This window comes from Pseudomonas sp. EA_65y_Pfl2_P74, from assembly GCF_963970575.1.
Lineage (GTDB): Bacteria > Pseudomonadota > Gammaproteobacteria > Pseudomonadales > Pseudomonadaceae > Aquipseudomonas > Aquipseudomonas baetica_A.
On sequence record NZ_CAXAOQ010000035.1, the window covers coordinates 1 to 57,378 of the forward strand.

At 59.4% G+C, this 57,378-nt stretch carries 49 protein-coding genes and 1 pseudogene (1 of these 50 only partly in view); 24 read left to right on the top strand and 26 right to left on the bottom strand.

The window, feature by feature from the left end:
- Positions 1–218, top strand: a 218-nt coding sequence (locus AACY18_RS23890) for a hypothetical protein (protein WP_339466293.1), incomplete at its 5' end; no start/stop codon positions are given.
- Here the strand turns inward: AACY18_RS23890 and AACY18_RS23895 are convergent.
- Positions 205–669, bottom strand: coding sequence for a GNAT family N-acetyltransferase (locus tag AACY18_RS23895; protein ID WP_339466295.1), 465 nt, complete (start codon positions 667–669; stop codon positions 205–207). The two genes, AACY18_RS23890 and AACY18_RS23895, sit on opposite strands and share 14 nt — an antisense overlap.
- A gap of 369 nt (positions 670–1,038) precedes the next feature.
- Here AACY18_RS23895 and AACY18_RS23900 point away from each other — a divergent pair, with 369 nt between their 5' ends.
- The 4 genes from AACY18_RS23900 (at position 1,039) to AACY18_RS23915 (ending at position 4,179) form a co-directional block, all read left to right on the top strand.
- Positions 1,039–1,389 carry a toxin gene (locus AACY18_RS23900; RefSeq protein WP_339432014.1) on the top strand — a complete coding sequence of 117 codons (351 nt, stop codon included), beginning with the start codon at positions 1,039–1,041 and terminating at the stop codon, positions 1,387–1,389.
- Entirely contained in the window at positions 1,379–1,693 is a 315-nt protein-coding gene (locus AACY18_RS23905) for a helix-turn-helix domain-containing protein (RefSeq protein WP_339432013.1), read from the top strand. Before AACY18_RS23900 ends, AACY18_RS23905 begins: the two co-directional genes overlap by 11 nt.
- Positions 1,694–1,868: 175 nt before the next feature.
- Positions 1,869–3,194, top strand: coding sequence for an OprD family porin (locus tag AACY18_RS23910; protein ID WP_339432012.1), 1,326 nt, complete (start codon positions 1,869–1,871; stop codon positions 3,192–3,194).
- 202 nt (positions 3,195–3,396) lie between these two features.
- Positions 3,397–4,179: a hypothetical protein gene (locus tag AACY18_RS23915; RefSeq protein WP_339432011.1), complete on the top strand. Its 783-nt coding sequence runs from the start codon at positions 3,397–3,399 to the stop codon at positions 4,177–4,179.
- 70 nt (positions 4,180–4,249) lie between these two features.
- On the opposite strand, the gene AACY18_RS23920 is transcribed toward AACY18_RS23915, so the two are convergent.
- From AACY18_RS23920 to AACY18_RS23950, 7 genes are all read right to left on the bottom strand, one after another.
- Complete coding sequence (locus AACY18_RS23920) at positions 4,250–4,630, bottom strand: DUF6124 family protein (RefSeq protein WP_339432010.1); 381 nt, start codon at positions 4,628–4,630, stop codon at positions 4,250–4,252.
- A gap of 511 nt (positions 4,631–5,141) precedes the next feature.
- A complete protein-coding gene (locus AACY18_RS23925; RefSeq protein ID WP_339432009.1) occupies positions 5,142–6,884 on the bottom strand; it encodes an ABC transporter substrate-binding protein in 1,743 nt (580 codons plus the stop codon).
- Positions 6,885–6,932: 48 nt separating this feature from the next.
- A complete protein-coding gene (locus tag AACY18_RS23930; protein WP_221730403.1) occupies positions 6,933–7,205 on the bottom strand; it encodes a DUF2160 domain-containing protein in 273 nt (90 codons plus the stop codon).
- Between the two features lie 10 nt (positions 7,206–7,215).
- Complete coding sequence (locus tag AACY18_RS23935) at positions 7,216–8,016, bottom strand: carbohydrate ABC transporter permease (protein WP_123450806.1); 801 nt, start codon at positions 8,014–8,016, stop codon at positions 7,216–7,218.
- Positions 8,017–8,025: 9 nt separating this feature from the next.
- Positions 8,026–8,892: a carbohydrate ABC transporter permease gene (locus AACY18_RS23940; protein ID WP_339432007.1), complete on the bottom strand. Its 867-nt coding sequence runs from the start codon at positions 8,890–8,892 to the stop codon at positions 8,026–8,028.
- Positions 8,889–10,004 carry an ABC transporter ATP-binding protein gene (locus AACY18_RS23945; RefSeq protein WP_339432006.1) on the bottom strand — a complete coding sequence of 372 codons (1,116 nt, stop codon included), beginning with the start codon at positions 10,002–10,004 and terminating at the stop codon, positions 8,889–8,891. Before AACY18_RS23945 ends, AACY18_RS23940 begins: the two co-directional genes overlap by 4 nt.
- Positions 10,004–11,098 (bottom strand): ABC transporter ATP-binding protein, encoded by a 1,095-nt coding sequence (locus AACY18_RS23950; RefSeq protein WP_339432005.1) that lies wholly within the window; start codon positions 11,096–11,098, stop codon positions 10,004–10,006. The genes AACY18_RS23945 and AACY18_RS23950 overlap by 1 nt, the downstream gene beginning before the upstream one ends.
- A gap of 374 nt (positions 11,099–11,472) precedes the next feature.
- On the opposite strand from AACY18_RS23950, the gene AACY18_RS23955 reads away from it, so the two are divergent.
- Positions 11,473–13,308, top strand: coding sequence for a sigma-54-dependent Fis family transcriptional regulator (locus tag AACY18_RS23955; RefSeq protein WP_339466297.1), 1,836 nt, complete (start codon positions 11,473–11,475; stop codon positions 13,306–13,308).
- A 129-nt stretch (positions 13,309–13,437) separates the two neighbouring features.
- On the opposite strand, the gene cysS is transcribed toward AACY18_RS23955, so the two are convergent.
- Together cysS and AACY18_RS23965 are read right to left on the bottom strand one after the other, a co-directional pair.
- The gene (gene cysS / locus AACY18_RS23960) at positions 13,438–14,820 is read right to left on the bottom strand and encodes a cysteine--tRNA ligase (RefSeq protein WP_339466299.1); all 1,383 of its coding nucleotides are present in this window, start codon (positions 14,818–14,820) and stop codon (positions 13,438–13,440) included.
- A gap of 15 nt (positions 14,821–14,835) precedes the next feature.
- The gene (locus AACY18_RS23965; protein ID WP_339432002.1) at positions 14,836–16,533 is read right to left on the bottom strand and encodes a glutamine--tRNA ligase/YqeY domain fusion protein; all 1,698 of its coding nucleotides are present in this window, start codon (positions 16,531–16,533) and stop codon (positions 14,836–14,838) included.
- 250 nt (positions 16,534–16,783) lie between these two features.
- On the opposite strand from AACY18_RS23965, the gene AACY18_RS23970 reads away from it, so the two are divergent.
- Positions 16,784–17,290, top strand: a complete 507-nt coding sequence (locus AACY18_RS23970) for a peptidylprolyl isomerase (protein WP_042559899.1) — start codon at positions 16,784–16,786, stop codon at positions 17,288–17,290.
- A pseudogene (lpxH, locus tag AACY18_RS23975) lies at positions 17,287–17,997 on the top strand (UDP-2,3-diacylglucosamine diphosphatase); the annotation flags it as partial. The gene AACY18_RS23970 and the pseudogene lpxH, both read left to right, overlap by 4 nt.
- Positions 17,998–18,051: 54 nt before the next feature.
- Here the strand turns inward: lpxH and AACY18_RS23980 are convergent.
- The 8 genes from AACY18_RS23980 to AACY18_RS24015 all read right to left on the bottom strand — a co-directional run bounded on the left by AACY18_RS23980 (position 18,052) and on the right by AACY18_RS24015 (position 30,704).
- The gene (locus AACY18_RS23980) at positions 18,052–19,581 is read right to left on the bottom strand and encodes a DHA2 family efflux MFS transporter permease subunit (protein WP_339432001.1); all 1,530 of its coding nucleotides are present in this window, start codon (positions 19,579–19,581) and stop codon (positions 18,052–18,054) included.
- A gap of 143 nt (positions 19,582–19,724) precedes the next feature.
- Positions 19,725–20,927, bottom strand: a complete 1,203-nt coding sequence (locus tag AACY18_RS23985; protein ID WP_339466300.1) for an HlyD family secretion protein — start codon at positions 20,925–20,927, stop codon at positions 19,725–19,727.
- Between the two features lie 15 nt (positions 20,928–20,942).
- Positions 20,943–22,412: an efflux transporter outer membrane subunit gene (locus AACY18_RS23990; RefSeq protein WP_339466301.1), complete on the bottom strand. Its 1,470-nt coding sequence runs from the start codon at positions 22,410–22,412 to the stop codon at positions 20,943–20,945.
- A complete protein-coding gene (locus AACY18_RS23995; RefSeq protein WP_339431998.1) occupies positions 22,402–22,884 on the bottom strand; it encodes a MarR family winged helix-turn-helix transcriptional regulator in 483 nt (160 codons plus the stop codon). The genes AACY18_RS23990 and AACY18_RS23995 overlap by 11 nt, the downstream gene beginning before the upstream one ends.
- Positions 22,885–23,147: 263 nt before the next feature.
- On the bottom strand, positions 23,148–24,470 hold the full coding sequence (locus AACY18_RS24000) for an HdeD family acid-resistance protein (protein ID WP_339431997.1): 1,323 nt from the start codon (positions 24,468–24,470) through the stop codon (positions 23,148–23,150).
- 118 nt (positions 24,471–24,588) lie between these two features.
- Positions 24,589–28,263, bottom strand: a complete 3,675-nt coding sequence (locus tag AACY18_RS24005) for a translocation/assembly module TamB domain-containing protein (protein ID WP_339466302.1) — start codon at positions 28,261–28,263, stop codon at positions 24,589–24,591.
- Positions 28,260–29,987: an autotransporter assembly complex protein TamA gene (locus AACY18_RS24010; RefSeq protein WP_339466304.1), complete on the bottom strand. Its 1,728-nt coding sequence runs from the start codon at positions 29,985–29,987 to the stop codon at positions 28,260–28,262. Before AACY18_RS24010 ends, AACY18_RS24005 begins: the two co-directional genes overlap by 4 nt.
- 66 nt (positions 29,988–30,053) lie before the next feature.
- The gene (locus AACY18_RS24015) at positions 30,054–30,704 is read right to left on the bottom strand and encodes a GNAT family N-acetyltransferase (RefSeq protein WP_221730419.1); all 651 of its coding nucleotides are present in this window, start codon (positions 30,702–30,704) and stop codon (positions 30,054–30,056) included.
- 241 nt (positions 30,705–30,945) lie between these two features.
- On the opposite strand from AACY18_RS24015, the gene xthA reads away from it, so the two are divergent.
- Entirely contained in the window at positions 30,946–31,758 is an 813-nt protein-coding gene (gene xthA / locus AACY18_RS24020; RefSeq protein ID WP_339431994.1) for an exodeoxyribonuclease III, read from the top strand.
- A gap of 187 nt (positions 31,759–31,945) precedes the next feature.
- Complete coding sequence (locus AACY18_RS24025) at positions 31,946–33,280, top strand: phosphate ABC transporter substrate-binding/OmpA family protein (protein WP_339431993.1); 1,335 nt, start codon at positions 31,946–31,948, stop codon at positions 33,278–33,280.
- Positions 33,281–33,348: 68 nt separating this feature from the next.
- Here the strand turns inward: AACY18_RS24025 and AACY18_RS24030 are convergent, their stop codons facing one another.
- The gene (locus tag AACY18_RS24030) at positions 33,349–34,578 is read right to left on the bottom strand and encodes an acyl-CoA dehydrogenase (protein WP_221730422.1); all 1,230 of its coding nucleotides are present in this window, start codon (positions 34,576–34,578) and stop codon (positions 33,349–33,351) included.
- Positions 34,579–34,750: 172 nt separating this feature from the next.
- Between AACY18_RS24030 and AACY18_RS24035 the strand changes: the two genes are divergently transcribed.
- The 3 genes from AACY18_RS24035 to AACY18_RS24045 all read left to right on the top strand — a co-directional run bounded on the left by AACY18_RS24035 (position 34,751) and on the right by AACY18_RS24045 (position 37,121).
- Complete coding sequence (locus AACY18_RS24035; protein ID WP_339431992.1) at positions 34,751–35,680, top strand: LysR family transcriptional regulator; 930 nt, start codon at positions 34,751–34,753, stop codon at positions 35,678–35,680.
- 73 nt (positions 35,681–35,753) lie between these two features.
- A complete protein-coding gene (locus AACY18_RS24040) occupies positions 35,754–36,155 on the top strand; it encodes a MerR family transcriptional regulator (protein WP_339431991.1) in 402 nt (133 codons plus the stop codon).
- Positions 36,156–36,221: 66 nt separating this feature from the next.
- A complete protein-coding gene (locus AACY18_RS24045) occupies positions 36,222–37,121 on the top strand; it encodes a hydroxymethylglutaryl-CoA lyase (RefSeq protein ID WP_339466306.1) in 900 nt (299 codons plus the stop codon).
- 665 nt (positions 37,122–37,786) lie between these two features.
- Here AACY18_RS24045 and AACY18_RS24050 read toward each other — a convergent pair.
- Positions 37,787–39,484: an AMP-binding protein gene (locus AACY18_RS24050; RefSeq protein WP_339466307.1), complete on the bottom strand. Its 1,698-nt coding sequence runs from the start codon at positions 39,482–39,484 to the stop codon at positions 37,787–37,789.
- A 294-nt stretch (positions 39,485–39,778) separates the two neighbouring features.
- On the opposite strand from AACY18_RS24050, the gene AACY18_RS24055 reads away from it, so the two are divergent.
- The 4 genes from AACY18_RS24055 (at position 39,779) to AACY18_RS24070 (ending at position 45,443) form a co-directional block, all read left to right on the top strand.
- Entirely contained in the window at positions 39,779–40,942 is a 1,164-nt protein-coding gene (locus AACY18_RS24055) for an isovaleryl-CoA dehydrogenase (RefSeq protein ID WP_339431988.1), read from the top strand.
- Positions 40,943–40,954: 12 nt separating this feature from the next.
- Complete coding sequence (locus AACY18_RS24060) at positions 40,955–42,562, top strand: carboxyl transferase domain-containing protein (protein WP_221730427.1); 1,608 nt, start codon at positions 40,955–40,957, stop codon at positions 42,560–42,562.
- Between the two features lie 116 nt (positions 42,563–42,678).
- Positions 42,679–43,494 (top strand): gamma-carboxygeranoyl-CoA hydratase, encoded by an 816-nt coding sequence (locus AACY18_RS24065; RefSeq protein WP_339466308.1) that lies wholly within the window; start codon positions 42,679–42,681, stop codon positions 43,492–43,494.
- A complete protein-coding gene (locus AACY18_RS24070; protein ID WP_339466309.1) occupies positions 43,494–45,443 on the top strand; it encodes an acetyl/propionyl/methylcrotonyl-CoA carboxylase subunit alpha in 1,950 nt (649 codons plus the stop codon). The genes AACY18_RS24065 and AACY18_RS24070 overlap by 1 nt, the downstream gene beginning before the upstream one ends.
- 39 nt (positions 45,444–45,482) lie before the next feature.
- Here the strand turns inward: AACY18_RS24070 and AACY18_RS24075 are convergent, their stop codons facing one another.
- Entirely contained in the window at positions 45,483–46,139 is a 657-nt protein-coding gene (locus AACY18_RS24075) for a LexA family protein (protein ID WP_339466311.1), read from the bottom strand.
- A 130-nt stretch (positions 46,140–46,269) separates the two neighbouring features.
- Here AACY18_RS24075 and AACY18_RS24080 point away from each other — a divergent pair, with 130 nt between their 5' ends.
- A complete protein-coding gene (locus AACY18_RS24080; protein WP_339431984.1) occupies positions 46,270–46,608 on the top strand; it encodes a DUF6124 family protein in 339 nt (112 codons plus the stop codon).
- Positions 46,609–46,825: 217 nt separating this feature from the next.
- Here AACY18_RS24080 and AACY18_RS24085 read toward each other — a convergent pair whose 3' ends face one another.
- Entirely contained in the window at positions 46,826–46,990 is a 165-nt protein-coding gene (locus tag AACY18_RS24085) for a hypothetical protein (protein ID WP_339466314.1), read from the bottom strand.
- 97 nt (positions 46,991–47,087) lie between these two features.
- Here AACY18_RS24085 and AACY18_RS24090 point away from each other — a divergent pair, with 97 nt between their 5' ends.
- Positions 47,088–48,239 (top strand): M14 family metallopeptidase, encoded by a 1,152-nt coding sequence (locus AACY18_RS24090; protein WP_339466315.1) that lies wholly within the window; start codon positions 47,088–47,090, stop codon positions 48,237–48,239.
- 78 nt (positions 48,240–48,317) lie between these two features.
- Here the strand turns inward: AACY18_RS24090 and AACY18_RS24095 are convergent, their stop codons facing one another.
- Both AACY18_RS24095 and AACY18_RS24100 read right to left on the bottom strand, forming a co-directional pair.
- Positions 48,318–48,863 (bottom strand): cytochrome b, encoded by a 546-nt coding sequence (locus AACY18_RS24095; protein WP_339466316.1) that lies wholly within the window; start codon positions 48,861–48,863, stop codon positions 48,318–48,320.
- The gene (locus tag AACY18_RS24100; protein ID WP_339431980.1) at positions 48,860–49,954 is read right to left on the bottom strand and encodes a catalase family peroxidase; all 1,095 of its coding nucleotides are present in this window, start codon (positions 49,952–49,954) and stop codon (positions 48,860–48,862) included. The genes AACY18_RS24095 and AACY18_RS24100 overlap by 4 nt, the downstream gene beginning before the upstream one ends.
- Before the next feature lie 157 nt (positions 49,955–50,111).
- Here AACY18_RS24100 and AACY18_RS24105 point away from each other — a divergent pair, with 157 nt between their 5' ends.
- The 4 genes from AACY18_RS24105 (at position 50,112) to AACY18_RS24120 (ending at position 54,106) form a co-directional block, all read left to right on the top strand.
- On the top strand, positions 50,112–50,618 hold the full coding sequence (locus AACY18_RS24105) for a sigma-70 family RNA polymerase sigma factor (protein WP_339431979.1): 507 nt from the start codon (positions 50,112–50,114) through the stop codon (positions 50,616–50,618).
- Positions 50,615–51,370, top strand: coding sequence for an anti-sigma factor family protein (locus AACY18_RS24110; RefSeq protein WP_339431978.1), 756 nt, complete (start codon positions 50,615–50,617; stop codon positions 51,368–51,370). Before AACY18_RS24105 ends, AACY18_RS24110 begins: the two co-directional genes overlap by 4 nt.
- 176 nt (positions 51,371–51,546) lie before the next feature.
- Positions 51,547–52,677: a cell division protein ZapE gene (zapE, locus tag AACY18_RS24115; protein WP_339431977.1), complete on the top strand. Its 1,131-nt coding sequence runs from the start codon at positions 51,547–51,549 to the stop codon at positions 52,675–52,677.
- A 115-nt stretch (positions 52,678–52,792) separates the two neighbouring features.
- Positions 52,793–54,106: a protein kinase gene (locus AACY18_RS24120; protein WP_339466317.1), complete on the top strand. Its 1,314-nt coding sequence runs from the start codon at positions 52,793–52,795 to the stop codon at positions 54,104–54,106.
- 58 nt (positions 54,107–54,164) lie between these two features.
- Here AACY18_RS24120 and AACY18_RS24125 read toward each other — a convergent pair whose 3' ends face one another.
- Positions 54,165–54,869 (bottom strand): YebC/PmpR family DNA-binding transcriptional regulator, encoded by a 705-nt coding sequence (locus AACY18_RS24125; protein WP_123529345.1) that lies wholly within the window; start codon positions 54,867–54,869, stop codon positions 54,165–54,167.
- Between the two features lie 221 nt (positions 54,870–55,090).
- On the opposite strand from AACY18_RS24125, the gene AACY18_RS24130 reads away from it, so the two are divergent.
- Complete coding sequence (locus AACY18_RS24130) at positions 55,091–56,488, top strand: type VI secretion system Vgr family protein (RefSeq protein WP_339466318.1); 1,398 nt, start codon at positions 55,091–55,093, stop codon at positions 56,486–56,488.
- Between the two features lie 65 nt (positions 56,489–56,553).
- On the opposite strand, the gene AACY18_RS24135 is transcribed toward AACY18_RS24130, so the two are convergent.
- A protein-coding gene (locus tag AACY18_RS24135) for a LysR substrate-binding domain-containing protein (RefSeq protein WP_339466319.1) crosses the window boundary here: on the bottom strand, positions 56,554–57,378 show its 3' portion. Its footprint extends 36 nt past the window's final position; 825 of the gene's 861 nt are visible here — the last part of the coding sequence; its start codon lies off the right edge, out of view — the gene reads right to left on this strand; its stop codon occupies positions 56,554–56,556.

The window sequence follows — 57,378 nt, forward strand, 5'->3', positions numbered from 1 at the left end:
CAGTTGATGGCGCTAATGGGCTGAAAGGCCTTTTTTCGTCTGTTGCCCGCACAAAAACAAACGCCCCGAACAAGTCGGGGCGTTTTGTTGGGCCTTCATCAGTGTGTTTTCACACAGTCTGTTCGGGTGCCGTTTTTGTTTACAGCATTCATGTAGCAAAAAATAACCTGTGGCGAGGGAGCAAGCTCCCTCGCCACAATCACATTACAGTTTCTTAACCATCGGCACGCACGCCAGTTGCAGGCCCGAAGGCGATTGATAAATCGCACTCCCCTCCCCCATGTAACCGCAGCGCCGGTAAAAATCGGCAGCGTTCAATGTCGCGTCCAGGCAGACCTCTGTCAGCCCCAGCGCCCTCGCCAGATCTTCGAGAAAGTGCAGAACCTGTTTGCCCAGTCCGCGCTGCATGAAATCCGGATGAATGAAGATTGCACCGATTTCACGGTGCTCCAAATCAAGCATTCCGGTGGCCACGGGCTTGCCCTCAACCCAGCCCAGATAGAAGTACTTTTCCATGAGCGTGTCGTAACCGACCTCAGCCGAGCCCCTGGTCCAGTCGTGCATTTGCTGCTCGGTGTAGGCACCGACGCATTGATGCCTGATCGCCAAGCGTCGTATGTCGAATGCAGTTTGGGCGTCATTCGCGGTGGCTCTTCTGATCTCAAACATCTCTCTCTCCATGAGCCATGTGCAGGCAGGAAATGAAAAAGCCCCGTCCATTTCTGGCGGGGCTTCGGGTACACGTCAAATGACAAAAACGTATGACCTTATGGCCCGCCGGAAGCGGTCATGGAGGCGCACATCATGGTCATTCGATTTTGGGTATTCATGGGGCGATAGTGCTGTGGATTGTTCCGACACGTCAATTGCGAAGTCTCTTCGCTACTCAATTGAACGTTCTTACCACGCTGGTCGATTCGTCCTACAGGTGTTTTTACGACCGGCGTCTACCGTTGAAAAAGGGACGAAAAGCAAGGCTAGGAAGCCTTGACCGATTCGATTTTCGAGACAACACTATACGTAGGTAACGTACAGAACATGGATGCTCTATTTATCGAATTACCTGTGTTTCAGAAGCACCGAGACGACTATCTGGATGACGATCTGTTTCGCAGCTTTCAACTGGAGTTGCTGAAAAATCCGGAAGTGGGCGATCTTATCGAGGACACAGGCGGGCTTCGTAAAATTCGCTTTGGCGACCAACGAAGAGGGAAAGGAAAACGCAGCGGATTACGAGTGATTTACTACTGGTGGTCAGGCTTCGATCAGTTCTGGCTCTTTACCGTCTATAACAAAAACGAGCAGGACGATCTGACGCCTGCCCATAAAAAACTTTTCAGAAAAACACTGGATAGAGAACTCAACGCGAGAAGCCACTATGAAACGTGACATTTTTTCCGAACTGATGGATGGACTCGAAGCACTGGCCGATGAACGCCAAGGCAAAATCACCTTGCGTACCCACAAGGTTCAGTTGCCAAAACTGATGCCAATCACTGCGGAGGAAGTGGTAGCCATCCGTCAGCAACTTAATCTTTCTCGGTCAGTATTCGCGATGTATCTACGCACCAACACGCGAACGCTCGAAAACTGGGAGCAAGGACGAGCAACGCCTAATGCTCAGGCCACGACCCTGATCCGTCTGGTCCAGCGTTTTCCGCAGACAATCGAACAACTCGCAGCCCTGACCTGATATCCAAGGCCTTCGCCCCATCCACATGACGAAATTGTAATTCCCCCATCACCTTGGCGTTATCCGCAGCTTGCAACGATGTCACCCCGCGACCATGCCGGCGGGCGCTTGCCCGTCGAACAATAAAACCCACTCCGAAGCACGTTCCCGTTCTGCCGAACCCAAGGAGTGTTTGATGGTTAACAATACAAAAATGTCGATGGCCGCTTTAGCGGTGGTGGTTGGCTCCGGGCCGTCCATGGTGTTTGCAGAAGAAAAAGCCGAAGGCTTTATCGAAGGCAGCAGCCTGACGGTGCTCAACCGTAATTTCTATTTCAATCGTGAGCACCGCAACGGCCAGTCCAGCCCGACCGGCAACGGTTATTCCGAAGCCTGGTCGCATGTGGTGATCAGCAAGTTCGAATCCGGCTTCACACAAGGCACCGTCGGGGTCGGTGTTGATGCGTTTGCCATGATCGGTTTGAAACTCGACACCGGTGACGGCCACAACGGTGGGCGCAGTTCGTTTGATGTGTTGCCGGTCAACAGTGAAGGCGAGGCCCGGGACGAATACACCAAGGTCGGTGGCGCGGCGAAAGTGCGGGCATTTGATACGGTGGTCAGGGTCGGTGATGTATTCCTGGCCAACCCGGTAGTGGCGGCCGGTGACTCGCGTCTGCTGCCAGAAAGCTTTCGCGGCGTGACGGCGACCAACACCAGTATTGAAGGTCTGTCGGTTCAGGGTGGTCGACTGCACGCGATGAGCCAACCGGTGTCCAGCGACATGCGCGAGAACTTCGCAACCTTCTATGCCGGCCCGGTCAATTCGCCGTGGATTGCTTATGGCGGCGGCGATTACGTGCTGAACAAAAATCTCAGTTTCAGTCTGTACTCCAGTCGTCTCAAGGATGCCTGGAATCAGTACTACGCTGGCACTGCGTGGACGTATCCGCTGTCGGATGACTTGTCGCTGTTTGGTGGTTTGAATTACTACAAGGCTGTCGACGAAGGCAAACAACTGCTCGGCGAGTTCGACAACAACATCTGGAGCGGCCGTGTCGGTGTGAAACTCGGCGCGCACTCCGTCGCCCTCTCCCACCAGCGCAACAACGGCAACGACGATTTCGATTACCTGCGCCAGTCCGACTCGATCTTCCTCGACAACTCCATCCAGTACAGCGACTTCAACTCGCCGAAGGAACGTTCGTGGATGGTGCGTTATGACCTCGACATGACCACCTATGGCGTGCCCGGTTTGTCATTCATGACCCGTTATGCGCGCGACACTGACGCCGATTATTCCAATGCCAACGCCGCGTACATGCGCCGCGATGCCGAGGGCAATCCGCTGACGGATCAGAAGCGTTGGGAGCGCGATATAGAAGTCAAATACGTGGTGCAGAGTGGTTCATTGAAGGACATGTCACTGCGCTTGCGCCAGGCCACCACCCGCGCCACGGCGTTCGAGTCGGATCTGGATGAAGTGCGGGTGATTGTCGAGTATCCGTTGGCGATTCTCTGAGTTCACGAGCAATGCGCATTCACCTTTAGAAGCTCCTTGCTCCTTTAGAAAGAGGTGAATTTTTTGGCGTCCTTTGGGGCGCCTTTTTTATATCTGGTGTGTACCTGAGGTTGTAGCCCTGAAAACTATCAGGTAAAGAGTGGCGTACCGACGCGCCCTGCACCTGAATCGGAGTCAGGTGGATCAACAGCAAGGATTAATTGTGACTGACCTCATTTACCTCTCTGCATGGGGAACTGTCCTGCTGCTGGTTTTTCTCGGCGAGGCAATAACGCTGTTTGCCGCCTACTGGCGGCTCGATCAGATGGAACACCACTTCATCGCCTCTCAATTTGTAGCCACTGATCGCAAGCGTTTGGGCAATGGCCCATTGGGGCGAATGAAGAGAGTAAGGCAGATCGGCGCACTCACCGGCCTTGTCACCTACCCACTGATGCTGGAACGCCCGACGGTCATGGAGGCCGAACGCTTTCCAGTACATCTGAAAAAATGGGGGGCGGTGCCGCGAAGCATCCGGCGAATCGCTTTCATGGGCGCCTGCCTACTTTTACTCTGGCTGGGTTTCGAGCGGTTATGCATGATGCTCTCCACACCGACGAGCGATTTGAAGCGGCTGTACGTGGCCGCATTGATCGCCTGTGTTGTTGTGGCAGTGTTGGCACTGCTCGTGCGGACATACGTCAGTTTTTTCAAACTGGCAGCCATCGAGTCTTTTCTGAAAGAGTCCTACTTCGTCGCTCGCAATCAGCGGGTATTGGGAGACAGCGTTTATGGTCGCTCCTGCCGCCTGTACCACATTTCGAACATTCTCTGTCTGGACTACGGCTATCTGCAGGCAAGTGATCCCGAGGTCATACCCGAGATTGACCGCTTTCCGCTGCCTCTGCGGCGTTGGGTCATTATTCCCGCCCGGATGTTTGGCTACTCTGTTCCGGGTTTTGTCGCGGTTTACTGTGCCGCGATGATCTTTGGCGTCTTTGCCTGAGCGTCAACCTTTGAATAAAACGCGGCCCTGACTAGCGCCGCGTTTTTTCTGCCTGCCTGGACAGATCGGATCAGCCAGCAGGGTCGACGTTATCCAATGCTCTGTTCACCGCCAGTTCACCAAGCATGACGACTTGGGCGATACCGAGCAACGTCTTGCGGTGCGTGCCTTCGAGCAGCGCGGCGAAGTCACCGAGCATGACGCTGGCCGAGGACAGGGACTCGCTGGCGTTGGCCAGCAGGGATTCGGTGTCGGCGGTGGGGTTGACCAGGAACATCTGGTTCTGGACATAGGGCGTGGCCATGATGGCGGCCGTGGGTTTGAGGTAGAAGTCGAGGGCGCGGTCGGCGGCTTCGTGGAGTTTGCGGGTGTCTTCGCCCGCGTAGGGGGACGTTGTATGGGCGTGCGCTGGAACGGTTGTTTCCGGGGGATTGGGTGTTGGCTTTTTCATGTTGTTTCTCCTTCTGAACGTTGAAGCTGATCCATTCGGTTCCACGCGAAGGGGTGGCAGCTGTACGCAGGTTGGAACCCGGGGAACGGAGAAACCCGGCAGACTCGAAAGTCTCCCGCGTACAGCCGCCATAACAGACTGCACACCATGAAGGTGGGCAAGCATACGTCATGAAAGACGCTTTGGCGTTGATACGTTCTCCGGGGTTCCAATCCCGATCGCTGATTTGGCAGCGACGCTCACAGCCTAGAGAGCCGACGTCCGACGGACAACCTGAAAACATTGTGGGAAGGTTCTGTATTTTCGGAAAACCTTTAAACATCCCGAATCGAAATACTCAGCCGCGCCAGGACTGTTGTGAAGGCAATGACTTGGGCGAGGACATTACCTATTCGTAATGCGTCGCCGCTCTATTGGATCAACGCGAAACCTGTGGGCGCTCGATGGCGGTGGTTCTGGCACAACTGAAAACGGCACCTTGCGGTGCCGTTTGCCCTTCACACATCAGCTTTTATTTACGCGCATCTGCCCAGGATTTCAGCAGTTCGTTGTAGCTCACGGTCTCGCCCTTCGGCTTCTCGTTCGCCAGTTTCGGTTTCGGCGCGCCCGGTTGATCGAACCAGTATTGCGCGTCGCGTTCCGGGTTCATTTTCGGTGCGCACGTGGCTTGGGCCTTGGAGCGTTCCAGACGCGACATGATCGCGTCCTGATCCTTGGCCAAACCATCCAGCGCTTGCTGCGGGGTCTTCTCGCCGCTGGCCGCTTCGGCGATGTGGCTCCACCACAATTGCGCCAGACGCGGATAGTCCGGCACGTTGGTCCCGGTCGGGGTCCATTGCACGCGGGCCGGGCTGCGGTAGAACTCGACCAGACCACCGAGTTTCGGCGCCAGATCGGTCATGGCCTGCGAGTTGATGTCCGACTCGCGAATCGGCGTCAAACCGACGATGGTTTTCTTCAGCGATACGGTTTTCGAAGTCACGAACTGCGCGTACAACCACGCCGCGAGTTTCTGTTTCTCCGGCGTGGATTTCATGAACGTCCACGAACCCACGTCCTGATAACCAAGCTTCATGCCCTCCTCCCAATACGGCCCGCGCGGCGATGGCGCCATCCGCCATTTCGGCGTGCCGTCGTCATTGACCACCGGCAGGCCCGGTTTGGTCATGTCGGCGGTGAAGGCGGTGTACCAGAAAATCTGCTGAGCGATGTTGCCTTGCGACGGCACCGGGCCGGACTCGGAGAACGTCATGCCCGCTGCTTCCGGTGGCGCGTACGCCTTGAGCCAATCGACGTATTTGGTCGTGGCAAACACTGCCGCCGGGCCGTTGGTGTCGCCGCCTCGGGTCACGCTGGAACCGACCGGGTGGCAATCCTCGACACGAATGCCCCACTCGTCCACCGGCAAACCGTTAGGCAAGCCCTTGTCGCCGCCGCCCGCCATGGAGAACCAGGCATCGGTGAAGCGCCAGCCCAGCGACGGGTCTTTCTTGCCGTAGTCCATGTGCCCGTAAACACGTTTGCCGTCGATTTCCTTGACGTCTTCGCTGAAGAATTTGGCGATGTCTTCATAGGCTGACCAGTTCACCGGTACGCCCAATTCGTAGCCGTACTTTTCCTTGAACCTGGCTTTCAGGTCCGCGCGTTCAAACCAGTCAGCGCGGAACCAGTACAGGTTGGCGAACTGCTGGTCGGGCAGTTGATAAATCTTGCCGTCCGGCGCGGTGGTGAACGAAATGCCGATGAAGTCCTTGATGTCGAGGGTCGGCGAGGTGAAGTTCTTGCCTTCGTTGGCCATCAGGTCGGTGATCGATTCGGTCTTGCCGTAACGAAAGTGCGTGCCGATCAGGTCCGAGTCGTTGACCCAGCCGTCGTAGATATTCTTGTCGGACTGCATCACCGTCTGCATTTTTTCCACCACGTCGCCTTCTTGCAGCAAGTCGTGGGTGAGCTTGATCCCGGTGATTTCGCTGAAGGCCTTGGCCAGCACCTTGGACTCGTATTCATGGGTGGTCAGGGTTTCCGAAACCACCTTGATTTCCATCCCGCGAAACGGCTCGGCAGCCTTGATGAACCACTTCAGTTCTTCGAGTTGCTGATCGGCCGTCAGGGTCGACGGTTTGAATTCGTTGCCGATCCACTTTTTCGCAGCGTCCTCGTAGGCATCGGCCCAGGCCGACGCGCTCAAACCGCTGAGTGCCAGCAAGGCTGCCAATGAAATGCTATGTCGCAGCTTATTGTTTTTGTCGAACATAGAGACCTCCTGTTTAGGATTTCGGAGCACGGTTGTCGAGCGACTCGACTAGCCCCAACGCATCACAGCCAACAGCCACACCAGGGACAACGCGGACGCCACCCAGATGCTCCAGTCGGTGGCGCCGATGACCAGCAAATGCAGGTAGGCGCTGCCGAGAAGACCGATAAACAAGCGATCGCCACGGGTGGTGGCAATCGGCAGAAAACCTCGCCGCAGGACGCTCGGCGAACGCAGCTCCCACGTCGTCATGCCCACCAGGAGCAAGCCTATGACGATAAAGAATGCCGCGGTGGGGGTGGTCCAACTCATCCATTCCATCATCAGTTCCTCAGACCCGGCCGAGGGCAAAGCCCTTGGCCACATGGTTGCGAACAAACCAGATCACCAGCATGCCCGGCAAAATGGTCAACACCCCCGCCGCCGCCAGCACGCCCCAATCGATCCCCGAGGCCGATACCGTGCGGGTCATCACCGCCGCAATCGGCTTGGCGTTGACCGAGGTCAACGTGCGCGCCAGCAACAGCTCGACCCAGGAAAACATGAAGCAGAAAAACGCCGTGACGCCGATGCCGGAACCGATCAACGGGATGAAAATCTTCACGAAGAACTTGGGGAAACTGTAGCCATCAATGTAGGCGGTTTCGTCGATTTCCTTCGGCACGCCGGACATGAAGCCTTCGAGAATCCACACCGCCAGTGGCACGTTAAACAGGCAGTGCGCCAAGGCCACGGCAATGTGCGTGTCGAACAGGCCAATCGACGAATACAACTGAAAGAACGGCAGCAGGAACACGGCCGGTGGGGCCATGCGGTTGGTCAGCAGCCAGAAGAACAGGTGCTTGTCGCCCAGGAAGCGGTAGCGTGAAAACGCATACGCCGCCGGCAGTGCCACGCTCAGGGAAATCACCGTGTTCAGGCTCACGTAGTACAGCGAGTTGATGTACCCGCTGTACCAGCTCGGATCGGTGAAGATCACCTTGTAGTTCGCCAGCGTGAAGTCCTGTGGGAAAAGTGTCAGACCGCCGAGGATTTCGGTGTTGCTCTTGAACGACATGTTCAGCAGCCAGTAGATCGGCACCAGCAGGAACAGGATGTAGACCAGCAACGGGATCAGCTTTCTTTTGCTCATGGCCGGGCCTCAGCGGTTGGCGTCGGAGTGCGTCATGGCGGTGTAGAACAGCCAGGACACCAACAGGATGATCAGGAAGTACACCAGCGAGAAAGCCGCTGCCGGCCCCAGGTCGAATTGGCCTACGGCCATTTGCGTCAGCGTCTGACTCAAGAAGGTCGTGGCGTTACCCGGCCCGCCCCCGGTGAGCACAAACGGCTCGGTGTAGATCATGAAACTGTCCATGAAACGCAACATCACCGCGATCAACAGCACGCTCTTTAGCTTGGGCAACTGAATGTGACGGAACACTGCCCAGGCGGACGCCCGATCGATGCGCGCCGCCTGGTAATACACATCGGGAATGGCGCGCAATCCGGAGAAACACAGCAGCGCCACCAGCGAAGTCCAGTGCCAGACGTCCATCACCAGCACCGTCACCCAGGCGTCCATGGTGTTGGCCGCATAGTTGTAGCTGATGCCCATCGCGTTGAGACTCGACCCGAGCAAGCCGATGTCGGCGCGGCCAAAAATCTGCCAGATCGTGCCCACCACGTTCCACGGGATCAGCAGCGGAATCGCCAGAATAATCAGCACCAGCGACGACCAGCGGCCCTTGGTCGGCATGGTCAGGGCAATCGCAATGCCCAGCGGGATTTCAATCAGCAACACGCACGCCGAATAGATGAACTGGCGCAGCAGCGAATCATGCAGACGCGGATCCAGCAGCACCTGCCGATACCACTCAGTGCCGACGAAGTAGCGGCTGGATTGGTCGAAGATGTCCTGCACCGAGTAGTTGACCACGGTCATCATCGGGACGACCGCACTGAACGCCACCAGCAAAAACACCGGCAACACCAGCCACCAGGCCTTGTTGTTCTGCACCTTGTTCATGGCTGCACCTCATTGTCTTCAGTGGCTGGCAGCAGGAATTCATCGGCATAGACCATCAGCCACTGCGCCGGAAAACTGATGTACGCCTTGCCCTGCGGCACCGGTTTGTCTTCCGCCAGGCGCACTTTCAACGCCACGCCGTCGAGATCGAGGGTCATGATCTTGTAGGTGCCGAGGTCTTCGACGTGTACGACGTGTGCCTGCATCGCGTCGTCAAACGGCTCATCCCAGACATGAATGAACTCGGGACGGATACCGACCTTCAGATTTTTCCACTGACCGTGTTCGATATGACGCTGCAAGGCGTCAGACAGCGGCAGGTGCGTCGAGCCGAAACCGACCCCGCCCGGTTGCGGCTGCACGTCGATCAGATTCATGCCGGGGCTGCCGATGAAGTAGCCGACAAAGGTGTGGCTCGGCCGCTCGAACAACTCCCGTGGCGTGCCGAACTGGACGATCTGGCCGCCGTACATCACCGCGATTTTGTCGGCGAAGGTCGAGGCTTCGAGTTGATCGTGGGTCACGTAGACCATGGTGATGTTGAACTGCTCGTGGATCTGCTTGAGCTTGCGTCGCAGTTTCCACTTCAGGTGCGGATCGATCACTGTCAGCGGTTCATCAAAGAGAATCGCCGACACGTCGTCACGCACCAGGCCCCGCCCCATCGAGACTTTCTGTTTTTCGTCGGCGGTGAGGTTGCGCGCCTTTTTGCTCAGCAGCTCTTGCAGGTCGAGGACTTCGGCAATTTCCTGCACCTTGCTGTGCACTTTCGCCTCGGCCATGCCCTGATTGCGCAGGGGAAACGCCAGGTTGTCGAACACGGTCATGGTGTCGTAGACCACCGGAAACTGGAAAACCTGAGCGATGTTGCGCTTCTCCGGGGTCAGGTCGTTGACCGCTTTGCCGTCGAATAACACATGCCCTTGCGAGGGGCTGAGCAGGCCGGAAATGATGTTGAGCAACGTCGATTTGCCGCAACCGGACGGGCCAAGCAGCGCATAGGCGCCACCCTGCTCCCAAACGTGATCCATCTCGCGGATCGCATAATCCTCTGCACCGCCGGGGGTTTTACTGTAGCTGTGGGCGAGGTGTTGCAAACGGATTTCGGCCATCAGGCAACCCTCGCGACACGCCGCCCCGGTGCTTGCACCAGGCGGCCCTGCGCATCGAAAACAAACAGTTTGTGGGTCGGGATATAAATGCGGATCGGCTCGTCGACGTCGTATTCGTGAACGCCGGACAGGTGCAGCACCAGCAGGAAATGCTCGTTGCGCACATGCAGGAAGGTTTCCGAACCGCTGATCTCGGCGACTTCCACCGTGACGGCCAATTCCAGATCGTCATCGTTGCTCGGCACCAGCGAGATGTGGCTGGGGCGCACGCCGAAGCGGAACTCACCTTCGCCCACCGAACGCAGATCAACGTTTAACGGGAAGTGTACGAAGTTGGCAAAACTCACTTCGTTACCGGCGATGCGCCCCGGCATCAGGTTGATCGGCGGCTCGGAGAACAACTCGGCGGCCAGCACGGTTTGCGGCTGGTGATACACCGAGGTCGACGGGCCGCTCTGGATCACCCGCCCCTCGTGAAGAATCGTCGTGGTGCCGCCCAGCGCCAGCGCTTCGTTAGGCTCGGTGGTGGCGTAAATGGCGATGGTATGGCGCTGCTTGAACAACTCGCGCATTTCCTGACGCAGTTCTTCGCGCAGTTTGTAGTCGAGATTGACCAGCGGCTCGTCGAACAGGATCAGTTCGGCATCCTTGACCAGCGCCCGGGCCATGGCGGTGCGTTGCTGCTGCCCGCCGGAGAGTTCCAGCGGATAGCGCTGCAGAAACTTCTCGATGCGCAGCATCTTTGCGGTTTCCTGCACCTTGCTGTGGATGATCTCTTTCGAGACGCCAGCCTGACGCAGCGGCGAGGCGATGTTCTCGAACACGGTCATGGTCGGGTAGTTGATGAATTGCTGATAAACCATCGACACATTGCGCAGACGCACCGGGCGATGGGTGACATCGACGCCGTTCATCAGGATGCGGCCGCTGTCGGGCTTGTCCAGACCGGCCATCAGACGCATGAGACTGGTTTTGCCAGACAGCGTGCGGCCGAGCAAAACGTTGAAGGATCCGGGTTCGAATTTCAGGCACGCATCGTCGATCCAGTTCTGGCCCTCGACGGTGCGGCAGACGTGCTCCAGGGTGAGTGACATGGCTCGGCCTTTTTATTATTGGAGTCAAGCGACCTGTGCAGTAGAGCGACATTCGTGCCAGAAATGGCAAGTTGTTGATTTGTCGTGAAAATCCTTGAAAACGCCGGGAAACGGCGTTCATTGCTGAACACATTTGAACAGTTTGGCGATTGACAATGAACAATAGTGAACAACACTCTATGGATGCTTTTGCCCAATCTCATGACCGCTGAAGATCCCAATGTGGGAGCGCGAATGCGGTGTGTCATTCAACTGATTCATTGACTGATCCACCGCATTCGCGAGCAAGCCCGCTCCCACCGTTTTGAGCTGTGCTGTTTCAGGATTTGGGTTCATAACAACAATAAAAATCGCTGCATCTGAGGCTGACTGCCATGGTCGCACCTGCCCCGCCGCTGTCCCACGACGCGCTCGTCCAGAGCTCCTGGCAACGTTGTCGGGCGTTTGGTCTGGATCATCAAAGCGCTCCGGCGTTCGATCAATTACCCGCCTCGGGTATTGCGCACCTGCTCGACCGCCATCATTCGCTGGTGCAAACCACCCATCAGGAAGTGTTGCCCTACTACGAGAACATCCTGAGCAATTCCAATTGCCTGATCATGCTCGCCGACAACCAGGGCCAGGTGCTGACCTCGTGGGGTACGCAACGGTTTATCGCCCCGAATCTGGCCCGAGGCTTTCAGGCCGGGGCGAGCTGGATGGAGCGCTGCAGCGGCACCAACGCCATCGGCACTGCGCTGGCCTGCGAGCAAGCGGTACACATCGAACACGATGAACATTTTCTGAAAGCCAACCGCTTCATGACCGGTTCCGCCGCGCCGATTTTCGACGCCGAGCGCAAGGTCATCGCGGTGCTTGACGTGTCCAGCGACAGCTATCTGCCACCCTCACACACCTTGGGCATGGTCAAGATGATGAGCCAGACCGTGGAAAACCGGCTGATCCTCAACCTGTTCCATGGCCAGCACTTTCAACTGACCTTCAACACCGGGTTGAACAACCTCGACAGTCAGTGGGCCGGCTTGTTGATTTTCGATGAGAGCGGTCAGGTGCTGTCGGCCAATCGCCGGGCCGACAATCTCTTGGGTGTGCGCTTGTCGCGGGTCAGTGTTGAGAGCCTGTTCAAGGTGTCGTTACTCGAGTTGATCAACCAGCCGGACGGTTTGCCGTTTGCCTTGCAGACCTGCGGGAGTAACCGTTTCCAGTGTTTGTTGAAGCGGCCACAACAGGCGCCCATCGAGGCGCGAGTGTTTACGTCTGAACCCAAAGCCGCCGCGCCAACCGCGATCAGCCTCAACACACTGCACCTGGGCGACAGTCGCGTGGAAAAAGCCGTGCGCCAGGCCGAGCGTTTGCTGGAAAAAGACATTCCGCTGCTGATCCACGGCGAAACCGGGGTTGGCAAAGAGGTGTTCGTCAAAGCCCTGCACCAAGCCAGCTCGCGCAGCAAACAGGCTTTCATCGCCGTCAACTGCGCGGCGATCCCCGCCGAATTGGTGGAGTCCGAGTTGTTCGGCTACGAGAAAGGCGCGTTCACCGGCGCCAACCAGAAAGGCAGCATCGGCCTGATCCGCAAGGCTGACAAAGGCACGCTGTTCCTTGATGAAATCGGCGACATGCCGCTGCCGACCCAGGCGCGGTTGCTGCGGGTGTTGCAGGAGCGCTGTGTGCAACCGGTGGGTAGCAGCGAGTTGTTTCCGGTGGATCTGCGGATCATCTCGGCGACCAACCGCTCGCTACGGGAGCAGGTGCAACTGGGGCGGTTTCGCGAGGATTTGTATTACCGCATCGGCGGGCTGACCCTGGAGTTGCCGCCATTGAGAGAGCGCAGTGACAAAGAGGCGTTATTCAAACGACTGTGGGAACAGCATCGTGAACCGACGCAATGGGCGGGGCTGAGCCGCGAAGTGCTGGAACTGTTCGATAAGCATCCGTGGCCAGGCAATCTGCGTCAGGTCAGCAGCGTGATGCAGGTGGCGCTGGCCATGGCTGAAGAGCAACCCGTGCGGCCGGAGCATTTGCCGGATGATTTTTTTGTCGATCTGGACATGGAGCCGGTTGAGCGCGTGCAGCCATTGGGGCTGGATTTGAATGATGTTGAAGCGTTAAACCGGGAGCTGCAGGCGGCGGGGGGAAATATTTCGCACTTGGCGCGACGACTGGGTGTGAGCCGCAATACCCTTTACAAACGGTTGCGTCAGGCTGAATGACAAGATGTCTGGGCGGGTCTCATCGCTGGCGAGCCTGCAATGACTTCAGCCCTGTCCCTGTAGATTCCTGAGATAACCCAAAAACAAAAACCCGCACAAGGCGGGTTTTGTTTTTAGCGGATCAGCCAATCAGTCAGCCAAACGCCAGGTCGTGCCACCCTTGCCGTCTTCCAGCACCACGCCCATGGCGGTGAGCTGGTCGCGGATGCGGTCGGATTCGGCCCAGTCCTTACCCGCCCGCGCCGCCAGACGTGCAGCAATCAGCGCGTCGACTTCAGCCGCATCGACACGCCCTTCGGCGCCAGCCTGCAGGAAGTCGTCGGCCTCGAGTTGCAACACACCCAGCACGCTGGCCAGTTCTTTCAGACGGGCCGCTAAACCGGCCGCGGCATCGAGATCGCTCTCGCGCAGTCGGTTGATCTCACGCACCATCTCGAACAGCACGGCGCAGGCTTCCGGCGTGCCGAAGTCGTCGTTCATCACCGCGGTGAAACGTTCAACGAACGCTTCGCCGCCGGCCGGCGCCACGTTCGGCAGGCCTTTCAACGCGTGGTAGAAACGCTCGAGTGCGCCTTTGGCGTCCTTGAGGTTGTCTTCCGAGTAGTTGATCGCGCTGCGGTAGTGGCTCGACACCAGCAGGTAACGCACGACTTCCGGGTGGTACTTGTCGAGCACGTCGCGAATGGTGAAGAAGTTGTTCAAGGACTTGGACATCTTCTCGCCATTGATGCGAATCATGCCGCAATGCATCCACGCGTTGGCGTAGGTCTTGCCAGTGGCCGCTTCGCTCTGGGCGATTTCGTTTTCGTGGTGCGGGAACTCAAGATCGCTGCCGCCGCCATGAATATCGAACGTCTCACCGAGGCAGCAGGTGGACATCACCGAGCACTCGATGTGCCAGCCCGGACGCCCGGCGCCCCACGGCGATTCCCAGCTTGGCTCGCCCGGTTTGACGCCTTTCCACAGCACGAAGTCCAGCGGATCTTCCTTCGCTTCGTCGACCTCGATCCGCGCACCGATGCGCAGGTCTTCGATCTTCTTGCGCGACAGCTTGCCGTAGCCCATGAACTTGCCGACGCGGTAGTACACGTCGCCATTGCCCGGGGCGTAGGCGTAGCCCTTGTCGATCAGGGTCTGGATCATCGCGTGCATGCCCGGAATGTGATCCGTGGCACGCGGCTCCATGTCAGGCTTCTTGATGTTCAGGCGCGCTTCGTCTTCGTGCATCGCGGCAATCATGCGCTCGGTCAACGCTTCGAACGATTCACCGTTCTCGTTGGCGCGGTTGATGATCTTGTCGTCGATGTCGGTGATGTTGCGCACGTAAGTCAGGTTGTAACCGCTGAACCGCAACCAGCGGGTCACCAGGTCGAACGCGACCATGCTGCGGCCATGGCCCAGGTGGCAGTAGTCGTACACGGTCATCCCGCAGACGTACATGCGCACATTGTTGCCATCGAGCGGCTTGAAGACTTCTTTGCTCTTGGTGAGCGTGTTGTAGATCGTTAGCACGTTAAATCCCTTGAATCACTGGCCCCACGAATCACGCAGGGTCACGGTACGGTTGAATACCGGCTGACCTGGTTTCGAGTCCTTGATGTCCGCGACGAAGTAGCCTTCGCGCTCGAACTGGAAACGGTCTTCCGGCTGTGCATTGCCAAGCGATGGCTCAGCACGACAACCGGTCAGCACTTGCAGTGAGTCAGGGTTGATGTTGTCGAGGAAACTGGCGCTGTCTTCGGCCTTCTCAGGGTTGGCCGAACGGAACAGGCGATCGTACAGACGCACTTCGCACTCGACGCTGGCAGCGGCCGGCACCCAGTGAACCACGCCTTTGACCTTGCGGCCTTCAGGGTTCTTGCCCAGAGTTTCGGGGTCGTAGGAGCAACGCAGTTCGACGATGTTGCCATCGGCGTCCTTGATCGCTTCGTCGGCACGGATCACGTAGCTGCCGCGCAGACGCACTTCGCCGCCCGATTCCAGACGTTTGTAGCCTTTCGGCGGCTCTTCCATGAAGTCTTCACGGTCGATGTAGATTTCCCGGGCAAACGGCAGCGCGCGCACGCCCATGTCTTCTTTCGGGTGGCGCGGCAGTTCGAGGTTCTCGACCTGGCCTTCCGGGTAGTTGGTGATCACGACTTTCAGCGGACGCAGCACGCACATGGCGCGCGGGGCGCTGTGGTCGAGGTCGTCACGGATGCTGAATTCGAGCATGCCGAAGTCAACCACGCCGTCGGAGCGGTTGGTACCGATCATTTCGCAGAAGTTGCGGATCGACTTCGGCGTGTAGCCACGGCGGCGGAAGCCCGACAGCGTGGACATGCGCGGATCGTCCCAGCCATTGACGTGCTTTTCATCGACCAGTTGCTTGAGCTTGCGCTTGCTGGTGATGGTGTAGTTGAGGTTCAGACGGCTGAACTCGTACTGACGCGGTTGCGCCGGCACTGGCAGTGCGTCGAGGAACCACTCGTACAGCGGACGATGGCTTTCGAACTCCAGGGTGCAGATCGAGTGAGTGATGCCTTCGATGGCGTCCGACTGACCGTGGGTGAAGTCGTAGTTGGGGTAGATGCACCACTTGTCACCGGTCTGGTGGTGATGGGCGTGGCGGATGCGGTACATGATCGGGTCACGCAGGTTCATGTTCGGCGAGGCCATGTCGATCTTTGCGCGCAGCACGCGGGCGCCGTCCGGGAACTCACCGGCGCGCATGCGGGCGAACCAGTCGAGGTTTTCTTCAACCGAACGGTCGCGGAACGGGCTGTTCTTGCCAGGTTCGGTCAGGCTGCCACGGTATTCCTTGGCCTGCTCCGGGGTCAGGTCGTCGACGTAGGCCTTGCCGGCCTTGATCAACTCCACCGCCCAGTCGTGCAACTGGTCGAAATACTGCGAGGCGTAGCGCACTTCGCCGGACCATTCGAAGCCCAGCCATTTGACGTCGCTTTCGATCGCGTCGATGTATTCCTGATCTTCCTTGGCCGGGTTGGTGTCGTCGAAACGCAGGTGCGTGACGCCGCCGAACTCCTGGGCCAGGCCGAAGTTCACGCAGATCGATTTGGCGTGGCCAATGTGCAGGTAGCCGTTGGGCTCAGGCGGGAAACGGGTGACGATCTGGGTGTGCTTGCCCGAGTCCAGGTCTGCCTGGATGATCGGCCGCAGGAAATTGACCGGCACGGCAGGGCCGGACTTGGCATTCGAGGTAGGGTCGACAGTGGGCTTGCTCATAGGATCCTTGACTTACAGGTGCGCGGCCGCAGAGGGGGCCAGACAAAACAAAGCCGCTATCATAGCCGATGCTGTCAAGGGGCTGACAGAGCAGGCCCTATAAAGGCGTGCATTTAATCGCACGGAAATGAAAAACTGCCTCGAAATTCACGCCTGTCACGCTAAACTGCGCACCTCGGCCTTCAAGGGCTGAACCGGTAAAGGGTGCAAATGGCCCATACCCACGAATTCCTTATAAAGAGTAGCGATCATGACTCAAGTAAAACTGACCACTAATTTCGGTGACATCGTCATCGAGCTGAACGAAGAAAAAGCCCCGATCACCGCGGCCAACTTCATCGAATACGTTAAAAAAGGTCACTACGAGAACGTCGTGTTCCACCGTGTGATCAAAGGTTTCATGATCCAGGGCGGCGGTTTCGAGCCTGGCATGAAGGAAAAGAAAGACAAGAGCCCAAGCATTCAGAACGAAGCTGACAACGGTCTGAAGAACGAGAAGTACACCCTGGCCATGGCTCGCACCATGGACCCGCATTCGGCATCGGCCCAGTTCTTCATCAACGCCACCGACAACGGCTTCCTCAACCACACCGCCAAGACCGCTCAGGGTTGGGGTTACGCGGTATTCGGTAAAGTGGTTGCGGGCTTCGACGTTGTCGACAAGATCGAAGGCGTTTCCACCACGTCCAAGGCAGGCCACCAGGACGTACCAGCAGACGACGTGATCATCGAGAAAGCCGAGATCATCGAAGCGTGATACTGCTGATTTCAGACTTGCATCTGGAAGAGGAGCGCCCGGACATTACCCGGGCGTTTCTGAGTTTGCTCGCCGGACGCGCCCGCTCGGCGAGTGCGTTGTACATTCTGGGCGACTTCTTCGAGGCGTGGATTGGCGACGATGCCATGACGCCCTTCCAGCGTTCCATCTGCCAGGCCCTGCGCCAATTGAGCGACAGCGGCACGGCCATTTTTCTGATGCACGGCAATCGCGACTTCCTGCTCGGCAAGGCCTTCTGTAAACAGGCCGGCTGCACGCTGTTGAAGGACCCGAGTGTCGTGCAATTTTACGGTGAGCCGGTGCTGTTGATGCACGGCGACAGTCTTTGCACCCGCGACGTCAGCTACATGAAGCTGCGCCGCTACCTGCGTAATCCGATCACCCTGTTCATCTTGCGCCATCTGCCGCTGAGCACACGCCACAAACTGGCGCGCAAACTGCGAAGCGAAAGCCGGGCGCAGACGCGGATGAAGGCCAACGACATTGTCGATGTCACGCCGCAAGAGATTCCGCGGATCATGCAGGCGTTTGGCGTGAAGACCCTGATTCACGGGCACACCCATCGGCCGGCGATTCATAAGCTGCAGCTCGCCGAGCAGGCGGCGAAGCGGATTGTGCTGGGGGACTGGGACCGTCAGGGTTGGGCGTTACAGGTGGATGAGAATGGGTATGCGCTGGCGCCGTTTGATTTTGCGCCGCCGCCAGCCCTGCCCGCTCCCACATTTTTGACCGCGTTCTACTTAGTGCCCGCTGGCAGCAGGCCCCGCCTTCGCCGCAAACGGCGGCTTCGCCAGCCACACAATCAGAATCAACCCCATGAACCCCCAGCCCAGCAGCGTGAAGTAATCCACGGTGGAGAGCATGTACGCCTGGCTGGTCAGCACATGGTCGAGTTGCGCATACGCCGGAGCACTCGCCCCGCCCAATTGATTCAACGCCTCCCGCGTCGCGGGCTCATAGGTGCTGATGCTTTCACTCATATAGGCATGGTGTTGATCGGCCCGGCGAATCCAGATCCAGGTGGTCAGCGACGCCGCGAAGCTACCGCCCAACGTTCGCAGGAATGTCGCAAGGCCCGCGCCGTCGGCGATCTGGCTCGGCGGCAAGTCCGACATCAGAATGCTCAAGGTCGGCATGAAGAACAGCGCCACGCCAATGCCCATGAACAGTTGCACCAGAGCGATGTGCTGGAAGTCCACCTCGTTGGTAAACCCGGCGCGCATGAAGCAACTCAGGCCAATCGCCAGAAATGCCAGCCCGGCCAGTAAACGCAGGTCGAACTTGTGTGCGTATTTGCCGACAAACGGCGACAGCAGCACCGGCAGAATCCCGATCGGCGCCACGGCCAGCCCTGCCCAGGTCGCGGTGTAACCCATCTGGGTCTGCAACCATTGCGGCAGGATCAGGTTGATGCCGAAGAACCCGGCGTAACCCAGTACCAGCACCAGTGTGCCGATGCGAAAGTTGCGGTGGGCAAACAGCCGCAGATTGACCACCGGATGCTGGTCGGTCATTTCCCAGATGACGAACACCGCCAGCGCGATCACTGAAATCGCCGCACCAATAATGATGAAGTTCGATTCGAACCAGTCCAGGTCATTGCCCTTGTCGAGGATCACCTGCAACGCGCCGACCCCGATGATCAGCGAGATCAGCCCGACGTAGTCCATCGGCTGACGGCTGGTTTCCACCGGACGCTTGGCCAATTGCGAACGCACGACCATCACCGCAAAAATCCCGATCGGCACGTTGATGAAGAAGATCCACGGCCAACTGTAGCTGTCGGTGATCCAGCCACCGAGAATCGGCCCTGCGATCGGTGCAACCACCGTGACCATTGCCAATAATGCCAATGCCATGCCTCGCCTGGCGGGGGGATACACGGCGATCAACAGGGTTTGCGTCATCGGATACAGCGGCCCGGCGACTAGCCCCTGCAACACGCGAAAGCCGATCAGTTCGGGCATCGACGTGGAAATACCGCAGAGAAACGAAGCCAGCACAAACAGAAGGGTCGCCCAGAGAAACAGCGTCACCTCGCCGAAACGCCGGCTCAACCATCCGGTCAGCGGCAGCGCAATGGCGTTGCTCACGGCAAACGAGGTGATCACCCAAGTGCCCTGCTCCGAACTCACCCCCAGGTTGCCGGAAATCGTCGGCAACGCCACGTTGGCGATGGTGGTGTCGAGCACTTGCATGAAAGTCGCCAGCGACAGGCCGATGGTGCTGAGCAACAGGCTGGGCGGCGTAAAAGAGGCGTTATTGCTCATCGCGAATCCTTTGAAACCTCAATAGCGTTACACCCGCCCTTGTGGGAGCGGGCGTGCTCGCGAAGGCGGCCTGTCAGACAAATCAATCTTGAATGGCACACCGCTTTCGCGAGCAAGCCCGCTCCCACAGGGTCAGTGGTGGATCAGCGTTGCGCGGTTTTGCTGACCGCGGCGCTGTTGTCGTGGATCAGTTGCGCGATCATTGCGTCGGCTTCGGCCAGTTGACGGTCGTAGACGTTGGTGCTGAAAGACGCTTTTTGCGGCGATTGTTGAGCCAGTACCGGGCCGCTCTGGTCATGCAGATTGACCTCGACAGTGGTCGACAGACCGACGCGCAGCGGGTGCTTGGCCAACTCTTCGGCGTTGATGTGAATGCGCACCGGCACACGCTGGACGATCTTGATCCAGTTACCGGTGGCGTTCTGCGCAGGCAACAGGGCGAACGCGCTACCGGTACCGGCGCCGAGGCTGTCGACGGTGCCGCTGTATTTCACGTCACTGCCATAGATGTCGGATTCGATATCCACGGGCTGACCGATGCGCATGCCGCTCAGTTGGGTTTCCTTGAAGTTGGCGTCGATCCACAGTTGATCCAGTGGAATCACCGCCATCAGTGCGGTGCCCGGTTGCACGCGTTGGCCGAGTTGCACGGTGCGCTTGGCAACGTAACCGGTGACCGGCGCGATCAACGTGCTGCGGGCGTTGGTCAGGTAGGCCTGACGCAGTTGCGCGGCAGCGGCCATCACGTCCGGGTGCGACGACACCACGGTGTCATCGACCAGCGCGCTGGTGGTTTTGAGTTGCTGTTTGGCATTGGCCAGGGCGTTTTGCGCCGAGGTCAGATCGTCGCGGGCGTGGGACAGTTCTTCTTTGGAAATCGCCCCGCCAGCGGCGAGATTTTTCCGGCGGTTGTAGTTGTCCTGAGCCTTTTGCACTTCGGCCTGTTGCGCGTTGACCTGGGCTTTCATGCCATCGACGTTGCTGTACAAGCCGCGCACCTGACGCACGGTGCGGGCCAGATTGGCCTGAGCACTTTGCAGGCCGACTTCGGCGTCGTTCGGGTCGAAGTTGATCAGCACCTGGCCTTCGTGGACCAGGTCGCCATCATCGGCGCCAATGCTGACCACGGTGCCGGTGACCAGCGGCGTGATTTCAACGACGTTGCCGTTGACGTAGGCGTCGTCGGTGCTTTCGTTAAAGCGCCCGATGAATTCGTGATACGCCCAGACGCCGCCACAGGCGACAAGGACGATAACAGCCAGCACCAGCAGCATGACTTTGCGCTTGCGTGGATTGCCGGTGTCCGGGGTGTTGTCTTGAGCTTCGGTGTTTTGGGCAGTGGCCATGACAAATACCTTGAATTAGTTGTACGGCGTGGCTGGGGTGGCGTTGGCTGCGGTCAGGTTTTCACTCTGGAAGCCGCCGCCCAGCGCTTGCATCAGTTGAATCGACAGATCGATCTGCTCGGCATTGAGGTTGGCCAACTGACGCTGGGCCTGGAGCAATTGCTGCTCGATGCTGAGCACGTCCAGGTAGTTGCCGATGCCGGAACCGTAACGCTGGACCACGGTGTTGTAAGAATCCCGGGCAATGTCGGTGGCGTGTTGCTGCGCACCGATCTGCCGGCCGATGTCACGCAACTGGTTGATCGTGTCGCTGACATCGCCCAGTGCTTTGACCAGGCTTTTGTTGTACTGCGCCACCGCCAGGTCGTAATCGGCGTCACGCGCATCGAGGTTGGCGCGCAGTCGCCCGCCATCGAAGATCGGCACCGAGACAGTCGGCGCAATGCTGAAGAAGCGACTGGCCGAACCGAACATCGCGTCACCCAACAGGGATTCGGCACCGGCCGAGGCCGTCAGGTTGAGGTTGGGATAGAACCGGGTTTTCGCCGAGTCGATGTCCTTGCTCGCCGCTTCTACACGCCAGCGCGCAGCGACCAGATCCGGGCGACGACCGAGCAGTTCCGCCGGCAGCACCGAAGGCACAGCCACGGCGCTCGCTTGCAGGATGTTCGGGCGGGCGATTTCATTGCCGCGATCCGGGCCTTTGCCGAGCAAAACCGCCAACGTGATTTTCGCGCTGTTCAGGCGTTTTTCCGCATCGATCAGGCTGGCTTCGGAACTGGCTTCCAGGCTTTGGGTTTGCTGGAACTGGTATTGGCTATCGATCCCGGAACTCAGGCGACGCTGGCTCAGGTCAAGCATTTGTTGGGTGCGCTTGAGGTCTTCGCTGGCCAGGTCATAGACGATGTGTGCCTGACCGAGATCGCTGTAGGCCCGGGCCACGTCGGCGGCGAGGGTCAACTGCGCAGCCTGACGGTCGACTTCGGCGGCGCGGGCCTGACCGAGTGCGGCTTCCCAGGCGTCACGCTGACCGCCCCACAGGTCGAAGTTGTAATTGAAGCCGGCGCTGACGTTGCGCACCGTCGAATAAGCCCCACCCTGCCCCAGCGGATCCTGATCCTTGGCCAGGCGCGAACGGCTGATGCCGGCGCTGGCGTCCAGCGTCGGATAGCGCGCGGCATCGGCGGCATACGCGGCGGCGCTGGCCTGATGGGCACGGGCTTCGGCGATCTGCATGTCCGGGCTGTCGTGCAGCGCTTCGCGGATCAGGCCATCGAGTTGCGGATCGCCAAGGCTGGTCCACCAGTCGCTTTTCGGCCAGGCGGCCGGCGACAGGGTCACGCCGCTGAGGGACTGGCTGGCATTGAGGCTTTTCGCATCAAGGCGTTTGCCCTGAGTGTCGAGGCCGCTGTAGTTGGCGCAGCCGGCGAGGATCATCGCCGACAGCACCAGCGTCAGGCTGCTGCGTAGGGTTTTACCGCTCATTGTGTTCACCTAACCGCTGGAGGGTGATCGGGTCACCGGCTGCCAGCAGAATTTTCTTGAGGATGTATTCCAGGGTTTTCAACTCGTCCGGAGTGACGGCGCCTGCCAGTTCATTCATCGCATCGGCGCCGATGTGCGGCAGGCGATCGGCCAATTGCTGGCCTTGCTCGGTGAGTTTGAGTTGCACCTGACGGCGATCACCTTCGCTGCGTTGGCGGGCCAGGAAGCCTTTCTGCTCCAGACGATCGAGCATGCGCGTCATCGAACCGCTGTCCAGCGACAGATGCCGGCAGAGCTCGGCCGGGGTGTCGACGCCAAATTGGGCCATGATGATCAACACCTTGAACTGCGCGGCGGTAATGCCGTGGGGTTCCATGTGGGTGTCGATGATCCGGTCTTTGAGCAGCGCAGCACGGCCAAGCAACAGGCCGAGGTGGCAGTGTTTGAATTCGTCCGGGGTGAAATGCTTCATGTGCTCACCTAATAACTGCCTAGGCAGTGAATGTATGTCGAGATGTTACTGCCTAGGCAGCGAATGTCAACGTAATAGTTAGGTTGCTTTGTAATTAGTTGACCAGTGGACTGGGGTTTTGCGCGCCTTCGCGAGCAAAGTCGCGCCCAAAGAGGATTTCGCGTCGAACGCAGATCCAGTGTGGGAGCGGGCTTGCCCGCGAAGGCAGCGACTCGTTTTGAGAAATGAAAGCGATCCAGAAATCCGGCTTATAGGGAGGCCGATCAGGACTCGTCGGAAGGATGGGCAGGCGCTGGCGGTTGCACCGGATGCACCTCGCGCCCCCGCAAGGCCGTCAGCGCATAGCCACAAGCACGCTTGGTCACCGCGTAAATGCTGTGCCAGCCCGGTGGCGCCGGCTCGATGGCGGCATGCAATGCCCGCGCATAATCGAGCACCAGCCCGGGGGTCCAGGCCATCACCTCGGCACGCTTGCGCACTTGAGCCGCCACCCAGAACTCGGGGCTGATGATGACTCGGACAAAATCGAGCATGCTTGAATGCCCCCGATTCATCGCCCCTTCAAGGGCCGCTTCGAGACTGTGGGCAACGGCACTGGAGCAATTACGGCTGGTGAGGTTATAAGTGCCGTTCTGCCGATATTGCGCCCAGAACGCATTCAGCCGTCGGGCATCATAGTGGGCAAAACTGACCTGAACCGAAGATGGGCACCAGTCAGCCACCTCGCTCGCATAGTCCGGCAGAAACCTGCCGGCGACATCATTGTTCGGCGTCGCCCGAAGCAAGCGCACGAAATCCCCCGCTGAACGATCAATGTCGTCCTGCGGGTAATGGCTGATGTAGATATCCGGGCCACATTCCAATGCCGCGTGGCCGGCGGAGATCACGCCGTTGATGTCGACCGCTGCGATATAGCGGTTGAGCAGCCGGTTGCGCACCAGGGTGTCATCAACGGTGCCGCTGGGTGTCCAGACGTGGATCACCAGCGCGGCGCTGCATGCCGGCGCACTGACCGAAGCAGGGCTGACCGGCGACTGCCAGTTTTTAAAGCGCAACGCCTGCCGCAAGAGCGCGCAGCCCGAGAGAAAAACGCTCATGCCGATGCAGAACGGTACCGTGCCCTTATAGAGCGTCGGATACGGTTCAAGGATGAACAGGCCAAAGCCGATTTCGAACAACCCCGTCAGCAGGGACACTTGCCAACCGACAAAACGCACCACCAACGCCGCTGCCAGCCGAAAGCCCCCGTCGAGCAAAAACGCCACACCAAACAGCACCGCCAGAATCAGGCCAGCGGCGTGTTGTCTGTCGACGATCAGCAACCCCAACACCAGAAACGCCAGACCTCGCGCCTTGCGCAAAGCGGCTGCGGTCCCGGTTCGAGGTGCCGGCACAAACAGAATGATCAGGGCTTCGAGCAACAACAGATAGCCGAAGAGATGCAACGGGAAATACAGAACGCCGTCCAGCGCATCAATGAAGATGGCCACACCGGCCGCCCCCCAGACAATGCCCGTCAGCGCCAGCGCAGACCAACGCTTGCGGACAAAATCGCTACCGAGCAAGACCCTACTCAAGCGAACCATATGCACCCCTGTTATCTTCGGGCAGCCTTATACCGCAAAGCGTTCGAGTTGCGGTGAGTCTAATTCATTCTGGAAAAGCCGGATCGCAGTGTCGCGACCCGGCTATGGGCAACGCGAGCTAGAAATCGCGCTTGTAGAAGATATCCAGCGAACTGGCGACACCGCTGGCGGCTTCGACATAAACCTTCTTGCTCAACTTGTAGCGCAAGGCAATGGTGCTGGCCGGTTCAAACACGCCAACGCCGTAGCGCAAACTGAGCTTCTCGGAGATGTTGCCGCTGGCCACCACACTGGTGGTGGTGCCGCTGCCCTGGGTGTCGAGCTGGAAGTCCTGAATCCCCAGGTCTTTGGCCAGACTGCTGGTCACCCCGGAACTGCCCATCAAGCCAAGGCCCAACGCCGCTTGCGCGAGCATGTTGTTGTCCTCACCGCTGGTGCTCAGCGGACGCCCCAGGACCAGATAGGACAGCGCCTGCTCCTGGCTCATCGCCGGTTCCGAGAAGATCTGCGTGGTCGGTTGCTCAGCACTGCCGCTCAGGCGAATACCGGCGATCACGTCGTCAGTCTGGCGAATCGCTTCGATGTCCAGATACGGCTGATCGATGGGACCTGCAAACAACAGACGCGCACGCCGCACCGTCAACCGCTGCCCATAGGCGCGGTATCTGCCATCGTTGAGCCACAACTCGCCACGCGTGTCCATGTTGTCGCCGATGTGCACACGCCCTTTCAGGTTGGCCGTGAGGCCGAACCCGGCGAAGCTGAGTCTGTCGTCACCGACCACCACGTCAATGTCCATTTTCATGGCCTTCGGCGGTTTGCCCTCTTCGGTCTGCGCGCCGACGATGATCGTGTCATCAGAGACTTTTACCGTCGATGGCGGCAATTCACGCACGGTGATTTCGCCTTTGGGCACCAGCACCTTGCCGGCAATCTTCAGCTCGTCGCCCGCCATGGAAATCTTCAGGTCCGGCGCCACTTCGAGCTTGGCGTACGGTTCGACGTTAACGGGTAACTGCGTACCCTTGAGCGCCAGATCGACCATGAGTGCCTGGCCCCAGGCAACGTTGCCATTGAGACTGCCCTGCCCGGTCTTGCCGCTTTCCCAGCCGCCGTCCAGGCGTATCGATTCCCCGGCGATGACCGCTTGCAGTTGCAGATCCTTGAGTTCCATCGGCAATTCGGCACCGGACACTTCGCCCTCACTGAGCTTTACCGTGCCGTTGACCAGCGGCGCCAGCAGCCCACCGGATATCGTGCCGCTGCCGTTGAGGTGGCCGGTGAGTTTCTCGACCATGGGTACAAACGGCCGCGCCACCGACAGATCCAGCCCGGTGAGACGGAAGGTACCGCTCAGGGGTTTGTTCTTCGGCAAGGGATTGAGCTGCGCCTGCACACCCAATTCACCAAGTTTGCCGCCGACGAAGTTGAGGTCGGTGTCGATGCGCTTCGGTGTGAGTTTGCTGGTGAGCTTGAGGGTCTGGTAAGGGAAATCCAGCCACTGATCCTTTTCACGCACGCGCAAGGTGCCGCCGCTGGCATCGACGCTGATCACACCGTTCGGGCCGCTGGCCGGCAGGTCCAGTTTTAGATCGGCGTTGAGCTTGCCCTGCCACGCGAAGTCCTTGGGCAACCACTGCGCCAGGCTTTCAATCGGGAACTGCTTGAGGTGGTAGCGCAGCTTCGGATCGGGCATCAGCCGTTGATCCTCACCGCACAGGCTGGCGCTGCCGGACACCCAGCAATGCGCGCCAAAATTGATTTTGCCGTCGGCCAATCGTTCCAGCCTGGCTGGGGTTTGCAGCTTCCAATCCTGGCCACCGGCCTGAATGTCACCGCTGGCCAGGCGTCCACGCCAGTTGCCCTTGTCCAGATTGCCCTCCAGGCCCAAGGCCAGTTTCAGCTTCGGTCCGAGCAGGTCGAGGCTGAGTTTCTGGTTCTTGATGTCGCCCTGAGCGCTGGCGGTCAACACGCCCAGATTGGTATCGCCGGCCTGAATGCCGCTGCCATTCAGATCGATTTTCGCCCGCTGTGCACTGTCGAGCGTGGCGTCGAGGTTGAGGCTTTGCAGGCGATTGTCCTGGAAGGCCAGTTGCGAACCTTGCAGGCCGAGTTTGCCTTGCGGCGCTTTCAAGGTGCCGGCGACGTTGACCTGACCGTTGACCTGCCCGCGCAGTTGCGGCCAGAGCTGGGCCAAGCGCGTCAGCTTGATGTCGATCTGCCCGGTGAGTTTCTCTTGCAGGCTGCCCTTACCGTTGATGCTGTTGTCGCCGAGACGGATGTGCAGGGCATTGAGGGTCCACTGTTCGCCAGCACCGTCAGCCTTGGCTTGCAGCACGGCCGGTTGGCCACGCAGTTTGCCTTTGAGATCGAGGTCGGCGGTCAGGCTCAGGCGTTCGTTCTTCAATTCACCTTTGCTGTTCAGCGGCCCTGCCAAGGTGCCCGGCAGTTCCGCGACCCAGTACGCCGGGTTCAACGCCGACAGGTCTAGCGCGGTGTCCCAGGCAATGCCATCGGCGAACTGCACGTTGACATGACCTTCGGCCTTGCCCTGCCCCGCTTCCATTTTGAATTGCGGGAGGGCGATCTGTTTGAGGCTGCCGCTGAACGGACTGCTCAGGCTGAACGCCCCCGCCGGGCCATCCAGCGCGGCGGCGAAATTACCGATGTATTGACCGTCGGTGTAGGAGACTTCGCCATTGAAGGTGCGCAAAGCGACTTCTGGCTCGTCGATCACCGGATAAAGCCGATGCCACGGAAAGTCCTGCCAATTGATGTTGGCCTGAGCGGTGATGCCTTTGCTCCAGTCAACACTGCCGGTCAGCTTGAGGCTTTGCTTGTCATTGGCGCTCAGGTCAAGGCCGGCGATTTGCGCGCCGCTGGCGTCGACCTTGCCTTTGAGTAACAGTGCCACCGGGCCTTGTTCGGCAGGCAGCGTCGCGTGACCGAGCAACTGGTAACCGTCTTTCAGGTTGCCTTCACCGGTCAGCAGCAGTTGATTGAGTTGCAGGGTGTCTGGCAGGTCGGCGCTCGGTTTGAACGCCTCGCTGGTGATGCGCACTGTGGCCGGCAGATTATCTGCCAGCGGTTGCAGCTCACCACTCAACTGGCCATCGAGGTAGCCACGGCTGTCGGCGTGCAGGTTGAGGGTCTTGAGCAAATCGCCGTCGACTTTCAACGCCAGTGTCCAGGGATCGCTACTCGGCGAAGGTAAAGTCAGATCACCGGCGATGTTCAGCGGCCAGTCGGCGGTCGGCTGCAACAGGCCCGACAGGTTCAGGCTGAGGTCGTCGCGCTGCAATTTCACGCTGTCGATCTGCAGGCCCTTGGCCGTCCAGTGCGCTGCCAGTTTCAGGCCTTTGAGTTGCTCGCTGCCGTTGAACAGCAAACTGCCAACCTCGACGTCGCCCAACTCGATAGCCACCGGCAATTGCAGATCCGGCAGTTTGATCGGGCCGCTTTCGGTGGTCTCTTCGCTCGGCGGGAATTGAAGGATGACCTGATCAGCCTTGAGCTGTTCGATGCACAACGTCATGCGGGTCAGGCACAGCGGTGACCAGGCGAAGATCGGTTTGTCCAGCTCGACACGACTGCTGTCCTGCTGCCACACCAGATGGTCGGCGCTCCATTGTCCGCCGAGGCGACCCTGGAAATTTTCCACGCTCAAGCCCGGCACCCGACTCAGCGCCCAACGGCTGCCAGCCTGCGTACCCAACACCGCAGCGATGCTCAAAACAATCAACATCACCAGCGCCAACAGGGCCAGCGCCGTTATTTTCAAACCACGCTTCACAGCTCAGGCCCCATGGAAAAGTGCAGCCGGAAGCCGCCATCGTCGTCCAGCGCGTGGGCCAGGTCGAGGCGGATCGGCCCCACCGGTGAAACCCAGCGCACACCGATGCCAACCCCGGTCTTGAGGTTCGGCAGTTCGAGTTTGTTGAAAGAGTTGCCCTGATCGACGAACGTCGCGACGCGCCATTTTTCGGCGACCGAATATTGATACTCCACGCTGCCGGCGACCATGTAGCGGCCACCGATGCGGTCACCCTTGGAGTTTTCCGGCGACAGGCTCTGGTAGTCGTAACCGCGCACACTTTGATCACCACCGGCAAAGAAACGCAGCGACGGCGGCACCGAGTTATAGCCATTGGTGGCGCTGCCGCCGACCTGCACGCGACCAAGGAAGCGATGCTTGTCGAACACCGTGGTCAAGCCTTTGACCAACGCGGTGCCATACAGAAGATTGTTGTCGGAGCCGACGCCCTCCTTCGCCACTTTGCTTTCAAAGGCCAGGCGATAACCGTTGTGCGGGTCGATGCGGTTGTCGCTTTTGAGGTACGAATAGCTGATGCCAGGCATCAGCAGGGTACTCAGGCCGGAGTCATCACCGAGTTCGTATTCTTCGCGCTGCCATTTCAGCGAGATCACCCGTTGCCAGCCGCTGGGCAACTTGCTGTGCCATTCCGGGCCGAAGGTCAACAGCTTGCTCGACGTGTCGGAGCCATCAATGTCTTCAAACTGATAACCGCCGGCCCAACGCAGTTTGTCGGTCAGCGGCGGGTCGAGTGGAATGTCATAGAACAGCCCGACGTTTTGCCGCGGCGCCGAGAGTTCGGCTTCCCAGCCATAGCTGTCGCCCTGCGGATTGACCCAGTGGCGCGTCCAGTTGGCCTTGATTCGCGGCCCGACGTCGGTGGAGTAACCGAGGCCCAGGCCCATGGTGCGCGGCTTGCGGGTGTCGAGTTTGACGTCCACCGGGATCACGTCGTTTTTCGCAGCAGTCGGGGCGGCATCGACGCGCACGCCTTCGAAATAGCCACTTGATTGCAGATTGCGGTTCAATTCGGCGATCAACTCGGAATCGTACGGTTCACCTTCCTTGAACGGCACCATGCGTTGCAGCAGGTCTTCGTCGAACGGCGTGTCGCCCTCGAAACTGACGGTGCCCAGCGCATAACGCGGGCCGCTTTCGTAGATCAATTCGACGTCGGCAATCCCGGCGCGGGGATCCACCAAGAGTCTTTGACGGGTGAAGTGGCCGCTGAAAAAACCGAAGCGCGAGGCCTGATTCTGGATCAGCCGTTTGGCGTCTTCGTAACGGCCATGATTGAGTACCGCACCGGGCTTGAGCACGTCGCTTTTCGGCACACGAAAGGATTTGAGAGCGGCTGCGGGGCCGTCGACGCGAATGGTGACATTGCGCAGGCGAATCGGCTCACCGGGATCGATGTTCAGCACCAGGCGCGGTTTGGCCCCGCCCTTGACCTTACTTTCAATCTGCGGCTGGTAATAACCCAATGCCTGAGCGGCCTTGCGCGCCTGCTCTTCGGCGCCGCGACTGAAGCGCTGCAAGGCTTCTTCCTCACGGTCGCCCAAGCCGCCGATATACCCTTCTATATTGGCTTTGAGTTCATCGTTGGACGGTTTGATCCGCACATCCAATTCACTTTGCGCCAGCGCCGCGCAGCTGGTTAACAGCACGAGCACGCCACTGGTAAATCTTCCTGGAAACTTCATAGGCGCGGATGCTATCACGGGCTTGGGAGCGTGATAGAACAGGAAATTTCCCAAGAAGTTCGATTGTTATGCTGTTGCAGTTTGTAACAGCTGCGGATTGGCGTGGAAAAAAACATGTTCGCGCACCGGACCGACGGCAACTTCGCCAATTTCCTGATAACCCTGACGTTTATAGAAGTCCAGGTATCGCGGATTGCCGGTGTCGAGCACCACGCCTTGGGAGGTTTCGTCCACCGCGCACCAGTTGTGCACAGCCGTCAGCAATTGTTCGCCGAAGTGTTTGCCCTGGAACTGCGGATGAACCCCCAGCAGCGGCAGCATGTGCACCGAATCGCCGGGCACGCACGCGGACACGGCATCGTGATATTCCAGATAGCGCCGAGTGCAACGCAAACCGGTGCTGAGCACCATGCGCAGGCGCCACGCCCAACTGTCGGTGATGCCCAAGCGACGTTGCGGCGGCGCGATCAGGGCGATGCCGATCAAGCGGTCGTTGACCAACAGGCCAATGGCCGGCAGATCCTGCAGGAAGTGTTGCTTGACCAGTTCCCTCACCGTCGCGCGCACCCGCTGCTCATAGCCGGGACGCTCGGCTTCGAACAGGTAGCCGAAGGTCGGCTCGTGGCGATAGGCCTGATACAGCAGTGATCGGGCTTCGCGCGAATAACCGCGGTCGAGCATGTGGATGTCGGCGATGGCGGTCTGGGTTTCAGGCATGACGGTGATTCTCCCCGGGGCGCAGCTCAAATGGCTGCGCTCTTGTTGGTACGAACCTTTTGGTGTTGGCGCAGTTCCCCTCAGGTATAGACCAACTCGGGATCTTCATCGACTGGGCGGGCCTCTTCGCGAGCACGCCCAGGCAACACACATCCCACAGACCAGAATGATTTCTCCCACCCCACACTGGCCCCCATCCCACATGTCAGCTAGCATCGCCCTTTTGCCAGGACTGCCGACCATGAAGATTGTTTCCTTCAACATCAACGGACTGCGCGCCCGTCCGCATCAGCTGGCAGCGCTGATCGAAAAACATCAGCCGGACGTGATCGGCCTGCAGGAAACCAAAGTCCACGACGACCAGTTTCCATTGGAAGACGTGCGCGCCCTGGGCTACCACGTCTCTTACCATGGCCAGAAAGGCCATTACGGCGTCGCCCTGCTCTCGCGCCAGGAACCGATTGCCATCCATAAAGGTTTCGCCACCGATGAAGAAGACGCTCAGCGCCGTTTCATCTGGGGCACCTTCGCCGACGCCAACGGCGTGCCGGTGACGATCATGAACGGCTACTTCCCTCAGGGTGAAAGCCGCGACCATCCCACCAAATTCCCGGCCAAGCAGCGTTTTTACAGCGATCTGCAAGCACTGCTGGAAAGCCAGTTCCACAACGAACAGCCGCTGGTGGTGATGGGCGATGTGAACATTTCCCCAGAAGATTGCGACATCGGCATCGGCCCGGACAACATGAAGCGCTGGCTGAAAACCGGCAAATGCAGCTTCCTGCCGGAAGAACGCGAATGGATGGCACGCCTGAAAAACTGGGGCCTGACCGACAGCTATCGCCACCTGAACCCGGACGTGACCGACATGTTCAGCTGGTTCGACTACCGCAGCCGTGGTTTTGAAGACGAACCCAAGCGTGGCCTGCGCATTGACGTGATCCTGGCCTCCAACGGCCTGCTGCCACGGGTGAAAGCGGCGGGCGTGGACTATGAATTGCGCGGCATGGAAAAACCGTCGGATCATGCGCCGATCTGGCTTGAATTGAGCTGATCCCGGACATCACACATTCCCCTGTGTGCGGGCATGCTCGCGAATTCGGTGTATCCGTTGACGACAATCCAGCTGATACGCCGCCATCCGCGAGCACGCCCGCACCCAGGCTGAGGCGCTGTAATCTTTTGGTCATGCGACTGACTTAATCTCCCCGGCAATCCCCTTGGCTTGATTCGGTGCCGGCATGATCCTGCGTGTTCTGTTCGTTTTTCTATTGAGTGCAGGGCTGACGGTCTCTGCCGCTGCCCTGCCGATACCCGAAAACGGCCCGGCGTTGCGCATTCAAGGCTCCAACACCATCGGCGCTGAACTCGGCCCGGCGCTGGTCGAAGGTCTCTTGCAGGAACAAGGCCTGCTGAAAATCCACCGCGAGCCCCCGGATACCGCCAACGAACAACGCATCGTCGGCCTGACCGCCCAAGGTAAACGCGTCGTGGTGGAAGTCGCCGCCCACGGTTCCAGTACCGGTTTCGCCGCGTTGAAGAACGCCAGCGCCGATCTGGCGGCCTCCTCCCGCGAGATCAAGGACAGCGAGTTGCTCAGCCTGCAATCGCTGGGCGACCTGAAAAATCCCGCTGCCGAGCAAGTCATTGCCATCGATGGTGTGGCGATCATCCTTCACCCCGACAACCCGCTGCAGCAACTGGACACCGAACAACTGGCGCGCATCTTCAGTGGCGAGGTGAAAACCTGGAAAGACCTCGGCGGTCGTGACGGCCCGATTCATTTATATGCGCGGGATGATCAGTCCGGCACGTACGACACGTTTAAGGAACTGGTCCTCAGCCCTCGTGGGAAAAATCTGAGCATTGAGGCGAAAAGGTTCGAATCCAGCGAGCAGTTATCCGACGCCGTGAGCAGTGACCCGCAAGGCATTGGCTTCATTGGCCTGCCTTATGTGCGTCAGGCAAAAGCCGTGGCAATCGCTGATGGCGCTTCGCAATCGATGCTGGCGCTTAACAATCTGATTGCCACCGAAGACTATCCGCTGTCCCGACGGCTGTTCTTCTATCTGCCGCCAGACAGCAAAAACCTGTGGGCGAGAGCGTTGGTGGCATTTGCGCAAAGCCCTCAGGGCCAGACGATTGTCGCCGCCAACGGCTTTATCAGTCAGACCGTGCGGGCGATGAGCGTCACTCCCAACTCGCTGATGCCCGAGGGCTATCAATCCCTGAGCCGCCACGCCCAACGTCTGACCGTGAACTTCCGTTTTGAAGAAGGTAGCGCCAGCCTGGATAACAAGGCGCGGCAAGATCTGGCACGGGTGCTCGACTATATAAAGGGTCACGACAAGACCGATCGCGCGGTAACACTGGTGGGGTTTGGTGATGCCAAGGATGACCCGGCGCGCGCGGATCTGCTGTCCAAATTGCGGGCGATGGCGGTGCGGCGCGAATTGGTCAAGAACGGCGTGGTATTGCGTGAGGTTCGTGGCTTTGGGGCGCTGATGCCGGTGGCGACCAACAGTGCCGATGAAGGCCGGATCAAGAATCGGCGAGTGGAGGTTTGGGTGTATTGAGTGCTCATTGGCACCTGCATTGACGTCTTCGCGAGCAAGCTCGCGAAGAACGATAACGCGGCGCGGGATCAGCGCTCGCTGCGCAGCATTTCCTTCGGCACATATTTGCCGATCTCGAACTTGCCGATCGCCGCACGGTGCACTTCGTCCGGGCCATCGGCCAGCCGCAGGGTGCGTTGCATGGCATACATGTAGGCCAGCGGGAAATCGTTCGACACCCCGGCCCCGCCGTGGATCTGAATCGCTCGGTCAATCACGCGCAATGCCACGTTCGGCGCGACGACTTTGATCTGCGCGATCTCGCTCTTGGCGACTTTGTTACCCACGGTGTCCATCATGTACGCCGCTTTCAACGTCAGCAAACGGGCCATGTCGATTTCCATTCGCGAGTCGGCGATTTTGTCGATGTTACCGCCCAGGCGTGCCAGCGGTTTGCCAAATGCCGTGCGGTTCACCGAGCGTTTGCACATCAACTCCAGCGCCCGTTCAGCCATGCCGATCGACCGCATGCAGTGGTGAATCCGGCCGGGGCCAAGTCGGCCCTGAGCAATTTCGAAGCCGCGTCCCTCACCGAGCAGGACGTTTTCGTACGGCACGCGCACGTTGTCGAACAACACTTCGGCGTGACCGTGCGGTGCATCGTCGTAGCCAAACACCGGCAGCGGACGGACGATTTTCACTCCGGGGGTATCGACCGGCACGAGGATCATCGAGTGCTGGGCGTGGCGCGGCGCATCAGGGTTGCTCAGGCCCATGAAGATCAGGATTTTGCAACGCGGGTCGCAGGCGCCGGAGGTCCACCATTTCTTGCCGTTGATCACCCACTCGTCACCATCACGCACAGCGCGGGCGGCCATGTTGGTGGCGTCGGACGAGGCAACGTCCGGCTCGGTCATGGCGAACGCCGAGCGGATCTCGCCGCGCAGCAGCGGTTCGAGCCAGCGCTGTTTCTGTTCTTCGTTGGCGTAGCGCACCAGCACTTCCATGTTGCCGGTGTCCGGCGCCGAGCAGTTGAACGGCTCTGGCCCCAGCAAGGAGCGGCCCATGATTTCCGCCAGCGGTGCGTATTCGAGGTTGGTCAGGCCGGCGCCGAGTTCCGACTCGGGCAGAAACAGGTTCCACAGTCCTTCAGACTTGGCCTTGGCTTTGAGCTCTTCCATGATCGCGGTCGGCTGCCAGCGGTCGCCTTCGGCAACCTGGCGTTCAAACACGGCTTCGGCCGGGTAAACGTAAGTGTCCATGAACGCGGTCACGCGCTCACGCAGTTCTTGCACCTTGGGCGAATAAGCGAAATCCATGGGCAGTACCTTCTTTTTCGAGAGGTTGTTCAGGTCATGCAATCGATGCTAGAACAGCGTTGATAATTTACCTAGCCTATTCTCGGCGTGTATAAACATTCATCACCGATATATGATCCAGTGATCGTCAGCCCCTAAAACACCTGCCCTTAAAAACAAGAGAAGCCGCGTTATGAATCTGAGCAAGGTCGACCTCAACCTTTTCATCGTCTTTGACGCGATCTACACCGAAGCCAACCTGACCCGCGCCGGGCAGATTGTCGGCATCACTCAGCCAGCGGTGTCCAACGCATTGGCGCGGTTGCGCGAGACCTTCAACGACCCGCTCTTCGTGCGTACGGCCCAGGGCATGGTGCCGACGCCGATGGCGCAGAACATCATCGGCCCGGTGCGCAACGCGCTGTCGCTGTTGCGAGTGTCGGTTCAGGAAAGCCGTATTTTCAACCCGGCGCAAGCGGCCAAGACCTATCGCATCAGCATGACCGACCTCACTGAAGCGGTGATTCTGCCGCCGCTGTTCCAGCGTTTGCGCCGACTGGCCCCGACAGTGATCATCGAAAGTTTTCTGTCCAAACGCCGGGAAACCACCAAGGAACTGGCGGCCGGGCGACTGGATTTTGCCGTCGATGCGCCACTCAACACCGACCCGCAGGTGCGCCACGTCAAGCTGATGGAAGACCGCTACGTCTGCGCGATGCGCAAGGGGCACCCGATGGCTGGCAAGGAAAAACTCAGCCTCGATGACTATCTGTCGCTGACGCATATCCACATTTCCAGCCGTCGCAGCGGCTTGGGTTATGTCGATCTGGCCCTGGGCAAAATGGGCATTCAGCGCAAGATCGCCCTGCGCTCCCAGCACTACCTGATGGCATCCCAAGTGATGCAGCAGACCGACATGGTCATGACCGTGCCGGAGCGTTTTGCCCGTCGGCATGAACTGCATGCGTTTAATTTGCCGGTCAACGATGTGCCGCCGGTGGAGACTCACCTGTATTGGCATGAAAGCACCGATCAGGACCCGGCCAACCGCTGGATGCGCGAACAGATGATCGAGTTGTGCCAGCAGGTGACGGCGCATGAGAAAAAACTGGATAAGGTGTAAGGCATTGCGTCGCTTGACGTAAACGTAAAGCAGCCATTAGCTTAGCGCCAAGCCCCTATTTCCGAGCGCTTTCATGAGCAGCCAGACCTACAGCATTTCCGACCTCGCCCGTGAACTGGACATCACCACACGGGCGATCCGCTTTTATGAAGAGCAAGGCCTGCTCAGCCCCGAGCGCCGAGGCCAGGAACGCATCTATTCGCCACGCGACAAAGTCAGCCTGAAGCTGATCCTGCGCGGCAAGCGCATCGGTTTCTCGCTGGCCGAATGTCGCGAATTGATCGAGCTCTACGACCCGTCCAGCGGTAACACCAAACAGCTCAACAGCATGTTGGCGAAAATCAGCGAACGCCGCGAACAGCTAGAGCAGCAGTTGCTCGACATCGAACAGATGAAGCTGGAACTCGATACCGCCGAAGAACGCTGCGTACAGGCACTGGAGCTGACACTCAAGAGCCAGCAGATAGCGCAGTAATTGAACACAACATCTCCCCGCTCCCACGAGGGGGTCATCTCGAATTCAAAAGAACAGGTCCGCCCAATGTCCCTCCCCTCCGAAGTACGCCTGATCGAAGTCGGCCCTCGCGATGGCCTGCAGAACGAAGCCCAGCCCATCAGCGTCGCTGACAAGGTGCAACTGGTCGATGCCCTGAGCGCCGCAGGTCTGGGCTATATAGAAGTCGGCAGTTTCGTCTCGCCCAAATGGGTCCCGCAGATGGCCGGTTCTGCCGAAGTCTTCGCGCAGATCCAGCGCAAACCCGGCGTGACCTACGGCGCACTGGCGCCGAACCTGCGCGGCTTCGAAGACGCTATCGCGGCCGGGGTCAAGGAAGTCGCGGTGTTCGCCGCCGCGTCCGAAGCGTTCTCGCAGCGCAACATCAATTGCTCGATCAGTGAAAGCCTGGCGCGGTTTGCCCCCATCATGGATGCGGCGAAACAACACGGCGTTACCGTGCGCGGTTACGTTTCCTGCGTGCTTGGCTGCCCTTATGAAGGCACGGTCGCGCCAGAGCAAGTGGCCATGGTTGCCCGGGAGTTGTACGCCATGGGCTGCTATGAAGTATCGCTGGGCGACACCATCGGCACTGGCACGGCTGGCGCGACCCGGCGTCTGTTCGACGTGGTGTCGGCACAAGTGCCACGGGACAAACTCGCCGGGCACTTCCACGACACTTACGGCCAGGCCATGGCCAACATCTACGCCAGTCTGCTCGAAGGCATTGCGGTGTTCGACAGCTCTATCGCCGGACTCGGCGGCTGCCCTTACGCCAAAGGCGCGAGCGGTAACGTGGCGACCGAAGACGTGGTGTACCTGCTCAACGGCCTGGGGATCAAAACCGGTATCGACCTGGACGCCTTGATTGACGCAGGCCAGCAGATCAGCGCGGTGCTCGGTCGCCCGAGCGGTTCGCGTGTGGCCAAGGCACGTAGCGCACAGTAATGAGGGACGGTGTTACCGCGGTGTCGCCAATGTGGGCTTAAACGAGTAACACGGAAACAAATTGTCTGGCTTTGACAGAACGAAAAAAACAAGAGAAACGCCAAGCTATTGATTTATATAGCTTTTTGAAAGTTGGCACGCGTTCTGCTATCTCTATGGCATAACAAGAATAAAAAGCAGCAAACCAATAAAAATAAGACGTACCGACTCTGACATAACAAGAACAACACGGCAGAGACGCAGCTAACAGATTTTTTTGGAGAAGGTGTGCTTTTCAGGGTGCTCTCAGGAGTGACCCGCAACCGGGCAGAGAACAATAAAACTACCTTCAGGTAGCTCCCGAATCGGTTGGATCGTTTAACGAGAAAGCAAATCAGCGCTCAAAAAAATACGTTTGCTCTTGACCCCGGATGGGGGTCGCCAAAAAAGCGGTAGAAGGCCACGGTTGCTAAAAACAACAACAGACCGAGCCTCAATAATAAAAAGAGCACGCGACGACAAAATTAAAGGGGAGCCTCGGCTCCCCTTTGTGCTTTCTGCCATTCTTGTTTCACAACCGACCTTTTGTGGGAGCAGGCGTGCTCGCGAAGGCGCAGGTTCCGTCGACACCTATGTTTCTGACACTGCGCTATCGCGTGCAATCCTGCCCCCACCGTTGAATGTTTTCAGGCCTGCTTTTCTCTCAACTCCTCGATACTGATCTCGCGCATCCTGAATTTCTGGACCTTGCCGGTCACCGTCATTGGAAACTCCTCCACGAACTTGAAGTGCCGCGGCGTCTTGAAGTGCGCGATGCGCTCCTTGCACCAGGTTTGCAGTTCCAGCTGCGAAGCGCTGTGACCGGGATGGAATTTGATCCAGGCGACGATCTCTTCCCCGTAACGCGAACAGGGAATGCCGATTACCTGCACGTCCGCCACTGCTGGATGGGTGAAGAAAAATTCTTCCAGCTCGCGCGGATAAACGTTTTCGCCACCCCGGATGATCATGTCCTTGTTACGCCCGGCGATGTTCACGTAACCCTCGTCATTCATGCTCGCCAGATCGCCAGTGTGCATCCAGCCCGCGTCATCGATGGCCTCGGCCGTGGCTTGCGGGTTGCCCCAGTAACCGAGCATTACGCTGTAACCGCGAGTGCAGAGTTCGCCGATGGTGCCTCGGGGTACGAGGTTGCCAGCCTCATCGATGATCTTGCTTTCCAGTTGCGGCTGGGTGCGGCCGACGGTGGTCACGCGCAGTTCCAGTTCGTCATCTGGACCGGTTTGCAGCGATACCGGGCTGGTTTCGGTCATGCCATAAGCGATTTGCACTTCGCTCATGTGCATTTCGTTGATCACCCGACGCATGATTTCAATCGGACACGTGGCGCCAGCCATGATCCCGGTGCGCAGGCTCGACAGGTCGAACCCGGCGCGCTGCGGTTGATCGAGCATGGCAATAAACATGGTTGGCACGCCGTACAGCCCGGTGGCTTTCTCTTCGGCGACGGTTTGCAGGGTCAATAGCGGATCAAAGGCGTCACTGGGGTAAATCATCGTACTGGCGTGGGTGATGCAGCCCAGGTTGCCCATGACCATGCCGAAACAGTGGTACAGCGGCACCGGAATCACCAGCCGATCAAGGGGCGTCAGGCCAATACTTTCGCCGACCATGTAACCGTTATTGAGGATGTTGTAGTGACTGAGGGTCGCGCCCTTGGGAAAACCGGTGGTGCCGGAGGTGTACTGGATGTTGATGGGTTGATCCAAGTGCAGGCTGTTGCTGCGGTCGCGTAATTGCTCCAGGGGGACACTGGCTGCCAGATCGGCCAGTTGCGACCACGGCAGAAAACCTGAAGGCGGCTGCGCATCGAGACTGATCACTCCGCGCAAATCCGGCAGGCGCTCGCTGCGCAACTGGCCGATGGATTGCTCGGCCAGTTCCGGCGCCAGCCCCCGCACCATGGCGTGGTAGTTGGAGGACTTGAACGACCCGGCGCAGACCAGCCATTGGCAGCCGGATTGCTTCAATACGTATTCAAGTTCGGAGCTGCGGTAGGCCGGGTTTATGTTGACCAGGATCACACCGATTTTTGCCGTGGCGATTTGCGTGATGCACCACTGCGCGCCATTCGGCGCCCAGATACCGAGGCGGTCACCCGTCTGCAATCCCAATGCGAGCAAGGCCCGGGCATGCAGATCCACGGCCTCCCCCAGTTGCCGCCAGGAATAGCGCGACTGCTCATGACGCACCACCAGCGCCTCGCCGTCCGGGTATTGCGCCACAGTCTGGTCGAACTGCTGACCGATGGTCATCGCCAGCAAAGCTTGCTCCTGGGAGCCGCGAGTGTAGCTGCGCTGCGGGTTTGCACTGGGTTGATCCATGATGACCCCTATTGTCTTTATTAGTGGGTTTACCGGAGTTCTATTTTTGATGGGAGCGGGCTTGCTCGCGAAGGCAGTGTGTCATTCAACCAATATGGCGACTGAACCACCGCCTTCGCGAGCAAGCTCGCCCCACAAAAGACAATCCGTTTTCGATCTTGAACGACTCCTACTCTCGCTCAAGTTGACGTTAACGTAAAGGGTGATTGACAGTCATTCATCGCAGGCTTACGTTAACGTAAAGGTGAGAGCCGACCGCCCTCCCCACCCTACAAAAAAGCCAAAAGGTGACCCATGAGCTACCCATCCCTGAACTTCGCCCTCGGTGAAACCATCGACATGCTGCGCGATCAGGTTCAGTCCTTTGTCGCCGATCAGATCGCCCCGCGTGCTGCGCAGATTGATCACGACAACCTGTTCCCGGCCGACATGTGGCGCAAGTTCGGTGACATGGGCCTGCTCGGCATCACCGTGCCGGAAGAATACGGCGGTGCAGGCCTGGGTTATCTGGCGCATGTGGTCGCGATGGAAGAAATCAGCCGCGGCTCGGCCTCGGTGGCGCTGTCCTACGGTGCGCATTCCAACCTCTGCGTCAACCAGATCAACCGCAACGGCAACCACGAACAGAAAATCAAATACCTGCCCAAGCTGATCAGCGGCGAGCACGTCGGTGCTTTGGCGATGAGCGAGCCGAATGCCGGCTCCGACGTGGTTTCGATGAAGCTGCGCGCCGACAAACGCGGCGACCGCTTCGTCCTCAACGGCAGCAAAACCTGGATCACCAACGGCCCCGACGCCAACACCTACGTGATCTACGCCAAGACCGATCTGGAAAAAGGCCCGCACGGCATCACCGCGTTCATCGTCGAGCGTGACTGGAAAGGCTTCAGCCGCAGCAACAAGTTCGACAAGCTCGGCATGCGCGGCTCCAACACCTGCGAGCTGTTTTTCGATGACGTCGAAGTGCCGGAAGACAATATCCTCGGCGCCCTCAACGGCGGCGTGAAAGTCCTGATGAGCGGCCTCGATTACGAACGCGTCGTACTGTCCGGCGGCCCGACCGGGATCATGCAGTCGTGCATGGACCTGATCGTGCCGTACATCCACGACCGCAAGCAGTTCGGCCAGAGCATCGGCGAATTCCAGCTGATCCAGGGCAAAGTCGCCGACATGTACACCCAACTGAACGCCAGCCGTGCCTACCTCTATGCAGTGGCTCAGGCTTGCGAACGCGGTGAAACCACGCGCAAGGACGCCGCCGGGGTGATCCTCTACACCGCCGAGCGCGCCACGCAAATGGCCCTCGACGCGATCCAGATTCTTGGCGGCAACGGTTACATCAACGAATTCCCGGCTGGCCGCCTGCTGCGTGACGCCAAGCTGTACGAAATCGGCGCAGGCACCAGTGAGATCCGTCGCATGCTGATCGGTCGCGAACTGTTCAACGAAACCCGCTAAACGGAGCTGACCATGGCTACCCTGCACACTCAGCTCAATCCTCGTTCAGCGGAATTCGCCGCCAACAGCGCAGCGATGCTCAAACAAGTCGACGCCCTGCACACCCTGCTCGCCCAAGTGGCCCAGGGCGGCGGCGCGAAAGCTCAGGAGCGTCACACCTCACGCGGCAAACTGCTGCCGCGTGAGCGGATCAACCGCTTGCTCGATCCGGGCTCGCCGTTTCTGGAAATCAGCCCACTCGCGGCTTACGCCGTTTATGGTGAGGACGTGCCAGCCGCCGGGGTGATTGCCGGGATCGGCCGCGTGGAAGGCGTCGAATGCATGATCGTCGCCAACGATGCGACCGTAAAAGGAGGCTCGTACTACCCGCTGACGGTGAAGAAACACCTGCGGGCCCAGACCATCGCCCAGCAGAACCGGCTGCCGTGCATTTACCTGGTGGACTCGGGCGGCGCCAACCTGCCGCGTCAGGACGAGGTGTTCCCGGACCGCGAGCACTTCGGGAGGATTTTCTTCAACCAGGCCAACATGAGCGCGATGGGCATTGCGCAGATTGCCGTGGTGATGGGGTCGTGCACGGCGGGCGGCGCGTATGTGCCGGCGATGGCCGATGAAGCGATCATGGTGCGCAATCAGGCGACGATTTTCCTCGCCGGCCCGCCGCTGGTGAAAGCCGCGACCGGTGAAGTGGTCAGCGCCGAAGAGCTGGGCGGTGCCGATGTGCACTGCAAGATTTCCGGGGTCGCCGACCATTACGCCGAGAGCGACGAACACGCCCTCGCCCTCGCCCGCCGCAGCGTCGCCAACCTCAACTGGCGCAAACTCGGCGAAGTGCAGCAGCGCACGCCGATTGCTCCGCTGTACGCCAGCGACGAGTTGTATGGCGTGGTTTCGGCGGACGCCAAGCAACCGTTCGATGTGCGCGAAGTGATTGCGCGGTTGGTCGACGGTTCGGTGTTCGATGAATTCAAGGCGCTGTTCGGCACCACGCTGGTGTGCGGTTTCGCACATCTGCACGGGTATCCGATCGCGATTCTCGCCAACAACGGCATCCTCTTCGCCGAAGCCGCGCAAAAAGGCGCGCACTTCATCGAACTGGCCTGCCAGCGCGGTATTCCACTGCTGTTTTTACAAAACATCACGGGCTTCATGGTCGGTCAGAAATACGAGGCGGGCGGCATCGCCAAGCACGGCGCAAAACTGGTCACCGCCGTGGCGTGTGCAAAGGTGCCGAAATTCACCGTGATCATCGGCGGCAGCTTCGGCGCCGGTAACTACGGCATGTGCGGCCGGGCCTACGATCCGCGCTTCCTGTGGATGTGGCCGAATGCGCGGATTGGCGTGATGGGCGCCGAACAGGCAGCAGGCGTGCTGGTGCAGGTCAAGCGTGAACAGGCCGAACGCAGCGGCCAGGCCTTCAGTGCGGAACAGGAAGCCGAGATCAAGCAGCCGATCCTCGACCAGTACGAAGAGCAGGGTCACCCGTACTACTCCAGTGCACGCCTGTGGGACGACGGCGTCATCGACCCGGCGCAGACCCGCGATGTGCTGGCCCTGGCCTTGTCCGCGTCACTGAACGCGCCTATCGAACCGAGCCGCTTTGGCGTGTTCCGGATGTGATGTTTTGTGGGCGCAGGTTTGCTCGCGAAGACGGCGGCACATCCACTATGGATGTGACTCAATAGACGCTTTCGCAAGCACGCCCGCTCCCACAAGGACCGTGGAGATGGACGAATATGAGCGATTTCAACACCCTCGAACTGCACAGTGACCCACGGGGTTTCGCGACGCTGTGGCTCAACCGTGCAGAAAAGAACAACGCCTTCAATGCCCAGATGATCCGCGAACTGATCCTGGCCCTCGACAAGGTTGCCAGCGATACCAGCCTGCGCTTCCTGCTGCTGCGCGGCCGTGGCCGGCACTTCAGCGCCGGCGCCGATCTGGCCTGGATGCAGCAATCGGCCGAACTCGACTACCACACCAACCTGGACGACGCGCGCGAGCTGGCTGAGCTGATGTACAACCTCGCCAAACTGAAAATCCCGACGCTGGCCGTGGTGCAAGGCGCAGCGTTCGGTGGCGCATTGGGCCTGATCAGTTGCTGCGACATGGCCATCGGCGCCGATGATGCGCAGTTCTGCCTGTCGGAAGTACGCATCGGTCTGGCGCCGGCGGTGATCAGTCCGTTCGTGGTGCAAGCCATCGGTCAACGCGCAGCACGTCGTTATGCCCTGACCGCTGAGCGTTTTGGCGGCCAGCGAGCGCGAGAACTCGGTTTATTGTCCGAGAGCTATGCGGCCGTTGAGCTGGAGCAACAGGTTGAGCAATGGATCGACAACCTGCTGCTCAACAGCCCCGCTGCGCTGCGCGCCAGTAAAGATCTGCTGCGCGAAGTCGGCAACGGCTCACTGACCCCGGCCCTGCGCCGCTACACCGAAAACGCCATCGCGCGTATCCGCGTCAGCCCCGAAGGCCAGGAAGGCTTGCGTGCCTTTCTGCAAAAACGTCCGCCGAACTGGCAAGCCGCAACCACCACCAAGGAGCCGCGTTGATGAGCGCACCTGTTCTCACCACCCTGCTGGTGGCCAACCGTGGCGAAATCGCTTGCCGGGTCATGCGCACCGCCAAAGCCTTGGGCCTGACCACTGTCGCGGTGCACAGCGCTACCGACCGTGAAGCGCGGCACAGCCGAGAAGCGGATATCCGTGTTGATCTCGGTGGCAGCAAAGCGGCTGACAGTTATCTGCAAATCGACAAACTGATCGCGGCGGCCAAGGCCTGCGGCGCTCAAGCGATTCATCCGGGTTATGGTTTTCTTTCCGAAAACGCCGGGTTCGCCCGCGCTATCGAGGCGGCGGGCCTGATATTTCTTGGCCCACCCGCGTCCGCCATCGACGCCATGGGCAGCAAATCAGCCGCCAAAGCGCTGATGGAAACCGCTGGTGTACCGCTGGTGCCGGGTTATCACGGCGAAGCACAGGATATCGACACCTTCCGTGACGCCTGCGAACGCATCGGTTACCCGGTGTTGCTCAAGGCCACGGCCGGTGGTGGCGGCAAAGGCATGAAAGTGGTTGAGGACGTCAGTCAACTGGCTGAAGCCCTCGCCTCCGCTCAGCGTGAGGCGCAGTCGTCATTCGGCGACTCGCGGATGCTGGTAGAGAAATACCTGCTCAAACCCCGTCATGTGGAAATCCAGGTGTTTGCCGATCAGCACGGCCATTGCCTGTACCTCAATGAGCGTGACTGCTCGATTCAACGCCGCCATCAGAAAGTGGTCGAAGAGGCCCCGGCACCGGGCCTGTCGCCGCAACTGCGCAAGGCCATGGGTGAAGCGGCGGTGCGTTCGGCACAGGCCATCGGTTACGTCGGCGCGGGGACGGTGGAGTTTTTGCTCGACGCACGCGGCGAATTCTTCTTCATGGAGATGAACACCCGGCTGCAGGTTGAGCACCCGGTGACCGAGGCGATTACCGGTCTTGATCTGGTGGCCTGGCAGATCCGCGTGGCCCGTGGTGAAACGCTGCCGATCACGCAGGATCAAGTGCCGCTTGACGGCCATGCGATTGAGGTCAGGTTGTACGCCGAAGAACCTGCAAATGATTTTCTGCCGGCGACTGGCCGCTTGCAGCTGTATCGCGAATCGGCTGAGGGGCCGGGGCGCAGAGTCGACAGTGGCGTTGAAGAAGGTGATGAAATTTCGCCGTTCTATGACCCGATGCTCGGCAAGTTGATCGCCTGGGGAGAGGATCGTGAACAGGCGCGCCTGCGTTTGTTGTGCATGCTCGACGAATTCGCCATTGGCGGGTTGAAAACCAACATCAACTTCCTGCGACGCATCATCGCTCACCCGGCGTTTGCGGCAGCAGAACTGGATACCGGGTTTATTCCGCGTTATCAGGAGCAGCTACTGCCGCCGCCGGGCGAGTTGAGCGATGCTTTCTGGGATGCAGCGGCGCAGGCGTTCGCGCAGAGTCTGCCGGGCGTTATGCGGGCGGACGATCCTTCTTCGCCGTGGTCGCTTAACAGCGGATTGCGCACCGGCCTGCCGAAGGAATTCACCCTGCACTTGAGCTGTGAGGGCCAGGATCGAGCGCTGACGCTGAGTTCAGGTGGCAACGCCACACTAACGGGCGAGACGCTGGTGGTTGAGCAAGAGAACGTACGTCGCACGTTGCGCGCTATTCGTCAGGGAGATTCGCTGTATCTGCGCTGGGATGGCGAGTTGCGGCGTATCGAGGCGTACGATCCGATCAGTGCGGCCGAAGCCAGTCACACTCATCAGGGCGGTCTGACTGCGCCAATGAACGGCAGCATCGTACGGGTATTGGTCGAGCCCGGGCAGAAGGTCGAGGCCGGTGCGCAACTGGTGGTGCTGGAAGCCATGAAGATGGAACACAGCATCCGCGCACCACATGCCGGGGTGATCAAAGCGCTGTATTGCCAGGAAGGCGAAATGGTCGGCGAAGGCAGCGCTTTGGTTGAACTGGAAGAAGCGTGAGTGAAGGATCGATCCTGCGCCTGGCGAGGATCGATCTGACTAGAAACGCGCCGTAGCCTGTACCACGACGCCGATGATTCGACATTCATCGGTAAACAGGGCCTTGGGCCAGGTCGGATTGAGCGGCACCAGATAACGCTGGCCGCCCTCTTCGTCGAGCTTGCGAAAAATCGCTTCATCGCTGCCCGCCCACTGGGCAATCACCAGCTTACCAGGCACGGCCTCGACCTCTGGATCCACCAGAATAAGCATGCCTTCGGCAATACTCTGACCGCTGGGAGCGGTCATCGAATTCCCTGCCACCGTCAGCCAGAACGCCGCACCACGGGCATGATAATCCGTGAGTGCGAACCGCTGCCTGGCTGACGCCGGGGCATAGGCGGATCCGTTCTCGCGCACCTCGCAGGGTGTCTGCCAGTCGCTGACCGGGTAACGAAAGTACGGGTTGTACTTCTGCGCCAGCGGCATCTCGTCATCCGGCGTCACCTGCGGCTCACGAATCACCAGCACCACTTCAAGGAAATCCATGCCGAGCGCTTGCAGCACGCGGTTCATCTGCGTGATACCGGGTTCGCGACGTTTGTTCAGCCAATGACCGATGCCCCCCTGGGACATGCCGACGCGCTCTCCGAGCTCTGTTTGAGTGATTTTGAGCTCACTCATCTTGGCCTTGACCAACTCAATCCATTTATCCATGTGCGGCACCTTACTCGGACACCTCCGGCCAACAAAACACATATTGTAGTATTAAAAATGTGGTCACAACTACGCATCGTACTATTCTGAAGGCACGGATTATCAATCGAACAAGGAGCGGCCTTTCATCATGAATATCAGCAGCAAAGACTTGCCCGATCTGCAGATGGACACCACGTTTACTTCACCACAAGGCAACGCCGCGGCGCAGCGAGCCTTGGATTATTACTTGAAACCAGCTGTGTCAGAACCCGAGGTCGATGAGCGTTTTTTCGATGTCAAACAGCATCTCAGTGGCGAAGAAGCCTTGGTGCACGCCTCCGATCTGTTGCGCTGCGCGGCCGCCACTGCTTTCAAGGCTGCGGAAAACCTGCAAGGCGCGAATCGCGACCTGGCGTTTTCAGTGGTTCATATGGTGGATATGGCGCGGGCGATGGTTGACCACTCGCTCGATGGCGATGAAGTCTGAGGAACGGGGGACGATCGTGCGGGAAAGAGTTTTCCAATCGCACAGATAAAAACATTTGACTTGCAAATGATAATGATTATTATTGCAAGCAACTGATCGCGAGATCAGTCGATGGACCAGAGACCTTAGGTCGGTCTTCTGGACTATCTCCTCATCAGGCTAATCACGGTTTTTGACCCGGCTTTTTGCCGGGTCTTTTTTTACCCGTTTTTCGGGCTTATGGCTTCAGGCTAATGAAGTCGTTAAGTGCTGCAAATTCAATGACGCCGATAGTATCAAAAGAATATCGCTTGGCAAGCGAAGCCCAGCCACATTGGGGAAAACTAATAGCAATTAGCGCTTGAGAATCAATCGCATAGCCTCTAAGCTGCATGAGCGTCATGGAGGACGCCCCCGCCACGACCCCGCATTTCCCCTCGGTTTCATCTCTGTCTTGCGTGTAAAGTAGCCACCATAAAAATCATACTCAGGAATCGATTATGACCGTGGCCAAATCTTCGTTCGACATCAGTGCCAACTTCGATACCGGCAATATTCAAGTCATCGACATCAGCAATCCGCTCAATCCGGTTCTGGCCATCCGCCCGGACACCCGAAGCGCCCACTTTCAGTGGTTCCACTTCAAGGCCAGCGGTCTTCACGTCGGTCAGGAACACTGGTTTCGCCTCAACAACGCCAGTCAATCTTCGTACAACAAAGCCTGGGATGGTTATCAGGCCGTAGCCTCCTACGATCACGTCAACTGGTTCCGCGTACCCACCATTTTCGAAGGCGACTGCCTGCGTTTCTGCCTGGAAGCCACCCAGACTCACGCCTGGTTCGCCTATTTCGAACCCTATAGCCGCGGCCGTCACGACTGGCTGATCGAACAAGCGCTGACCAAGGCCGGCGCCGAGTTGCTGGCGACAGGTAAAAGTGTCGAGGGCCGCGATATTCAGTTACTGCGCAAAGGCAGCGGCGCGCAAGGTCAGCGCAAAATCTGGATCATCGCCCAGCAACACCCGGGCGAGCACATGGCTGAGTGGTTCATGGAAGGGGTGATCGAACGCCTGGAAAGACACGACGATCCGGTGCTGAATAAACTGCTCGCCAGTGCCGATCTGTACCTGGTTCCCAACATGAACCCGGACGGCGCCTTCCATGGGCATCTGCGCACCAACGCCATGGGGCAAGACTTGAACCGTGCCTGGCAAAGCGCCAGCCAGGAAATCAGCCCTGAAGTCCTTTTCGTGCAGCAGCAGATGGAAAAATACGGCGTCGATCTGTTTCTCGACGTACACGGCGATGAGGAAATCCCTCATGTCTTCACCGCTGGCTGCGAAGGTAATCCGGGGTATACGCCGCGGCTGGAGAAACTCGAAGAACATTTTCGCAGCCATCTGAAACACACCACCAAAGACTTCCAGACCAAATACGGCTACACCCGTGACGAACCGGGCCAAGCCAACATGACCCTGGCGTGCAACAGCGTTGGCCAGAAGTACGATTGCCTGTCACTGACCCTGGAAATGCCGTTCAAGGATCACGACGACGCGCCGAACGCGCAAACCGGCTGGTCGGGCAAACGCTCCAGTCAATTAGGCAAAGACGTGCTGACGACCATTGCCGACATGGTCGACACACTGCGCTGATCCCTCCCCTTGCCTGGTCAAAGGAACGGAGGCTGTCCCGGAAAATGGCGCATCGTCACAATGCGCCATTGCGGTCAGCTAACCGCGATTGCGACCGCGCAACATGCTGTCCAGCACGTCGTCACGGCGCACCCAGCCATGGAACAGCGCCGCCGCCAAGTGCACCAGCACCGTCAGAAACAGCAGATAAGCCAGATAACCATGAGCGCTGCGCAGCAACGCAAACAACTGCGCATCGGCCGGGACAATCGACGGCAACTGCAGCGATGCACTGAGCATCACCGGCTCGCCCGAGGCGCTGATCATCGCCCAACCGAGCAGCGGCAGCACCAGCATCAACGCATAAAGCAACAGATGCGAGGCCTTCGCAGCCATCACCTGCCAGCCCGGCAGATCCACCGGCAGCGGCGGCTGGCGTGTGGAGAAACGTACCAGCAGACGCACGATCACCAGCAGCAGAATCGCAATGCCCAAGGGCTTGTGCAGGTGGATCAGCCATTCATGCCGTTCGGAGACCGAGGTGACCATGCCGGCGCCAATAAACAGCATCGCGATGATCATCAGCGCCATCAGCCAATGCAGCAGTCGCGCCAACAGCGCGAAATGAGTCGGTTGAGCGCTCATGGACGAGCCTCCTGTTTGGCGGCGGGCAACTGGCTGACTTCGCGGGTGCGACGCCGATAGGAATTGGCGTAACCGGCGGAACGGGCCGCGAGCAACGGGTCGTCGGAGCCTTGAATCCCGGCCGGCAACACCAACGGGTCGTAATTGATGTCGCGGCACTCACCGCTCAGTTGCGGCTGAGTCTTTTCCAGCACCAGGGTGCCGGCGTTCACAACCTTGCGCCCTTCGGGCCAGGCCTTGCTGGCGTCGTTCACCGGGTCACCGGCGTTAGCCAACGTGATATTCAACTGAAAACGCAGCGGCGCAGCGGCAAGCCGTTGCACCAGATCCTTTTCCAGAAAGTCAGCGCCCTCAGGTGCGCTGTCACCCGCCGCGTCTTTAGCCAATGGCGTCATGCTCCAGCGCACGGCTTGCCGCTTCCCGCTGGCGTCCACCAGATAGAACGCATTGACACTGTTATAGGTTTCGGTGGCGTAACTGGCCGATGGCTTGGCGGTCTTCACCCAGGTCAGAAACGGCACAGTTTCCGGGTGCGCGGCGAAGAACGCCGGCACCTTGCCTGGGTCAGGTTTGCCTGTGGCCGGATCCGGCGACTGCGCCTGCAGCAACTGATAGAACGCCTCAGGCGTGCCCACCGGGAACACCGGCATGCTGTTCATCCCGGTGCGCCACTGCTGACCATTGGCCTGGGTGAAGCGCAGCGCCAGACTGCGAATCGGCACGCTGCTGTCCGGGGCATAGGGATTACCCGCCGGCAACGCAAAACGCCCCACCACCGGGGTGCGCGGTTCGTTGAACACTTGCGCAGCCGAGAACACCCGTGCCTCGCCACTGCTCTCGAAATGCCCGATCACGCACACACCTTTGGCATGATTGCGGCGGAATCCGGGATGCACGCCGTTGTTTTTCTCCAGCACATCGACCAGCGCCTTGGGCGTCAGACGTTGTGGGTCAAAGGTGCCGTGAACATAGGCAAACGCCCCGGCCACTGCGGCGACTACCGCGGCAATGCCGCCCAGACGCAGTACCACGCTCGCGGCACTCAGTGGCGGGCGCTGCGGCCCGCCTGAGGGTGAAGTGCGATCAACCATGAATAACTCCGGGACCATCGGCCACAAGTAGGAAGGGTCAGCAAGACGCACCCCGTCGGGATTTATTCCACAGTCCGGTATTTATTTTTCCGAACGTGGAATAACCTTCGACGGTGGACGTCTCCCTAGTCCACAGCGTAGTGACCAGCAGAATTTCATGAGCGAATTCGACGAGCAATTGAGAGAAATCATTCCCGGATTGCGGCGTTTTGCCGTGTCGTTGACGCGCAATAGCAGCAGCGCCGACGATCTGGTGCAGGCAAGCCTGGAGCGGGCCTTGTCGAGTTGGGGCGGCAAACGCGTCGACGGTGATCTGCGCGCCTGGCTGTTTGCGATCCTCTACCGACAATTTCTCGATGCTCATCGCCGTTCCCGACGCTATGCGCGGATGCTCGAATTTTTCACCGGGCGCGACGATGCCGAACCTTCGGCGGAGCGCACCGTCATCGCCCGGTCGACACTGCAAGCCTTTGATAGATTGCCCACCGAACAGCGCGCGCTACTGCTGATGGTCTCGGTTGAAGGCCTTTCCTATAAGGAGGTCGCCGAGATCCTTGGCGCCCCGATCGGCACCGTGATGTCGCGCCTTTCCCGCGCCCGCCAAGCCTTGCGCCAACTCAGCGACGGCGAAATCAGCAGCCCTTCTTTGCGGATACTCAAATGATCAGCCTGCCTCCCAGCGAGCATGACCTGCACGCCTACGTCGACCACCAACTCAGCGACGCCGACCGCCGGGTGCTTGACACCTGGCTGGCGAATCACCCAGACCAAGCCGCGCAGGTTCGCGCCTGGCAACGTGACGCCCAGCAATTACGTGCGGCACTGGGGGGCGCGTTGCAGCGGCCGGCCAATCCGGCGCTTGACCCGGCAACGATTCGCCAGCGCCGCATACGTCAGTCACGTCGACACCTGGCCAGCGCCGCCGTGTTGCTGATCGCCGTCAGTGTGGGTGGTTTCAGTGGTTGGCAAGCGCGGGAAATGACCCTCGTGCGCACCTCGGTATTACCGATGACCGACGCCTTGCAGGCCTATCGCTTGATTGCCCAGCAGGGAATGCTCCCGGCCGATTACAAGGTCGACAGTAACGGCGACATGCAGCGCTGGCTCGACCGTTATTTCACGCAGGCGAGTCGCTTGCCGGATCTCAAGGCTGCCGGGTTCGAACCGGTCAGCGGACGGTTGCTCAGCACCGACGAAGGCCCGGCGGCGATGGTGATGTATGAGGATGGGGGTGGGCACAAAGTCAGCTTTTATGTGCGACCGCCGGGACCGAAAAATACCTTTCTGCCGCGTGGCAGCCGCAGCGACGGGGATCTGCAGGCCGAATACTGGTCCGGGCACGGGTATAACTATGCGATGGTCAGCCCGGTTGATACGCCGGTCGCCCCACTGCTCAAGCAGTCCCTGCCATTGTGAAACGCGACATAACACTGTGGGTGCGGACACGACCCATACAGCGGGCCCTGACGCACATTTGTGTTCAATGAACGCCTACTCTCGACCGGCTGCAGTAGAAGGCGTGCTCTGCGTGTGGTTACACTACGCCGCCGCGCTCCGGGGAGCCGGTTTGACGAACACGGAGTCACCACAAAGTGCCCGCCCGACCGCCAAAACGAACGCGATTGATCCAGCGCTGGCCAGCGTTACGCCGCTGGTTCGGCAAACGCCTGCCTGCCAGTGCTGGCCATGACGCCAGCGCCCAGTCGATCCGCGACTACTTCCGGCACAAGGCCCACAGCCAGGGTTACACCCTCAGCCACAGCCAGCAGCGCGTCATCGATTGTCTGGCGCAGCAGGCCAGTCTGCTGTTCGGCGCAAAAGCCCCTACCCCGCCGAGTCTGTATCTGTACGGCGCCGTTGGACGCGGCAAGAGCTGGTTGCTGGATGGCTTTTTCCAGGCGCTGCCGATCAAGCAAAAACGACGCCTGCATTTCCATGAGTTCTTTGCGCAATTGCATCAAGGCATGTTCCGTCATCGTGAACAGGACGATGCCCTCGCCCTCACGCTCGATGATCTGCTGCAAGACTGCCGGGTGCTGTGTTTCGACGAGTTTCATGTGCATGACATCGGTGACGCGATGCTGATCAACCGGTTGTTCAAGGCGTTGTTCCAGCGCGCGATCGTGCTCCTGGTGACCTCGAACTATCCGCCTGAGGGCTTGCTGCCCAACCCGCTCTATCACGCTCGCTTCAAACCCGTCATCGAACTGATCAACTCACGCATGCAGGTCATGGAAGTCGGCGGGCCGCACGATTACCGAAGCCAGGCGCGCAACCAGGCGCATCAATTGTTCACGCAAGGTCACTACGTATGGCCGGCCACGCCTGCTCAGCGCCACGTCCTGAACCTGCCACCACACGATGCTCCAGCGCTTGCCCTAGCGGTCGGCACGCGGCAAATTCAGGCACGGTTGTGTGAAGGTCGGCGGGTCGGTTTTACCTTCAAGGACCTGTGCGAACAGCCGACGGCGGTGATGGATTATCTGGAGCTTTGCCGGCGTTTCGACCACTGGGTCATTGATGATTTACCGGCACTGGCTGAATGCTCGATCGCCGCGCAACAGCGTTTCATCAATCTGATCGACGTGCTCTACGATCAGGACAAATGCTTGACCCTGCTCGGTCAACTGCCGCTGTTTGAGCGTCTGGGCGGCAATGCCATTGACCTGGCCCGCACGCGGAGCCGGTTGGGGCAGTTACAGGAAGTGCGCCTCCTTACCTGACAGACAAAGATCGCGCCCCACAGAGGATCGCAGTGCAGAGGAAGAATTCGACAGTGTTGAATCTGCCGTTATCATGTCGCCCATTCCTTGCGACTCCTCTATGGCGAAGACCTTTATGCATACCCTTGCTCAATTGCGCGCCGGCGAATTGTCGGGCATCACGCGGCTGGATCTGTCCTGCGGGCTGACCGAGTTCCCGCGGCAGATCTTTGATCTGGCCGACACCCTCGAGGTGCTCAACCTCAGCGGCAACGCCTTGAGCAGTCTGCCGGATGATTTGCATCGGCTGACTCGAATGCGCGTACTGTTCTGCTCCGACAATCAGTTCACCGAGTTGCCCGCCTGCCTCGGCCAATGCGCCGCGTTGACGATGATCGGTTTTAAAGCCAACCGCATCGTCGATGTGCCGGGTGCCGCCCTGCCAACGCGGCTGCGCTGGCTGATCCTGACCGACAACTGCATCGAAACCCTGCCGAGCGAACTGGGCGAACGTCCTGACCTGCAAAAACTCATGCTGGCGGGCAATCGCCTGCAATCGCTACCCGCTTCTCTGGGTAACTGCCATCGGCTGGAGCTGATCCGCATCGCCGCCAACCGCCTGAGCCAATTGCCACCCTTTCTGCTGGCGTTGCCGAGCCTGACGTGGCTGGCCTATGCCGGTAATCCACTGGAAACCGAAGCCGACGCCGCCGCCCTTCAAGCCACACCGCAAATTGACTGGTCAACGCTGCGCCTGGAGCAGCAACTGGGCGAAGGCGCTTCGGGGGTGATTTGCCGGGCGACTTGGCAGCACGCCGAGGGCTCGCTGAAACCGGTCGCCGTGAAGTTGTACAAAGGTGAAATGACCAGCGATGGCTCGCCGCTGCATGAAATGAACGCCTGCATCACGGCCGGGCTGCACCCGAATCTGATCCGGGTTGAAGGTCGTATCGATGACCATCCCGAAGGCCAGCAAGGGCTGGTGATGCAATTGATTGATCCGAGCTTTCGCAATCTGGCGGCATTGCCGAGCCTGGCGTCCTGCTCACGGGACGTTTACGCCGAAGATTGCCGCTTCACGGCCGACGTTGCGCTAAGAATTGCCAAGGGCATCGCGTCGGCGGCCGAACATCTGCATCAACAGGGCATCACCCACGGCGACCTCTACGGGCACAACATTCTGTTGAACGACGAGGGCGATTGTCTGCTGGGAGATTTCGGCGCGGCGTCCTTCCATGCCACCACGGACAACGTCGAGACACGATCACTGCAACGCATCGAAGTGCGAGCGTTCGGGGTTTTGCTCGGGGAGTTGCTGGCGCGGATCGACTCGGGGTTGAGTGATGAGCGGCGTGGGGTGCTGGAGGATTTGCAGCGGCGCTGCTGTCAGGCCGATGTGCTGGGGCGGCCGGGGTTCAGTGAAGTGAGTGCGGTACTGGACAAGCAGTGACCGCAACGCGGTCAATCGCGGGCTTGCCCGCCATTGACGGCGTTACCGGTAAAACCAATCAGCCCGCCAGACCGACAAACATGTCCTGTACGTCGTCATGGTTGTCGAGGCCTTCCAGGAACGCTTCAACCTCAGCCATTTGCTCATCGCTCAAACCGCTGACGGGGTTCTTCGGCTGGTAGCCAAGCTTGGCCGACAGCACGGTAAAGCCTTGCTCCGGCAGGGCTTTCTGCACGGAGTCGAGGTCGGTCGGATCGGTCAGGAACAGGGTTGCGCCGTCTTCACCCGGTTCAAAATCCTGGGCACCGGCTTCGATGGCGGCCATTTCCGGATCGGCGTCCGGGGTGTCCGGCGAGGCTTCGATCATGCCCACATGGTTGAAATCCCAGGCAACGGAGCCGGAAGCACCCAGTTGACCCTTGCGGAACGCCACACGGATTTCCGCGACGGTGCGGTTGATGTTGTCGGTCACGCACTCGACGATCAGCGGTACCTGGTGCGGCGCGAAGCCTTCGTAGGTCACGCGATGGTATTGCACGGTTTCGCCTAGCAGGCCCGCGCCTTTCTTGATTGCGCGATCCAGGGTTTCTTTCGGCATCGAGGCTTTCTTGGCCTGTTCGACCACCAGACGCAGGTGTGCGTTGGTGGCGGTATCGGCACCGTTGCGGGCAGCGATGGTGATTTCTTTCACCAGTTTGCCGAAGATTTTGCCCTTGGCGTTGGCTGCCGCTTCTTTGTGTTTAACCTTCCACTGTGCGCCCATTACTCACTCTCTTGATCTGTGGCGCCGAGACATCTATTGGCCGACGCGTGGCGCCAAGTTTATACGGCCTAAACTCGGCAATCGACCAAAAAAATCCAATGTGGAATCGACTTATTCACCAGACCTTGTAGGGCGATTCTGAAAAACCCCTTTGACATAACCATTCAACGCTGTGGTTTCGTACCCTCTGAGGCCCGTATTGCCTGACAGAGCCTGTTCGAATGCTCAATGACAAGGAAAGTCCGTTCACCCTCACCCTGACCGACAGCGGCTTATGCCTGCCAGTGTTGCGCTTTCAAGGCGAGGAAGCGCTCAACCAGCCCTACCGTTTCGACATTGACCTGATCGGTCTGGCACCCGCCGTGCCCCCGGGTACGCTGCTGCAGCAACCGGCATTTCTGCGCCTGAACGACCATCACGGGATCCACGGCATGATCCACAGTGCCACTTGCGAACACCGTGGCACGCATCGGATTGGCTATCGACTTGTCTTGGTGCCACACCTGCAAAGACTGTCGCGAACGATTAAACGGCGTGTGTTTATACAACTGAGCGTGCCGCAGATTCTTCAGCAATTACTCGTTGAAAATGCCCTGCCGAGCAATAGTTACCGAATTGAAATGACCGTGGGCCAGTACCCGACGCGGCCGTTCTGCATCCAGTTCGAGGAAAGCGATCTGGCGCTGCTGCACAGGCTTTGCGAAGAGGAAGGCATTCACTATCACTTCGAACACCGGGTGGACGGTCACGTTGTCGTGTTCGCCGATGACAGCCTGAGCCTACCGCAAGCCCCCGTTCTGGTGCCGTTCAATGTCGACGAACAAACAGCCTCGCCCTGCGTCAGTGCGCTGTACCAGCATCATCACGCCGCGCCCATTGCGACGCTCCACGCCTTGCGCAATCGTGGGCAACAGGCTGTCAGCGAGGATGCAGCCAATCAGACTTCGCCTATCGCACCGCAGCCCACGTTGTCGCTTGAACAACGTCATGCCGAACAACGCAGTCGCCGCCATCTGGAGCGACAACGTTGCCAGCATCGCTCGATCAATGGCCGCAGCGACTGCGTCGGTTTGCTCAGTGGGCACTTGTTGCAAGTGACCGAGCACCCGATCAGCACCTTCAACGACCAATGGCGGATCACTGCCATACGCCATCACGGGCAACATCCCTCGATTCTTGACCCCACCCCGACCCAGCACCGTTATTACAACGACTTCACCGCCCAGCCCTGGTCAACCGACTATCGCCCGCCCCTCAAAGAACCGCGTCCCAGCGTCGCAGGCTTTCATCTGGCGCAGATACTTGGCGCGTCGGGGCAACCCGCGCAACTTGATGAGCAGGGGCGCGTCGCCGTTATTCTCTGGCCTGCGCCCCCCCCGAACACCACTGAAACCGACGCGCTGTGGCTGCCCATCGCCATGACCCGGGCCAACAGACGACTGGCAGCGAATGAACTCCCGTCTGCAGGCAGTGAAGTCTGGGTGAGCTTCCTCGACAGCGATCCGGACCGACCGATCCTGTGCCTCGACAGCAGACGCAGTCCACCGCCACGCGAGACAGTGCCGATGCCTGACAGCAGCCTTCTACTGGATTGGCTGCTCAACAGCACCGCGCCATGACAGTCCTCCCTGCTGGCGTTGTCGCAGCCTGCGACAGTTCCTGCTGGGGGCCTGAAGCGAACCTGTCAGGCCGGCGCCAATGCAAAAAACGCCTGAATCAAACGCAACTCCCGTCGCCGCTCCATGCAGCCGATCATGTGCCGGTTTCCCAGCCCTTCGCCGGCAATCGGAATCGCCACCACCCGAGGGTCGTGGCTGACCTCCACCGAAGACACCACGCCAACCCCCAGTTCTGCGGCAACCGCTTCGGTCACCGCTTCGCGGCTGTCCAGTTCCAGCAAGACCCGTGGCTGAATCGACGCCTGCGCGCAAGCCTGATCAAACGTGCGCCGGGTAATCGAACTCGGCTCACGCAAGACCATGATTACCTGATCCAGTTCTTTGAGCTTCACCTCCCCGGCCCGCGTCGCCCAAGGATGGCCCGCTGGCACCAAAGCGCAGATCCGCGACTCGCTCAACGCTTGCAGATGCAAGCCTTTGCGCGGTTCGACTTCGGTCAACACGGCGACATCTGCGTGTTCCGATAACAGCGCTGCCAGCGTTTCCTGCGCATTGCCCAAGCGTAAATTCACCGTAATCCCCGGATACCGCGCCCGCAGACTCGCCAACATCGGCATGACCATGTGCGGCCCATCCGCCGCCACCTCCAGGCGCCCGGTCAGCAGTTGCCGATTGGCCTCCAGCATCGCCTGCGCTTCTTCGGCGAGACCAAACATCGCCCGGGTGATCGCCGCCAGTTTGGTGCCCTCCTCGGTCAATTCCACCCGTCGCGCCGTACGTCGCAGGAGGGTGATCTGGTAATGCTCCTCCAACGCCTTGATGTGCCCGGTGACCGCTGGCTGGCTGATGAACAAACGCAAGGCGGCGCGGGTGAAGCTGCCCTCCCGGGC

Excerpts from the sequence above, each read along its gene's own strand:
- AACY18_RS23895 (WP_339466295.1), bottom strand. The coding sequence starts at position 669 with ATGTTTGAGATCAGAAGAGCCACCGCGAATGACGCCCAAACTGCATTC.
- AACY18_RS23900 (WP_339432014.1), top strand. The coding sequence starts at position 1,039 with ATGGATGCTCTATTTATCGAATTACCTGTGTTTCAGAAGCACCGAGAC.
- AACY18_RS23905 (WP_339432013.1), top strand. The coding sequence starts at position 1,379 with ATGAAACGTGACATTTTTTCCGAACTGATGGATGGACTCGAAGCACTG.
- AACY18_RS23910 (WP_339432012.1), top strand. The coding sequence starts at position 1,869 with ATGGTTAACAATACAAAAATGTCGATGGCCGCTTTAGCGGTGGTGGTT.
- AACY18_RS23920 (WP_339432010.1), bottom strand. The coding sequence starts at position 4,630 with ATGAAAAAGCCAACACCCAATCCCCCGGAAACAACCGTTCCAGCGCAC.
- AACY18_RS23925 (WP_339432009.1), bottom strand. The coding sequence starts at position 6,884 with ATGTTCGACAAAAACAATAAGCTGCGACATAGCATTTCATTGGCAGCC.
- AACY18_RS23930 (WP_221730403.1), bottom strand. The coding sequence starts at position 7,205 with ATGGAATGGATGAGTTGGACCACCCCCACCGCGGCATTCTTTATCGTC.
- AACY18_RS23935 (WP_123450806.1), bottom strand. The coding sequence starts at position 8,016 with ATGAGCAAAAGAAAGCTGATCCCGTTGCTGGTCTACATCCTGTTCCTG.
- AACY18_RS23940 (WP_339432007.1), bottom strand. The coding sequence starts at position 8,892 with ATGAACAAGGTGCAGAACAACAAGGCCTGGTGGCTGGTGTTGCCGGTG.
- AACY18_RS23945 (WP_339432006.1), bottom strand. The coding sequence starts at position 10,004 with ATGGCCGAAATCCGTTTGCAACACCTCGCCCACAGCTACAGTAAAACC.
- AACY18_RS23950 (WP_339432005.1), bottom strand. The coding sequence starts at position 11,098 with ATGTCACTCACCCTGGAGCACGTCTGCCGCACCGTCGAGGGCCAGAAC.
- AACY18_RS23955 (WP_339466297.1), top strand. The coding sequence starts at position 11,473 with ATGGTCGCACCTGCCCCGCCGCTGTCCCACGACGCGCTCGTCCAGAGC.
- AACY18_RS23965 (WP_339432002.1), bottom strand. The coding sequence starts at position 16,533 with ATGAGCAAGCCCACTGTCGACCCTACCTCGAATGCCAAGTCCGGCCCT.
- AACY18_RS23970 (WP_042559899.1), top strand. The coding sequence starts at position 16,784 with ATGACTCAAGTAAAACTGACCACTAATTTCGGTGACATCGTCATCGAG.
- AACY18_RS23980 (WP_339432001.1), bottom strand. The coding sequence starts at position 19,581 with ATGAGCAATAACGCCTCTTTTACGCCGCCCAGCCTGTTGCTCAGCACC.
- AACY18_RS23985 (WP_339466300.1), bottom strand. The coding sequence starts at position 20,927 with ATGGCCACTGCCCAAAACACCGAAGCTCAAGACAACACCCCGGACACC.
- AACY18_RS23990 (WP_339466301.1), bottom strand. The coding sequence starts at position 22,412 with ATGAGCGGTAAAACCCTACGCAGCAGCCTGACGCTGGTGCTGTCGGCG.
- AACY18_RS23995 (WP_339431998.1), bottom strand. The coding sequence starts at position 22,884 with ATGAAGCATTTCACCCCGGACGAATTCAAACACTGCCACCTCGGCCTG.
- AACY18_RS24000 (WP_339431997.1), bottom strand. The coding sequence starts at position 24,470 with ATGGTTCGCTTGAGTAGGGTCTTGCTCGGTAGCGATTTTGTCCGCAAG.
- AACY18_RS24010 (WP_339466304.1), bottom strand. The coding sequence starts at position 29,987 with ATGAAGTTTCCAGGAAGATTTACCAGTGGCGTGCTCGTGCTGTTAACC.
- AACY18_RS24015 (WP_221730419.1), bottom strand. The coding sequence starts at position 30,704 with ATGCCTGAAACCCAGACCGCCATCGCCGACATCCACATGCTCGACCGC.
- xthA (WP_339431994.1), top strand. The coding sequence starts at position 30,946 with ATGAAGATTGTTTCCTTCAACATCAACGGACTGCGCGCCCGTCCGCAT.
- AACY18_RS24025 (WP_339431993.1), top strand. The coding sequence starts at position 31,946 with ATGATCCTGCGTGTTCTGTTCGTTTTTCTATTGAGTGCAGGGCTGACG.
- AACY18_RS24030 (WP_221730422.1), bottom strand. The coding sequence starts at position 34,578 with ATGGATTTCGCTTATTCGCCCAAGGTGCAAGAACTGCGTGAGCGCGTG.
- AACY18_RS24035 (WP_339431992.1), top strand. The coding sequence starts at position 34,751 with ATGAATCTGAGCAAGGTCGACCTCAACCTTTTCATCGTCTTTGACGCG.
- AACY18_RS24040 (WP_339431991.1), top strand. The coding sequence starts at position 35,754 with ATGAGCAGCCAGACCTACAGCATTTCCGACCTCGCCCGTGAACTGGAC.
- AACY18_RS24045 (WP_339466306.1), top strand. The coding sequence starts at position 36,222 with ATGTCCCTCCCCTCCGAAGTACGCCTGATCGAAGTCGGCCCTCGCGAT.
- AACY18_RS24050 (WP_339466307.1), bottom strand. The coding sequence starts at position 39,484 with ATGGATCAACCCAGTGCAAACCCGCAGCGCAGCTACACTCGCGGCTCC.
- AACY18_RS24055 (WP_339431988.1), top strand. The coding sequence starts at position 39,779 with ATGAGCTACCCATCCCTGAACTTCGCCCTCGGTGAAACCATCGACATG.
- AACY18_RS24060 (WP_221730427.1), top strand. The coding sequence starts at position 40,955 with ATGGCTACCCTGCACACTCAGCTCAATCCTCGTTCAGCGGAATTCGCC.
- AACY18_RS24065 (WP_339466308.1), top strand. The coding sequence starts at position 42,679 with ATGAGCGATTTCAACACCCTCGAACTGCACAGTGACCCACGGGGTTTC.
- AACY18_RS24070 (WP_339466309.1), top strand. The coding sequence starts at position 43,494 with ATGAGCGCACCTGTTCTCACCACCCTGCTGGTGGCCAACCGTGGCGAA.
- AACY18_RS24075 (WP_339466311.1), bottom strand. The coding sequence starts at position 46,139 with ATGGATAAATGGATTGAGTTGGTCAAGGCCAAGATGAGTGAGCTCAAA.
- AACY18_RS24080 (WP_339431984.1), top strand. The coding sequence starts at position 46,270 with ATGAATATCAGCAGCAAAGACTTGCCCGATCTGCAGATGGACACCACG.
- AACY18_RS24085 (WP_339466314.1), bottom strand. The coding sequence starts at position 46,990 with ATGACGCTCATGCAGCTTAGAGGCTATGCGATTGATTCTCAAGCGCTA.
- AACY18_RS24090 (WP_339466315.1), top strand. The coding sequence starts at position 47,088 with ATGACCGTGGCCAAATCTTCGTTCGACATCAGTGCCAACTTCGATACC.
- AACY18_RS24095 (WP_339466316.1), bottom strand. The coding sequence starts at position 48,863 with ATGAGCGCTCAACCGACTCATTTCGCGCTGTTGGCGCGACTGCTGCAT.
- AACY18_RS24100 (WP_339431980.1), bottom strand. The coding sequence starts at position 49,954 with ATGGTTGATCGCACTTCACCCTCAGGCGGGCCGCAGCGCCCGCCACTG.
- AACY18_RS24105 (WP_339431979.1), top strand. The coding sequence starts at position 50,112 with ATGAGCGAATTCGACGAGCAATTGAGAGAAATCATTCCCGGATTGCGG.
- AACY18_RS24110 (WP_339431978.1), top strand. The coding sequence starts at position 50,615 with ATGATCAGCCTGCCTCCCAGCGAGCATGACCTGCACGCCTACGTCGAC.
- AACY18_RS24120 (WP_339466317.1), top strand. The coding sequence starts at position 52,793 with ATGCATACCCTTGCTCAATTGCGCGCCGGCGAATTGTCGGGCATCACG.
- AACY18_RS24125 (WP_123529345.1), bottom strand. The coding sequence starts at position 54,869 with ATGGGCGCACAGTGGAAGGTTAAACACAAAGAAGCGGCAGCCAACGCC.
- AACY18_RS24130 (WP_339466318.1), top strand. The coding sequence starts at position 55,091 with ATGCTCAATGACAAGGAAAGTCCGTTCACCCTCACCCTGACCGACAGC.